Source organism: Aeromonas sp. s4 (assembly GCF_040907855.1).
Lineage (GTDB): Bacteria > Pseudomonadota > Gammaproteobacteria > Enterobacterales > Aeromonadaceae > Aeromonas > Aeromonas caviae.
The window spans coordinates 1-57,260 of sequence record NZ_JBFOCP010000018.1 but is presented as its reverse complement, the minus strand read 5'-3'; the positions used below and the strand labels follow the sequence as shown (position 1 = coordinate 57,260).

The window sequence follows — 57,260 nt, the reverse complement described above, 5'->3', positions numbered from 1 at the left end:
TCGCATCAACATCTACCGGGTGGCCAAGAAGTCGCGGATCATCCACTCCCTCATCGACGCCGCCAACAACGGCAAGAAGGTGACCGTGGTGGTGGAGTTGCGCGCCCGCTTCGACGAGGCGGCCAACATCGACTGGGCCAACATCCTGACCGACGCAGGCGTCAAGGTGGTGTTCGGGGTGCCCAGCCTCAAGATCCACTCCAAGCTCTGCCTCATCACCCGCCACGAGAACGGCGAGGCGGTGCGCTACGCCCATATCGGGACCGGCAACTTCAACGAGAAGACCGCCAAGATCTACACCGACTTTTCCCTGCTGACCCGCCATCCGGACATCACCGCCGAGGTGGAAAGCGTGTTCGAGTACATCGAGTACCCCTATCGGCGCTACAAGTTCAACCACCTGCTGGTCTCCCCCATCAACAGCCGCCGCCAGCTCTATCGCCTCATCGACAACGAGCTGGCCAACGCCAAGGCGGGGCAACCCAGCGGCATCACCCTCAAGATCAACAATCTGGTGGACAGAGACCTCATCAACCGGCTCTATGCCGCCGGCCAGGCCGGGGTGCCCATCCAGATGATCATCCGGGGCATGTGCGCTCTGCGCCCGGGGGTGCCGGGTCTGAGCGACAACATCCGGGTCATCAGCATCATCGACCGTTTCCTCGAACATCCGCGGGTGATGGTGTTCCACAACAAGGGCAATCCCCAGCTCTATATCTCCAGTGCCGACTGGATGAGCCGCAACATCGACGGTCGCATCGAGGTGGGCACCCCCATCTATGACGAGCGGCTCAAGCAGCGCATCCTCGACATTCTCGAGCTACAACTGAGTGATACCTGCAAGGCGCGGGTGATCGATGCCGACCAGAAGAACGAGTACGTGAAGCGGGGCAACCGCCGCAAGGTCCGTTCCCAGGTGGCGATTTACGACTACCTCAAACGCATAGAGTCAAACCATGGACAATAGTCTGTACGCCGCTGTCGATCTGGGCTCGAACAGCTTCCACATGGTCATTGCCCGCCTCACCGAGGGGCGGATGCAGATCATCGATCGCATCAAAGAGCGAGTGCGCCTCGCCGAAGGGATGGATGAGCAGCGCCGCATGTCCCCGGAGGCCATGGCGCGCGGGCTGGACTGCCTCGCCCTGTTCGCCGAGCGGCTCACCAACATCAAGCCGGATCAGATCCGCATCGCCGGCACCTACACATTGCGCCGCGCCAGCAACGCCCGCGACTTCGTGCGCGAGGCGGCCAAGGTGCTCAACCACCCCATCGAGATCATCAGCGGCCAGGAAGAGGCCCGCCTCATCTATCAAGGGGTCGCTCATACCCAGCACATCGAGGGCCAGGTGCTGGTGGTGGACATCGGCGGCGGCAGCACTGAGCTCATCATTGGCGAAGGGTTTGAGCACAAGGCGCTCACCAGCCGCAAGATGGGCTGCGTGAGCTTCACCCAGAGCTTCTTTGGCAACGGCAAGCTCGGCGAGAAGGCCTTCAACGCCGCCGTGTTGGAAGCCCAGCACCAGCTCGCCCCCATCATCAACCAGTACCGCAAGCTGGGCTGGCAGAGCTGCCTCGGCAGCTCGGGCTCCATCCGCACCGTGCGCGACGTGTTGCAGGGAGAAGAGTGGACCGATGGTGCCATCACCCTGGCGGGACTGGAGCGGCTGAAGGAAGAGATGCTCAAGCACAAACGGGTCGACCAGCTCAAACTGGCAGGCCTCACCGAGGAGCGTCAGGGGGTCTTTGCCGCCGCGGTGGCCATCCTGCTCGGACTCTTCACCTCCCTGCCCATCGAGCGGATGGAGTACTCCGACGGCGCCCTGCGCGAAGGGCTGCTCTACGAGTTCGAGGAGCGCCTGCAGCATCACGACATTCGCGAACGTACCGCGCTTGCGCTCAGCACCCACTATCGCATCGACAAGCGCCAGGCCACCCGGGTAGAGAGCAGCGTCCTCTCCCTGTTCGACGCCCTGAGCGGCCCCTGGGAGATGCCGGAAGAGCCCTATCGCGCCATCCTCGGCTGGGCGGCGCGGTTGCACGAAATCGGCCTTGCCATCAACTACAGCGGCATCCACAAACACTCCGCCTACATCTTGCAAAACACCGACCTGCCCGGCTTCAACCAGGACGATCAGGCCTTGCTGGCGGCCCTGGTGCGCTTTCATCGCAAGGGGCTCAAGCTCTCCGAGCTGCCGGCCCTGCCCAACCACGACGAGCAGACGGTGCTGCGCTGCATCCGCATCCTGCGCCTCGCGGTGGCGGCCCACCACAGGCGTCAGGACAACCTGCTGCCCGAGTGGAACGTGCAGGCCGCCGGGGATCAGCTGGTGGTCACCCTGCCCCTGGACTGGTGCGACGAGAACAAGTTGCTGATGCAGAACCTGGAAAAGGAGCACCGCTACTGCCACGAGCAGGGCTGGCCCCTGCTGTTCCAGCTCGGGTGATCCGCTCCTCTGTGCAAAAAGGCAGCCGATGGCTGCCTTTTTTGTCTCTTGTCCTTTCCTACTGCAGATCCGGCAGGATCAGCTTGGCTATCTCGAAGTAGATGATGAGGCCGGTACCGTCCACCAGGGTGGCGATGAAGGGGGCGGAGACCACCGCCGGGTCGATGCGAAAGCGACGCAGCACCATGGGTATCACCGAGGCGACAGTGGCGCTCCAGAGCACGATGGCGACGATGGTCAGGGTCACCACCATGCCGATCTCGGGCCCCACCCCCAGGCTCCAGGCCCGCACCCAGGCCGCCAGCGCGATGGCGGCCGAGATGAGCAGACCGGTGGAGATCTCCTTTTTCAGCACGGTGCCGAGGTTTTTCAGGCTCACCTCCCCCACCGCCATGGCACGCACTATGGTGGTGGTGATCTGGGTACCGCTGTTGCCACCGGTACCGATGAGGAGCGGGATGAAGAAGGCCAGGGCGATGGCTGCCTCCAGCTGCTCTTCAAAGGCCCGCAGCACGGTGCCTGTGTAGGCTTCCGCCACGAACAGGATCAGCAGCCAGCCCACCCGCTTGCGCCACAACTGCCAGGGGGTGGCCTGCAGATAGGGGGTATCCAGCGGCGAGGAGCCCCCTTGCAGCTCCGCATCCTCGGTGGACTCCAGCTCCAGAATGTCGGCGGCATCGTCCACGTGGAAGACCCCCACCAGACGACCCTGATCTTCCACCGGCAGGAGCGAGAGGTCGCGGTCAATGAGCAGGCGGGCCGCCAGCTCCTGATCCGCCCGGGCGTTGATGCGCACCGCCTCCCCCTCCATCAGCTCCCCTACCGGCAGCAGAGGATCGGCGATCAGCAGCGACTTGAGGGAGACGCTGCCAAGCAGGCGCTGCTCGCCGTCAACCACATAGAGATGACCGAACAGCCTGGCCTGATCCCAGGCCCCGTGGATCAGCTGCTTGGCGCTTTCCACCGTCGCATCGGCCTCCACTGCCAGGTATTCGTGGCGCATGTTGGCCCCCACCGACTCGTTCGGCCAGGCCAGCAGTGACTGGAAGGCTTTACGGGCGGGGTCTGGCAGCCGGGCGAGCAGGGTCTTGCGATCGTGCTCGTCGAGCCTGCGCAGGATGGCCAGCAGGTCCCGACGGGCCAGGGTGCCCTGTAGTATTCCCACGATGCTGCCATGCAGCCTGAGCAGCAGATGGCCGGCACACTCCGCCGGGAGGGAGGCGAGCAAGGACGCCCCTTCCGGCATGGAGAGGGTATCGAAGATGCAGTTGAGCTCTTCCGGGCGCAGGGTCAGAAGCTGATCGGCACGGGCCACCGGATCCAGGTTGTGAGCCAGCCAGTTGCGCAGGGCGACCGGGTCGAGCAGTTGATGACGATTGAGCAGGGTGTGTGTTTTCTTCATCACAGATGTCCTCATGTGATTTCAGGCGAACCTGAACGCCTCCGGCACCTGGCCGGATGCAACGGCAAGAAAACAGCAATTTGATTGACGAGTAACAGGCAGGAAATGACGCCGTCCGGCGTGTTTTCATCCCCACGTACCAGCTTTAGCACTGCATAACGTATCCGGCATGCCGGAAGCCACTTGGGTTGACACCTTAATCCGATGAAAACTGTCCTGATCTTGGGCGTCTCTGGACGTCGTGAGATCAGTGGCCTGTGTTTATGCAGGAGCCTCGCCTAACGAGATGCTGCGAACATTGATTGCACGGCGCTACCGTGCGGGCGGCATCATCTGCCCAGGCGCAGGTCGAGTCAAGGCAAACGGGCACCTGGCAACGGGTTGTTACAAATTGGCCGGACGACGGGCTCTTCATGAAACGAGGCTCCCCCGTACGTGGCACGGGGGAGCCTGCGGTCAACGGACGAACGTCAGCGGATATAGTCGAATAGGGTCAGCTTGCTTATCTTGCTGAAGGCGAGCTGGGAGGCGCTCATGGCTGCATCCTCCTTGGAGAGGGCCGCGATCACCTCGTACATGTCCGCCTCGGACACCTTGGCCCGCGCCTGCTGGTTCAGGGTGCTGAGTCCGTCGTTGGAGCTCATCACCTGCTCCAGGCTGTTCATCCTTCCCCCCAGCTCCCCCAGTCCCCGGTCTATCTTGGTTCTGGCGTTGCTCATGTGAGTGGTGGCATCGGAGACCGCCAGCTGAAAATCGCTCTCGGACAGGGTCGGATCGCGCATGGCGGAGATGAAATCGGACATGCCATTGAGGATGTTGTCGTTTTTCGGGGTATCCAGCACGAAGTTCTGGGTCGCCGACCCCGCAGGGAGGTCGAGGGTGAGCGCCAGGCCGTTGAAGGGGATCTTGTTGCCCGCCACATAGTCGCCGCTTTGCAGCAGAGTGCCACCGCTGTCACGGATCTCGTAGGTGTCCGGCGGCCCGGCCAGGGTGCTGACCGCATACTGGTTGCTCGGCAGGGAAGCATCATAGTTGTTGCGATAGAAGCTCTCGAAGTTCCCCTGATCCGCCACCGACACCTGGATGTTGCCACTGGCGGCGCTGGCGGTGCGCCGGGTCGCCACCATCTCGAACAGATCGAAACCGGAGTCGTTGGCCGGGATCTGCACCGTGGGAGAGACCTGGATGTTGCGCTGCCCCGTGTCCCCCTGGAACACATAGTTGCCGCTGGCATCCTTGACGAAGGGCTGGGTCTTGCTCTGATTGCCGCCGAAGATGTACTCCCCCTGGGAGTTCTTGCTGTTCATCAGGTCGAACATCTGCTTTTGCAGCCCCTCCAGTTCGCTCGCGATGGCGTTGCGCTCCTCGGAGCCCATGGCGGAGTTGTTCGCCTTCTGGATCAGAGTCTGGGCACTCAGCATGGCGTTGTTGAGGGAGGTAAGCACCGTCTCCTCGTGGCCAAGGCTGTTCTCCAGCAGGCTGCCGTTGACGCCGTACTGCTTGAAGAGATCGATCTCCTTGGTCAGCGCCATCTTCTGGCTCATGCCGGCCGGGTCCTCCCCGGAACGGGAAAATTTATCCCCCGTCATCAACTGGCTGTAGGCGGTGTTCTGGCGCTCGCTCACCTTGCTCATGGAGGCAAGGTTGCGGTCATAGATCATGTTGGTGGTGATGCGCATGACTTACCTCACGGAGGAGAGCAGGGTGTCGAAGATGGTCTTGGCGGTGTTCACTATCTGGGCCGAGGCCGCATAGGACTGCTGGAAGCGGATGAGGTTGGCCGCCTCCTCCTCCAGATTGACGCCGGAGACACTCTCGAAGATGGCGGTACTCTGGGTCAGCTTCGCCTCGTTGGCCTGCAGCAGGGTCTTGGCCTGGCTGGTCTTGTTGCCAATGCCGCTCACCAGACCCGAGTAGGCATCGTTGAAGGTCATCTTGTCGTTGCTGGTGGCGGCGTTGTTGTTCTTGCGCACCAGCTCCTTGTTTTGGAGCTCCGCCAGCGCCAGGCCGTTGGCGTTGTCCGCGAAGCCATCCTTGTTGTAGCTGAGCGTGAAGCTGTCGTTGGCCTCCACCTTGCCGGTGATGCTGAACTCATAGCCCGGGCTCTGGGTCGGATCGGCGTAGACCTTGGGCCCCCCCAGGGGGCTCTCGAGGGCGGCCATCAGGTTCTTCCCCTTGCTGGAGGCGGGGGCCACACCGAGCAGGTTGTTGTTCTTGTCATAGACCTCGTAGTTGCCGCTGCCGTCGATCTTGATGACCTGGGGGGCACTCGGGTCCAGAGTGTTGGTGCCAAAACCCGAGCCCGTGCCGGTGTTGTAGACACCGCCCAGCGTTATTTCGCCCGAGCCCAGGTTCTGGGATCCCTTGTCCGCCTTCAGGGGGGATGCCAGCGCGATATCCTCGGGACGGGTGATCGCCTGCTCCAGGTTGGCAGCCGCATTCCGGGTGGGTTGCAACAAGATCTTGTCACCCGCGACCGGAGTGCCGGAGAGATCGATTTCGATGCCGTGCCCCGCCACCTCGAAGGTGGCTGGCGGCGTGGTCCCCGTGGCGAGCGAGGTACGCTGCCCGCTGCCGTCGATGGCGAACACCTCGTAACCGGTGGCGCTGTTGAACCGCACCTCGTAATCGAAGGTGGTGACCTCGCTCCCCTTGCCGGGGACGAAGTTGACGCTGGCCGCCCCGTTACCCTGGTTGCTGGCGTAGGGCAGCCCCTGGCTTCCCTTGAGAGTGAAGAGATCCCCCCCAAGCTCGTTGTCGAGATCCATCCCCAGCCGGTTCTGCTGGTTCATGGCATCCCCCAGGGCGACGGCCAGCTGCCCCAGCTCCCGCTTGGCGGGCTCCAGATCACGGCGCGCGGTGAAGAGGCCACCGATGGCACCGCCAATATCCTGGTCGTTGATGCTGGCCTGGTTCTTGCCCAGGGTCAGCTGCAGGGAAGGCTCACGGGAATCCGGGTCCCCCGGCACCACCTTGAACTGGGCCACGCCGCCATCGAGCACCAGGGAGTGCCCTGTGCTCATGTTGACCAGCATGCTGCCATTGGGCTGGGTCACGGTGCGGATCTCCATCTTCTCGGAGAGCTGGCGAATGGCCTCATCCCGCTGATCGAACAGCATCAGGTTCTCTTCAGGGGAGCCCTGGGTGCGGACAATGGCCTGGTTCAGATCGTTGATGCTGTTCAGCAGGCTGTTCACCCTGTCCGTCTCGTCCCCAATGGTGGCGTTGATGGTATCGGACTGCTTGTCGAGCTGGGCGGAGAGGGTATGGAATCTGTCCACCATGCCGCTCAGTTCACTCAGGGTCGTCTTGCGCCCCCCGATCTCGGACGGTGACTCGTTGGCGGTGTGGAAAGCCTTGAAATAGGAGGTGATGGTGGTCCCCACGCTGTTGCTGGCATCACCGAGCAGGCTGTCGAGCCGGAACAGTTGATCGTAGCGGGTGTTGGCCGCCTGATACGCGGACGTATCCCGGCGCACCTCGGCCTGGGCATAGGCGTTGATGATGCGCTCGCTCACCATGTCGCCCGTCCCCAATCCGACGGAATTGGTGTAGATCAGGGTGCGTTCACGTACATAGCCCTGGCTATTGACGTTCACTATGTTGTTGCTGGTGGTCTGCAGCAGTCGCTGCTGGGCCAACACACCCGAGGTCCCAATTCCAAGCAGATCGCTTGCCATAGCTTACAGCTCCATCTCTGTGTTCCTGTCTGCAATGTTGCCGGGCGTCGAGTAACCGGCGATGGCATCACTGCGCAACACTTGTTTAAGTTTCCTGGCGTACTGGGGATCGGTGGCATAACCGGCCTGCTGCAACGCCTCGAAGTAACGGTCCGGGCTGTCCACCTTGGCCAGCGCCCCCTTGTAGCGACTCCCAGAGGTCAGGAAATCCACGTAGTCGTTGAAGCTCTCTTCGAACGACTCGTAGGAGCGAAACGCCGCCTTCTGGCGCGAGGCCACCCCTTGCTCGTATTCCAGGGTGCTCACCACCGCCTTGGGGCCTTCCCAACGCGGATCGGCCTTGATGCCGAACAGGTTGTGCGTCACGTTTCCGTCTGCATCCTTGATCACCCGCTTGCCCCAGCCACTCTCAAGGGCGGCCTGGGCCACCAGCACCGCCGGGCTCAACCCCAGCTTGTCCGCCGCCTTCTTGGCCAGCGGCATCAGCCTGTCGACGAACTCTTCCGGGCTGTCAAACACCTTGGCGCTGCCATCCAGGGCCGAAGGCCTCTGGCTGCTGCCCATGGGCGGCACGGTGCGGTGGGGGCGTCTTGGCATGGCCAGCGTACGCTCGGCCCCATTCAGCTCACCCTTCATTTCGTTATCAGCAAAATCTTTGCCAACTTTGGAGGCAGCAATCAGATCGTTGGAGGCACTGGGGGGTTGATAGGGCTTGTAGACCCGCTCGGTACGCTGGGGCAGCTTGAGTACCCGGCCATCCTGATGGGTGAAGGTCTGCTCGGGTGAGAGCTGCCTGGCCACCATCTCGGCGATGCCCAGCCCCCCCTTGCTCGACATGTCGGCAACCCGCTGCTCGTCCAGCATCCCTTCATAGAACTGGGTGTAGCTGCTGTTCATCGGGTTGCCCTCGGTGAGCACCGAGTTGGCCTGGCGCATCCCCTTGAACAGGGTCTGGGTGAAGATGGATTCGAACTGGCGGGCGGCTGCCATCAGGGCCCCTTGCTTCCCCTCCTTGCTCAGGCTCATCTGGCGCAGTTTGTCCAGGTTCTGGACGTCCTGCACCATGCCAATATTGATACCGCTCTGGGTGTCGAACTCTGCCATAACCTACCTCTTTGCCGCCCGTGGCAACCGCTTGCCGCTCACGAAATTACAGAATGACCAGTTGGCCCTGGATCGCGCCCGCCTGCTGCAGCGCCTCCAGGATCGCCATCAGATCCCCGGGGGCGACCCCCACCTGGTTCACCGCCCGCACCAGATCGTCCAGGGTCGCGCCGGTATCGAGCTTGAACATCCGACCGGGATCCTGCTGCACGTTGATGGTGGAGTTGTTGGTGACCGCCGTCTGCCCGCCAGCGAGCGGATTGGGTTGGGAGACCTGTTGGTTCTCGGCGATGGTCACCGTCAGCCCACCGTGGCTGATGGCCGCCGGGCGCAGCTTGACCTCGCTGCCGATGACGATGGTCCCGGTGCGCGAATTCACGATGATCTTGGCGGACTCGCTCGCCGGGTCCACTTCCAGGTTCTCGATGGTGGAGAGGTAGGAGACCCGCTGGGCCGGATCCCGCGGTGCGAATACCTTGATGGAGGTGGCGTCCATCGCCTGGGCGGTGTTCGGACCCACCAGATCGTTGACCACGTCCGCCAGACGGCGGGCGGTGGTGAAGTCCGGCCGGTTCAGGTTGAAGGTGATGGTGTCGCCCTGGCTGAAGGAGTTGGGAACCTCCCGCTCCACGGTCGCCCCGTTGGCGATGCGCCCCACTGTGGGCGTGTTCACCACCACCTTGGAGCCGTCCGCCCCTTCGGCCCCGAGGCCACCGACCACCAGGCTGCCCTGGGCCACCGCATAGACGCGGCCATCCAGCCCTTTCAGGAAAGTCTGGAGCAGGGTGCCGCCACGCAGGCTCTTCGCCTCGCCGATGGCGGAGACGGTGACATCTATGGTCTGGCCCGGCTTGGAGAAGGGGGGCAGATCCGCGTGGATGGCCACCGGTGCCACGTCCTTGATCTTGGGCTTGATGTTGTCAGGCACCTTGATGCCGAAGTTGTTGAGCATGGTCCTGAAGGTCTGCTCGGTGAAGGCGTTGTTCTTCTCCCCCGTGCCGGGCAGGCCCACCACCAGACCGTAACCGATCAGCTGGTTGCTGCGCACTCCTTCCACCGAGGCGAGGTCCTTGATGCGGGATGCGTGCGCCAGCCCGAAGGGCAGCAGGCAGCACAGCAGAGCAAGCAGACGGAATCGGTTCATGACATCTCCTAACAAAACCTTCCTGATCCGGGGCCCGTGAACGCCCCGGACTTTTGAGTCTTAAATGGGCCACCAGGGGCCGTTGAAGAAGCTGGTGAGCCAGCCCTGTTCCTGGGTGTTCGCCAGATCCCCGGTACCGCCGTAATAGATACGCGCATTGGCCACCCTCTGGGAGGAGACGCTGTTTTCCGAGCTCACGTCCTCCGGGCGCACCAGACCGGTGATGCGGATGTATTCGTTGCCATTGTTGAGCATGATCCACTTCTCGCCGCGCACCAGCAGGTTCCCGTTTGGCAGTACCTTGACCACGCTGACCGAGATGTTGCCCTGCAGGCTGTTGCTCTGATCCGCCTTGGCCTGCCCCTTGAAGGCACTGTTCTGGCCGATGGAGGCCGACAGATCGTAGGGCCCCGCCGTGACCGGCACGCCACCCAGGGTGACGGGGTCGAGCGCCAGCTTGTTGTCCTTGCCGCTCTGGGTGTTGGCCTTTTTCGACGCCGAGGTCGACTCCGCCAACTGGATGGTGATGATGTCACCCACCCGGTGCGCCTTGATGTCCGAGTAGATGCCGTTGACCTGCTCGGGCTGGAAGATGGCGCCGGTCGGGCGCACCGACACCGGCTCCGACTCCCCGTAGACGGGGGCGAAATCCGGGTCATCCGGTTTGGCGGTATTGGGGGTACTGGTGCAACCCGCCAGCGTCAGCAGTCCCAGCATCCATATGGCTTTCATCATGACACTCCTTTCATCAGGTCCGCTGGGTCAGGAAGGACATCATGGAGTCGACGGCGGAGATGACCTTGGAGTTCATCTCGTAGACCCGCTGAGCCTGGATGAGATTCACCAGCTCCTCGGTCACGTTGACGTTGGAGGTCTCCAGCATCCCCTGCTTGATCACCCCCAGCCCGTCCGCACCGGCTGTCCCCTGAATGGGGGCGCCGCTGGACTGGGTCTCGAGGAAGAGGTTCTCCCCCATGGGCTGCAGGCCGGTGGGGTTGACGAAGTCCGTGGTGTTGATCTGGCCCACCACCTGGGATTGGCCATCCCCCTTGAGCTGGACGGAGACCTGGCCATCCTCCCCCACGGTGACGCTCTGGGCGTTCTCGGGGATCTGGATCTCCGGTTGCAGCGGGTAACCGTTGCCCGGGGTGACGATGGTCCCCTCGTCGTTCAGGGTGAACTGGCCGTTGCGGGTATAGGCGGCGCTGCCATCGGGCAGCTGGATTTCGAAGTAGCCGCGGCCGCTGATCATCAGGTCAAGGGAGTTGTCCGTGGTCTGGACGTTGCCCTGACTGTGGTTTTTCTGGGTGGCGACCACCTTGGCCCCCGCCCCCAGCATCAGGCCGGAAGGGAGCTCGGTGTCCGCCGAGGAGCGACCGCCAGGCTGGTTGATGTTCTGATACAGCAGATCCTCGAAGATGGCCCGCGCCTTCTTGTAGCCCACGGTGCTGGCGTTCGCCAGGTTGTTCGAGGTGACCGAGATGTTGGTCTGCTGGGCATCGAGGCCGGTCTTGCTGATCCAGAGTGCAGGATTCATGGGGTGCTCCTTGATTAGCTGATACGCAGCAGCTGGGTTTGTGCCTCGTCGTTCTCCTCGGCGGTCTTCATGATCTTGACCTGAGTTTCAAACTGACGTTGCAAGCGAATAAGGTTGGTCATCTCGTCGACCACGTTGACGTTGCTCCCCTCAAGGGAGCCGGCGATCAGGCCCACATCCGCAGACGCGGCCTCATTCTGGCCATCCTTGCGGCGAAACAGGCCGTCCTGACCTTTCTCCACCGCATCTGCCGCCGGGTTGACCAGCTTGATGCGCTGGAAATCTTCCGGCAGGTTGGCGGCGGCCCCCTCGGGACGGCCGCTGATGGTACCGTCACGATTGATCTCGATCTTCTCCATGGGCAGGGGCAGCACGATGGGCTGACCGGCATCATCCACCACATTCAGACCGGTGGAAGTCTGCAGATTGCCGGTGGCATTGAGCTGCAGGTTGCCCATGCGGGTATAGGCTTCCGCGCCGTTGGGATCCTGCACTGCAATCCAGCCCGGCCCATCGACGGCAACGTCAAGATCCCGACCCGTGGTCATCAGCATGCCGTGCTGCAGGTTCTGGCCCGGCCGCTCGGTCATGGCGAACACCCGCGTGGGCAGCCCTTCGCCAAACGCCTGCATGCTGCGCGCCTGCTCGAAGTCAGACTTGAAGCCAATGGTGTTGGCGTTGGCAAGGTTGTTGCCACGAACAGCCAGGCTGTTCATGTTCTCCTTGGCCCCGGACATGGCGATGTAAAGCAGGTGATCCATGGGATCCTCCGTCAAACAGATGACTCTCACAGCTCAACTGCAAGTTGAATGCCAAGAGAGATGACGAAGACGGAATGAAAGGAGGAAATGAGGCGGGACGGAAATGACAAGGGGCGCCGAAGCGCCCCTGCCAACTACCCGCCGTCTTAGCGGATCTGCAGTATGTTCTGCTGCAGGGAGCTGTTCACTTCCAGGGAACGGGAGTTGGCCTGGAAGTTGCGCTGGGCGGTGATGAGGTCGACCAGCTCGGTGGTGAGATCCACGTTGGACTGCTCCAGTGCCGACGACTTGATGGAGCCGAACGTGCCGGAGTTCGGGGTGCCGGGCAAGGCATCGCCAGAGAGCAGGGACTGGCGCCAGGAGGTGTCGCCGACCTGGGTGAGACCCTGGGCATTGGCAAACTTCGCCATGGCCACCATGGCCACCTTGACGGTGGTGGCGTTGCTGTAAGTGGCGGAGACTATGCCATCCGCCCCGATCTCCACCTTGGTCAGGCGGCCGACGGTGGAGCCGTCCTGGGTCAGCTTGCTCACTTCAAAGGGGGAGGCGTACTGGGTCACGGTACCAAGCTTGAACTCAATCTCCTGGGTGCCATCGGCGCCATTGGTGATGATACCAGCCCCTGTCGCCCCCAGGGGTTCCGTCTTGATGACCGCCGGGGTGGTGGGTGTGACCATCTTGCCGGAGGCATCGAAGGTCACCCGGGCGCTCAGGGGGGCCTGGCTCAGACCGGTCGCCATGGTGGTGGCCGTACCGCCTACGATGTCGATGGGCTTGTCCCCTTCATAGAGGTACATGCGCCAGGCAGTCGGCACCGCCGCTTGGGTAGGATCGGCCGGATCCGCTTCCTTGGTGAAGTACTGGGTGATGGTGTGTGGCTCGCCCAGGGAGTCATAGACCACCACGGAAGTGGAGGAGGAGTAGGTAGTCGAGTCCGTGGGATCGAATTTGGAGGCATTGACATCCATCAACGTTTTCGTGCTGGAAGGCAGGTTGAAACCAGCTTCGACCGTCGTGGTCTGCACCGGCTCACCGGCCTTGTCCGGGATCTGGATGGGCTTGGTGGCATTGATGCTCACCGCCTTGGGGGTGCCATCAGAGTTGATCTCGTACCCCTGCAGATAACCGCCGGAGTTGCTGACCATGTAGCTGCTCTCATTGAGCTTGAAGGCGCCCGCACGGGTGTAGGTGCGATCCAGGTTGGTCAGGCCGTCCGAGGTCACGAAGAAGCCGTTGCCCTGGATGGCGAGATCCAGCGCGTTGTTGGTGAATTGCAGCGCGCCCTGGTGGAACTGCTGGGCCACAGCGCCAGTCGCCACCCCGTTGCCGACCTGGGTCTTGGCGTTGACGAAGATGGAGTTGGCGTAGACGTCGGCGAACTCGGCGCGGGACTCCTTGAAGCCGGTGGTATTGACGTTGGCAATGTTGTTCGCGGTGACGTTCAGGTCTTTTTGAGCCGCATTGATGCCGCTGAGGGCATTGTTGAATGACATGTCTTTCTCCTTAGATCACTGCGTTAGAGGACGAAGCCGACTGGGTGGTGGTCTTGCCGGTCGTCGCGCCAATTTCCAATACATCGGTCAGGTAGATGCCGCCCAGTCCCTTGAGTTTGAGGGTGCTGGGGTTGGTGCTCGTTCCCAGGGTGACGCTCTCCACCTTGGCGTAAGTCAGGGCGGGGACGCTCTCCGACTTGCCGTCGACGGTGGCATGCGCCTCTATCGAATACTTGCCGCTCTTGGCCTGGTTGCCGGACTTGTCCTTGCCATCCCATTCGAAGGCCACGTTCCCCTTGTGGCTCCCTTCGATGGCGAACTCTCGGATGACCTGGCCGCTCTCGTCCTTCACCGTCACCTTGATGTTGCTGCCGCCATCGCCGGTGGCGATGACCCCCGTGAGGGTGCCTCCCTTCTCCACGTAACCCGTGTTGGACGGGATCAGCACGTTCTGTCCCACCAGCGCGGAGGCCTGCAGCGCCTGGCTGGAAGTCATCAGGCTGTTGAGGCTCTCCATCTGGGTGGAGAGGCTGCTGATCCCCTGAGACGTCGACATCGAGGTCATCTGGGAAAGCATCTGGGCGTTGTCCACCGGTTTGAACGGATCCTGATAGGAGAGCTGCATGGTCAGCAGCTTCAGGAAGGACTCCTGATCCAGCTCCTTTTTCTGGGTACTGGTGTTGACCGTACTGGTCTGGGCCGACGTCGTCCGGTTGACACCCAGCAGGCTGTCATAGGTATCTGCCACTTATGCTTCCCCCTCTAGGGCGTGCCCATTGGGCCGATTGTTGCCGCCTGGCAGGCGATCATGGGTCACTCTCATCCGGGTTCACCTCTGTCAGGACTTGCCCAGACCCAGGGTCTGCTGCAACATTTTCTTGGCCGCATCGGCCACCTGGACGTTGGTCTGGTAGCTGCGCGACGCCGCTATCATGTCCGCCATCTCTTCCACCATGTTGACGTTGGGCTTGAAGATGAAGCCATCCTTGTCCGCCATGGGGTGATTCGGGTTGTACTCCTTGAGCAGGGGCGCATCACTCTCGACGATGCCCTTCACATCCACCCCGACCGAGGCCTGCTTGTCGGACATGGCCTGATCCAGCTGGGCGGCAAAGACTGGCCGCCTGGCGTGGTAAGTTTTTTCCACGCTGGAGCTGACACTGTCAGCGTTGGCCATGTTGCTCGCCACCGTGTTGAGGCGAACGGACTGTGCGCTCATGGCAGAGCCTGCAATGTCAAAGACCTTGAACAAACTCATCCTTGCTCTCCTTTCAGTGCCTTGAGCAGGCCACTTATCTTGCTGTTCATGAATTCAAGGGAGGCCTGGTATTCGAGGCTGTTGCGCAGGAACTCGCTGCGCTCCTGCTGCACGTCCACCGTGTTGCCGTCACCGGTATCCGGTTGCAGGGGGTTGCGGTACTGGGTCGTGCCCGGGGTATCCATCTGCAAGGCGAAGTGCTTCTCGCTGGTGGTGCTGAGCCCGAACCCTTGCTGGCCCTGGGCATCCTGCAACGCCTGTGAGAAGTCGATGTCACGGGCCTTGAAGCCCGGCGTGTCCGCATTGGCGATGTTGCTGGACAACACCTCGGCACGCTTGGCGCGCACGCTCAGCGTGTACTGATGAACACCGAATGCCTTGTCGAATGAAATTGCCATAGCACACCTCCTGCTTCATGAATATTTAGCAAGAGGTGTGCCAAGAGGGTATTGAGCGGGGTTATTTGACCTTGTAGACGATGCCGGGGTTGCAGCGGATCATCTCGAACTTGTCGGTGAGGCCGGCCAGAGACTCGGAGGCCCCCAGCATCAGGTAGCCGCCAGGATTGAGGCTGCTGGCGAACTGGTTGAGGATCTTGGATTTCACTTCGGGCGCAAAGTAGATGAGCACATTGCGGCAGAAGATGATGTCAAACTTGCCGAGCAGGCTGTAGCTCTCCAGCAGGTTGAGGGGACGGAAGCTGGTCAATTTTCTGACACGCTCCACCACCCGCATCTTGTTGTCACCACAGGGTTCGAAAAAGAGTCGCTTGCGCTCGGGGGAGAGCCCGCGAGCCAGCGCCAGGCTGTCGTAGACCCCCTCCTTGCACTGGTTGAGCATGGTGCTGGAGATATCGGTCCCCACTATCTGCACCCCGCCCGGCAAGGTCCCCGGCCGCTTGACTTGCTGCTCCAGCGCCGTCATGGCGATGGAGTAGGGTTCCTGCCCGGATGAAGAGGCGGCAGACCATATCTTGATGGGACGACCGCTCTTGCCAAGCTCCGGGAAAATCTTGTCGCTCAGCAGCTGGAACGGATAGGTATCGCGAAACCACAGGGTCTCGTTGGTGGTCATGGCATCGACCACCGCCATCTTGAGCTCCCGCTCGCGCACGCTCATCGCCCGGGTGACCAGATCAGACAGACTCTCGATACCAAACTGAGTCATCAAGGGCGACAGGCGGCTCTTGACCAGATACTGTTTGTTGTCACCCAGCACTATGCCGCTCTGTTGCGCCAGAAAATTGCTGAATTGCCTGTATAAGTCGTCCGAAAGTGTCTTCATGCAGTTGTTCTTCTTGATTAGAGAGCGCCTTGTACGGCCTTGGCCAATTCATCCGGCTGGAATTTGGCAATAAAATTGTTCGCTCCGACTTTCTGCACCATGGCCTGATTGAACACCCCACTGAGGGAAGTGTGCAGGATAACATGCAAATCCTTGAGGTTGGGATTGTTGCGGATCTCGGCGGTGAAGGTATAACCGTCCATCTCCGGCATCTCGATGTCCGAAATGACCAGGGCTATCTGATCCTTGATGGGACCGTTCTTGGACATCTCCAGCAACATGTTGAGCGCTTCCCGTCCATCCTTGGCCAGCACGCACTGCACCCCGATAGCCTCCAGTGCCCGTTGAACCTGCTTGCGCGCAACCGAAGAGTCGTCCGCAACCAGCACGGGACGCCCGTGAGGATTGCGCTCTACGCTTGCTTCCACCAGTTCGGTGGACACCTCGGTGGAGACCGGCGAGATCTCGTTGAGAATGCGCTCCACGTCCAGGATCTCCACCAGCTCACCATCTACCTCGGTCACCGCCGTCATGTAGTTGATGCGACCTGCCCCTTTGGGTGGCGGCAGGATGGACTCCCAGTTCATGTTGATGATGCGCTCGACCGAGTGGACCAGGAACCCCTGAATGGAGCGGTTGTACTCGGAGATGATGATGAAGCACTTGGAGAGGTCCTGGATGGGGCGTTTGCCCATCGCCATGCTGAGATCGATCACCGAGATGGTCTGGCCGCGGATATGTGCCACGCCGCGAATGCAGGAGTTGAGCTTGGGCATGACGGTCAGAGGGGGACACTGCAGCACCTCGCGTACCTTGAATACGTTGATGCCAAATCTTTGACGTCCATTGAGACGAAACAACAGCAGCTCCAGCCTGTTTTGTCCCACTAGCTGGGTTCGCTGGTTGACCGAGTCCAGAATACTCGCCATAAACACTCCCTAAAAATGCTTGGCACTGATCGTGCATGTCATTATGCATGCACATTGGCTTGCATCAGATCATCGTTGTTTCAACAATCGAATAATTCTGGAGCAAGCATAGTTAACTACGGTGGTATACGTGAATAACTTATCGACCGGTAAGCAAAAATGATTAGTAGACTTTTCCTTATCTTACTGCCGTTTTGCAGTCTGTCTCACGCCATGGCGTCCGAGGTCACCGACTATCTGCAAGAACAGGCACAGGCGTTCGTGCTCGACCAGCTCGATATTCCCCTCGATGCACAGGCCGACGTCAAGGCCGGTACCATTGACGAGCGCCTCCCCCTCACGCGCTGCGAAGATGCCCTCACCATTTCCCTCCCCGCCAGGATGGAGATCCGGCGCAACACCACCGTCTACCTCAAGTGCGAGGGAGACAAATCCTGGGATCTCTATCTACCGGTCCGGGTCAGCATCCAGAAACCCTATGTCACCGTCGCCGTCCCGGTTGCCAAGGGAGACATTCTGAGTGAACCCATGCTGACCCTGGCATACCAGGACCAGACCCTGATCCGTGGCGACTACCTTACCGACCCGACCGCCCTCATCGGGGTACGCAGCAAGCGTGAGCTCAAACCGGGTCAGCCAATCAGGCTCACCCAGGTATGCGTGGTCTGCAAGGGGGACCAGGTCACCCTGAGCGCCGAAAACAGCAGCATGCAGATCAAAACCATGGCCCGCGCCTTGCAAGATGGCAGCTTCGGAGACATGATCCGGCTTGTCAACACGCGCTCGGGCAGAACGGTGCAAGGCCAGGTCAGTGCAGTGGGCTCCGTGGTCGTGACATTCTGACACAGGAATGCACTGCGCAATTTTTTTCTAAAGTTCTGACCGCCGTCACCGATATACAGGTAAGCGAACAGCAAAGCAGACGAAGGTAAACCTTATGGCTATCAACAATATCAACAACTTGGCTAACAACCGCCTGCAAAACAGCGGCAGCAGTCAAGGTGTAGCCACCAAGTCGGCGACCTCCAGCGAGAGCAGCCGTGCGACGATCGTCAAGAGCGACTCTGTCTCCTTGACCAGTGAGGCGCAGCAATTGCAACAGATGCAGAAGACCCTCAACACCGCCTCCACCGGTAACGAGAGCCGCGTCGAGAGCCTGAAGAAGGCCGTGGCCAGTGGGGAGTACAAGGTCAACAGCGAAGCCGTGGCCAGAAAGATGTTCAGCTTCGAAGCCGATCTGGATAAACGGTTGGGATGATGGACCTCCCTTCGCTGCTGCGCGCTCAGGACGACAACCTCTCCCAGATGCAAGGCTTGCTGGCAGAGGAGTTCGACCTCCTCAAGGCTCACCGGGCCCTTGCCTTGCCGGCACTCGCCGATCGCAAGCAGCAACTGCTGGTAGCCATCGAGACGCTGGACAAGACTCTGGCGGAGCTACCCAACCTGCAGCAACAGCTGGGCGCCTTCCCGACCCAATTGCAGGCCCTTCAAGCCAAGCTGGAAGCCTGTCAGGAGCAGAATAACCTCAATGGACGTCTGCTCGAACTCAGCATTGTCTCCAATCGCCGTCTCGCCAGCTTCCTCAGCAAGCTCAGAGACAGCAGCTCCCTGACCTATGACGCCAAAGGCAATACCCGCTCGGGCACCCGCTCTTTCGGGATCAAGGCCTGATCTCCTCTCCCCCTTCTGATTTTCTCTCCTTGTCAGCCCCTCATCAGAGCACCAGCTGCATCAGGGTTTCTCCATCCTTGCAGGTATGGATGCTCATGCAGCCCTCGTCATAGCGCCCATAACTGGCCACCCACTCGCCCCTTGGAAAACAGATAGACCCCGGGTTCATCAGGATCATTTCTCCCTCCTGGCGCAGCACAGGCACATGGGTATGACCGCTGATGAACAGGCTCCCTGCTGGCAGGGGCACGTTGCCGGGCTCATAGAGATGACCGTGGCTGACAAACCAGCGCCGCCCATCCACCAGCAGCTGGTTGTAGGGCGCCGTGATGGGGAAGTGGAGCAGCATCTGGTCCACCTCCGAATCGCAATTGCCACGCACCGCCATGATGCGGGGGGCCAGCTCGTTGAGCCTTGCTGCCACCGCGGCAGGATCATACCCCGCCGGCACCGGATTGCGCGGCCCGTGATTGAGCAGATCCCCGAGCAGCAGATAGTGATCAGGCTGCCAGGGAGCGAGTTGCGCCAGCACCTGCTCGAGGGCAGTCAGACTGCCGTGCAGATCCGAGATAATGGCAATCTTCATTCCACACTCCTCATGGCTGGCTGAAATAGAGATCCTTGGTGGCGATGGCGCCCTTGAGGTTGCGGCTCGGCAAGCCGCGCAGTGCCGGGTCCACCAGTCGCATCTGGTTGTAGTGATAGACGGGGATGACGGGCACCTCCTCCATCAGCAGTTGCTCGGCCTGATGATAGATCCCGGACCGGGCGTTGGCATCCAGGGTCTCGGCGGCCTGTTGCAGCAGACCATCGAAGGCGGGGTTGCAGTAGCCGCTCTCGTTCTGGGGATCCTGGCAGCGGAAACTGCCAAGCATGGACGACGGTTCGACATAATCACCAAACAAAAATGAACGAGCCAGCATGAAATCACCACTGTCCTTGGCTACCTGATAGGCATTCCACTCCATGTTGTTGAGGGAGACCTCGACCCCCAGCGGTTTCCACATGGCCGCCACCGCCAGGGCCAGCTTCTTGTGGTTCTCCGACGTGTTGTAGGTCAGCGTCAGCCTGAGGGGATGTGCGCTGTTGTAGCCCGCCTGGGTCAACAGCGCGGCGGCCAGGGCCAACCGGGTCGGCTGGTCTTCCCGGGAGAGGGGGATATCCAGCTCGTCATAACCCGGCATGGCGGGCAGCAGTGACCAGGCAGAGCGCTCTCCCTGGCCGCTCACCTTCTCGGTCAGCAGGTGGCGATCGATGGCCATGGAGAGCGCCTGACGCACCCGCACATCCTGCAACTCGGGGCGATTGAGATTGAAGGTGTAAAGATAGGTGCCAAGCAGCGGCAGACCCCAGATCCGCTCCGGTGCCTCCTGCATGGTCTTCTGGTAGTACTCCAGCGCCACCTTGTTGGTGAGCTGGATCTCCCCCGCTTCGTAACGCAGCCGCTCCCCATGCTGGGAAGCGAGCGGCAGGTAGGTCACCCGCTGGATCCGGGTATGGGCGTCATCCCAGTACTGGGGGTTGCGTTCGGCTTCTATGCGCTCGTTCACCACCCAGCTCGCCAGCTTGTAGGGGCCATTGCTCACCATCTTGCCTGGCTGGGTCCACTGCTTGCCAAACTGGGCGATGACCCGCTCGTTGACCGGCACGAAGGGGCGCTGGCTGACCAGTTGCAGGAAATAGGGAACGGGGCGCTCCAGGGTCACTTTCAGGATCTGGTCGCTTTCTGCCTCCACCCCCAGGGCATCGAGGTCGAGCGCCCCGGCATAGATGGACTGGGCATTGTTGATGCCGGTCGCCAGCAGCAGGCCGGCGGAGGGGGAAGCCTGCGCCGGGTTCAGCAGCCGCCGCCAGGCGTAGACGAAATCCCTGGCGGTGAGGGGCTCGCCGTTGGACCATTTGAGCTGGGGACGCAGGAAGAAGCGCCACACCAGCCCATCCTCGCTGGTCTCCCAGCGCTGGGCCTGGGCGGGCACTATCTTGCCCTGACCATCCTCGCTCACCAGCCCCTCGAACAGGTCCACCAGCACCACCTCCCCCGGGAAACCGGAGCGGATCAGGGCCGGATCGAGGGACTCGGGTTCGGCGCCATTGCCCTTGACCAGGGTCTGCCTGTCCGACAGCACGGGCTGCTGCACCACGGTAGTGGCCTGAAGCGGCGGCACCGCCATCAACCCGAACAGCAAGGGAGAGAGCCAGCGGCGGGCTGGCCTGGCGGCGAAACGGTAAAACATGACATCAACCTCGTTCAATTCTTTTGACTGCAATGGGGGGAAGGCCGGCGGCGCGCCTGGAACCGAATGCATCATGCCGCGCTTGTTATCCCCGAAGACGACCCGTATTGTATCGGGCCTGCCCGATAGAGGGAGTCTTTCGGGCTATTTTTTTCAAGGTTTATGACGACACGGCCGCCACGGGTGGGCGCAATCGCCAGAAGGCGCACTCCCCTGCCCCCTTGGCAATCGCCCCGGGGCGATGTGTCGCCTGCAAGTCCGGTTGTCGTCTACCGTTTCAGGGGTCTTTATGGGTTACGAATGGCTGGCGCTGGCTGCCGCCAGTTTATGGGCGATCGCCGCCCTCATCTCCGTCAAACCGGCTCGCCATCTGGGGGCCTTTGCCTACAGCCGCTGGCGGATGTTCCTGGTCAGCCTGATGCTGGCCAGCGCAAGTCTGGTGACGGGAGGCTGGCAGACCCTCACCGAGAGCGCCCTTCCCCTGCTGGCCCTCTCCGGCCTCATCGGCATCTTCGTCGGCGACACCGCCCTCTTTGCCTGCATGAACCGGCTCGGCCCCAGGCGCAGCGGTCTGCTCTTCTCCTGCCACGCCCTCTTCTCCGCCCTGCTCGGGCTCTGGCTCTTTGGCGAGCAGCTCGATGGTTGGCGCCTGCCAGGCGCCTTGCTGGTCCTGGCCGGGGTCATGCTCGCCATCCTGTTTGGTCGTCGTGGCGACAACCCGCAGAACGAATGGGAGCAGGTGCGTGGCCGCCTCGTGGTAGGCATAGCCCTTGGCCTCACCGCAGCCCTGTGCCAGAGCCTGGGAGCCATCATCGCCAAGCCGGTGATGATGAGCGGCACCGTGGACGCGGTGAGCGCTTCCGGCGTGCGCATGGGCAGCGCCCTCTTGGCACACTGCGTCTTGCGGGCGCTGCGCCTGCCGCTCGCCATGCCGCACAACCCCATCAACCGGCAAGTGCTCGGCATGATAGGCATCAACGGATTTCTGGCAATGACGCTGGGAATGACCCTGATCCTGGTGGCCCTGCGTCAGGGAGATGTGGGCATGGTGGCCATCTTGTCTTCCACCACACCGGTCATTCTGCTGCCCTTGCTGTGGTGGCACTCGGGGATGCGTCCCTCGCTCCCCGCCTGGGCCGGAGCCCTGCTCGCCACCCTGGGCACGGCCCTGGTGCTGGGAATGGGGAACTGAGCCCCGTCTATCCTGCTGGAAGGACCAACACGCCCATCGGCGGCACTGAGCCGCCGATGCTCCCCCGCGCCGGACAGGGAGAGAGGCGATCGCGCCCCTAGAACAGAGCCACTTCCTCTTCGGTCAGCTCCCGGTATTCCCCCGGTGCCAGCTCATCGTCCAGAGCCAGATCGCCAATGCGTTCCCGATGCAGCCCGACCACCTTGTTGCCGATGGCGGCGAACATCCGCTTCACCTGGTGATACTTGCCCTCGTGGATGGTCAGGCGTGCTTCCCGCTCGTCCAGGATTTCCAGCTCCGCAGGGCGGGTCTTGTCGTTCTCGTTGCGCAGGTAGATACCGTCGGCAAAGAGCGAAATAGCCTCTTCACTCACGGGATCAGCCAGCCAGACGTGGTAGGTCTTCGCACACTCGTGCCGGGGCGACGTGATGCGATGGGACCACTGGCCGTCATCGGTGATCAGCACCAGCCCGGTGGTATCGAGATCGAGGCGCCCCACCACATGCAGTTTGCCCATGGCCGGCTCGTCGAGCAGGTGGAACACGGTGGCGTGATCCGGGTCCTCGTTGGAGCAGACATATCCTTCCGGCTTGTGCAGCATGAAGTAGCGATTCTGCAGGTTCAGGGTCAAGGTCACACCGTCAAACTCGATCTGGTGTTGCTCATTGATGTGAAAGGCGGGCTGCTTGACCAGCACGCCGTCTACCAGCACTTCCCCCTGACGGATCAGCTTGCCCGCCTGGGAACGGGTCAAATCGGAGCAATCGCAAAGAAATTTGTCGAGCCGCATGCAAAAACCTCGGAATCCATCATGATTGGGGGCGACATTATATCGGTCAGACCCGACAACACCAGTACTAAGCGACAGGGACTCAAGATGGCGCCTGACGCCATGATGTGCCAGTGATAGACTGCCGTCAGCAGACCGACATCACACATAATAATAAGCCCAGGATGTACCCATGAAGCCGACGAAGTCTCACCCCGTCATCCCCGTCAGCCAGTTGAAACCTGGCATGTATGTCATTGCCATTGCCAGCCAGACCGGCGCCATGGAAATTGCCCAGACGGGCATGGTGACCAACCCTCAACAGGTGGAGGCGCTGATCCGGCGCGGCGTGCTGACGGTGCGGGTGGATCTTGCCCGCAGCAAGCTGCCGGGAGGGGGCACGGCAAGCCCGGCGGATGTGGTGACAAACGGGGCGGGCTCCTCTCGTCAGATCGGCAGTGGTGAAGGGCGCGAGCTCAAGATCCGTCGGCTCTATCAGGAGGCGCGCGAACTCCAGGGCAAGTTCATTCGCCATCTCAAGGCCGGTGAGCCCATCGACATCACGCCCCTTGCCGCCGTGGCCGAAGAGATGGTCGATACCATGTTCACCCACGGCGATGCCATGCTCTGTCTGGCGCGGATCCGTGCCAAGGATGCCTACCTGATGGAGCACTCCATGAATGTCGCCATCCTCCTGGCGAACTTCGGCCGCTACCTGGGGCTGGATCGCAGCGTGCTCAAGGAGCTGACCCTGGGTGGCCTGCTCCACGACGTGGGCAAGATCATGACCCCGGACGAGGTGCTCAACAAACCGGGCAAGCTCACCGATGAGGAGCTGGAGGTGATGCGCGAGCACGTGGTCCACAGCCACGACATCCTGGCCGCCACCGCCGGCATCACCCCCATCATGCTGGAGGTGGCCGCCAACCATCACGAGCGGATCGATGGCACCGGCTACCCGCGGCGCCTCAAGGGGGATCAGCTCTCTCTCTACACCCGTATGAGCGGCATCGTCGATGTCTACGATGCGGTGACGGCAGACAGGGTCTACAAACAGGGCATGCAGCCAACCCAGGCGTTTCGCATTCTGCTCAAGGGGGTTGATCTGCATTTTGATGCCGACCTGGTAACCAGGTTCATCAAGTGCATGGGGGTCTATCCGGTGGGTACCTTGGTGCAGCTCTCCAACCAGCGCCTGGCCATCGTGATGCAGCGCAACGAACAGCAACCGCTCAAGCCCGTGGTCAAGGTGATCTATCACGCAGGCCATCGTCATTATCTCGAGGTGCAGTGGCTGGATCTCGCCAAAAACGGGGTTCAGGAGACCATAGAGAGCACGGTGGACCCCAAGGAGTTTGGCATCAACCTGGCCAACTTCGTCTAACCTGTCCGGCTTGCTGGCGGCTGCTCGCGGCAATGGCGAATCAGGAACTCCTCATCCAGCGGGGAGAGATCGAAGCGCAGGCAGGCCTCTTCGATGGCCCGGATGTCGTGTTGATGGTGTTCGCTGAGCCAGCGCACCGCGCGGCGCAAGTCTTCACCATGGGGCAGCAGGGTATGGTCGCTCATGGAATACCTCCGGTCAGCCATCGACGCCAGCCCGTCAATCCGGGCTCTCACTTTTAGCTTAGCCCGCGCGCACTCGCCCGGCAGACACCTGAGCCCTTGACGGTGCCCACCCTGTAGCAGGTATGCTCGACCCCTTCGGCGCCCTGCCGTGCCGGCGCCGCTCAAACAAGGATGCTGCATGCAAACCAAGGACAAGTGTCTGGCCGCCCTGGTCATTCTCTGCTGGGGACTCAACTTCGTTGTCATCAAGTGGGGGCTGGAAGGCATCCCCCCACTGCTGCTGGGAGCACTGCGTTTCGTCGGAGTCGTCTTCCCCGCCATTCTGCTGGTCCCCAGGCCTGCCATGCCCTGGCGCTGGCTGCTGGCCTATGGCGGTGCGATCAGCCTGGGCCAGTTTGCCTTCCTGTTCTGCGCCATGAAATTCGGCATGCCCGCCGGCATGGCCTCCCTGGTGCTGCAATCTCAGGTGGTCTTCACCCTGCTGTTCGCCATGATCTGGCTCGGAGAGCGCTGGCAGCCCCACCACTGGGTGGCACTGCCGCTGGCGGGAGCAGGTCTTTATCTCATTGCCACCCATGGCGAGGGCAACCTCACCCTCATCGGGTTTGTGCTGACGCTGTGCGCAGCCGCCTGCTGGGGCCTTGGCAACGTCATCAATCGCCAGATAGGTCTGCGCTATCGCACCTCTCTGCCGAGCCTGGTCGCCTGGGGCGGGCTGGTGCCCATCCTGCCCTTCTTCGCGCTCTCCAGGCTGTTCGAGGGGCCCGAACTCATCGCAAGCAGCCTGCTCAACATCCGTTGGCAGGGCGTCTTGTGCGTGCTCTATCTCTCGTTTATCGCCACCTGGCTCGGTTATGGCCTGTGGGGGAGGCTGCTGATGCGCTATCCGGTGGCCCAGGTTGCCCCCCTCTCCCTGCTGGTTCCCTGTGTCGGTATGGTGGCCGCCGCCCTGCTGCTTGATGAACACCCCACTCCCCTGCAATGGCTGGGCTCGGGTCTGGTGCTGCTCGGCTTCGTGGTGCATCTGCTGGGGGGCAAGATGCGCTTCTTGAAGACCCAAACCGAGGATTGACCTCGCCCGGGAAACTTCCCATCATGGGTCAGGCCCTCTTGGGCCCACCCCATTATTTCGGCAGGATGCCATCATCAGGAGAGCAAGGACATGCGTCATCCGTCATTTTCGATCATCCCCTCTTTACCAGGCATCATGCGGGTCACGGCCATGCTGCTCCCCTTCTGCTGGAGCCCGTTCGGCTGGAGTGCCACCCTGCCGGCAGATCTCAAATGGGAGAGCAACGACACCGACCCCGTCTATGCAGACCCCGAGGCCAAGCGAGGCGGCACCTTCCGGGATTTCATGTCGAGCTTTCCGCTCACCTTGCGCAAATACGGGCCGGATTCCAACGGCGGCTTTGCGGCCTACGTGCGCGAGACCAACCTGCCGCTCCTGAGCACCCATCCCATGACGCGCAATCCCATCCCCATGCTGGCCAACCAGTGGGCTTTCGGCGCGGATAACAAGACGCTCTATTTTCGCATCAACCCCAAGGCCCGCTGGTCGGACGGCCAGCCCGTCACTGCGGATGACTGGGTCTTCACCCTCAAGATGATGCGCAGCAAGGAGATCAACGACCCCTGGTACAACAACTACTACAGTACCCAGATAAGCGAAGTGACCAAGTTTGACGATCACACCCTCGCCATCACCAGCGGCACCGAGAAGAGCCGGGAAGATCTGCTCGAAGCTCTCCCCTTCACCCCGGAGCCCAGCCACGCCATCAAGCTGACCGCCAACTGGGTCAAGGAGTACAACTGGAAGGTGCTGCCGGTCACAGGCCCCTACCAGATTGGCGAGCTCAAGAAGGGCAAGTCGGTTACCTTCGACCGGGTCAAGGATTGGTGGGGGAACGACGAGCGCTACTTCCAGCACCGCTTCAATCCGGATCGTATCGAGATCAAGGTGCTCAGGGATCAGAACATCGCCTGGCAGCACTTCCTGCGCGGTGAGCTCGACACCTTCCCACTCGTGATGCCCAACTGGTGGCATGACAAGAGCAAGACCGCCGAATTCGAGAAGGGCTATATCGAGCGACTCTGGTTCTACAACCAGACGCCTCAGCCCCCCATGGGGCTCTATCTCAACACCGCCGATCCCTTGCTGAGCAATCTCGACGTCAGACTCGGCATCCAGCACGCCCTCGCCCTGGACAAGATGATCGCGACCCTGCTGCGGGGGGACTACCAGCGTCTCAACACCTATGGCTCGGGCCAGGGAGATTTCACCAATACCGACCTCAAGGCGCGCCCCTTCGATCCCGCACTTGCTCGCGAATTCTTTGCCAAGGCGGGCTTTACCAAGACCGGGCCGGATGGCATCTTGCGAAACGATAAGGGCCAGCCCCTCTCCCTCAGCATCACCTACACCACGGCGGAACATGCACAACGCCTCACCCTGCTGCGGGAAGAGGCGAAAAAGGCGGGGCTCAACCTCGAGCTCAATCTGATGGATGCGTCTTCCGGCTTCAAATCCATGCTGGAGAAAAAACACCAGAGTGCCTGGATGGCCTGGAGCGGTGGTCGCTATCCCGCCTATTGGGAACACTTCCATAAGGTCAATGCCAACAAGCCCCAGACCAACAACATCATGAACATCGATGACGACAGGATCTCTGCCCTGGTGGAGCAATACGACAAGGCGTTCGATTTCGGCAAGAAGGCCGACCTCTCCCGCCAGATCCAGCAGCGACTCTATGAGCTCGCCAGCTTCGTCCCCGCCTATCAGGTGCCCTATACCCGGGCCGGCGCCTGGCGCTGGATACGCCTGCCCAAGGTGCCGGCAACCCCCCAGAGCGACTTGCTCTACTGGCCCCTCGACGGCTCCAACTCGGGTTACAGCTTCGGCGGCCTGCTCTGGATTGACGAAGCGGCAAAGGCGCAGACCCGGGCCGCCATCAAAGGGGGGCAGACCTTCCCGCCAGTGACCATCACGGATACCACCTACCAGCAAAAATAGGGCAGCTGGCACCGTCAGCCCCAAAACAAAAGACCCTGCACATTGGCGGGGTCTTTGTTACAACCGGGATGGCACCAGGCAGAGGGCGCTCAGCCGCGTTTGGCCTGCTTTTGCGCAATGGCGTCGGCGACGTCGGCCGGGTCCAGCACAATGCCTTCCTGATCCGGCGTCGGGAACACGGCCACGCAGAGATCATCCTGCTCCATGCCGTCCACCCAGCGATCCAGCCACACCTTGAGGGTGATGGATTGCGGCTTGCACTCGGCCCACTCCCCTTCGGCCCAGGCCTTGGCGTAGTCGGGATGCGGCCATACCGGGATGCAGTCTTCCTCTTCGGTCGTCAGCATCATGACGCCGTGTTCGTCGGTCAGGACAAACAGCTCTTCGTGCTCGACCAGCTTGCTGATGAAGTGATCAAAGCGGTAATCGGCGTTCAGTTGCAGCGCGGCATTGCGCTCGGTGTCGCTAAGTTCATAGCTCATCGGTCAAGTCTCTCGTTCAATAAAGGGCGACATGTTCACATCTTGCCGACCCCTTGTCCAGCAGGAGTAATGGGTCATCCGTCTTTCCATCGCCTCACCCCAGCTCGGGGGTCAACAGCCGGAGTCCCGCGGTCTCACCCAGTCGCTCCCTCAGCCAATAGGCGGACTCCACCTCCACAAAGCAGAGCTGATCCCGCCCCGCAGCGACCCCCACCATGATCTGCTCAAGCCGTGCTTGCTGGGCGGCACTCCAGGCAGCAACCAGCTTGCCGCCATGGGCCTCGTCCACCACCTCACGGCGCAGCTCGAACAGGTTATCGGTGATCGGGCTGTTTATCTTGCTCGGGTGGCGCCAGTACATCTGCAGGTTGTCCAGCATCTCCTCATCGTAACTTGCCAGCGCATCGAGCTCCGGCGTCTCTTTGCTCTGGGCCGCGAATTCACACCAGCCTGCCGACAAGGTAGCCAGACTCTGGGCATCCTTGCCATGCTGACGCAGGGTTGTCACGTCTTCCCCACGAATGGCCGGCAGCCAGAGATCTCCTTGATGTTGCGCCAGGAGAGGGAGCAGCAAGGAGGGAGCATAAACAGGAAAACGGGGACCCAGAGAGTGCAGCAGAGAGACCAGAGTAACAGTGATCATGAGACGCGCCTTGAACAAGATGACCTGGCATCACGCCTGGTCATGAGGGTGAACGAGGGTGCCATTCTAGCATGTTTGCCTTGCTGGGGGCGTTTGCGTCCAGCCGGGCCGGTGATAGATAGCGTCCAAAAAAGCAGCGTTTGAACCAGAGCGGCCCCGATAAAGGCCAATTGTTTGAGCCAGCGCCCACTAAAGAGGCACCGGGGATGCTAGGTTGCATACATCTTTAGCGTAAGGAGTGCATCCATGAGTGGGATCAACCAGGTTTCTGACGATTTTGTGAATGAGCTGAAAATACTGGCGTGTTTTGATCCGGCCAACATGAGCCTGGGGATCAAGCTGCGCAGCGACATGTCGGAAGCGCTTTGCCAGGCGGCAGCGCGCCTGCACAGCCAGGGCCTGATCACCGCAGCAGATGGCGGCTATCTGACCCCTTTCGGCATGACCATGCTGGAGCATCTCCAACACCTGCTGGTCGCACTCAAGCCGAATTGAGCGGTTGTGGTGCCCAGAGCGAGAAGTTGAGCAACTCCCAGCGCTCTCCTTGTCGCAGCAGACAAGCAAACAGCAAAGGACCTTCGGGTCCTTTTATCTTGCCATCGACCAGCCACTCTCCCCCCCGTTTTGGCACCGGCTGTACCCTGATCTCATCGGGTTTCACCGCGTTTCCCAGGCGAACATGTACAAACTGTTGACACACGGACACGGCATCATTCACCGCAGGATCCGGCGTGGGCGTGCTGGCCTGACCGGTCAACGCCACGGTCAGCAAGAGGGAGGAGAGCAGGGTCATGACGCGTATTGATGAAGCCATGAAAACAAAAAGCCGTGGCACCAGAGGTACCACGGCTTTCTTAAATTCTGCAAGAATTACAGAGCAGTTACGTTCTCAGCCTGCGGGCCTTTTTGACCTTGGGTCACAGAGAACTGTACGCGCTGACCTTCAGCCAGGGTACGGAAGCCGTTACCTTGGATGGCGCTGAAGTGAACGAAAACGTCCGGGCCGTTTTCTTGCTGGATGAAGCCAAAACCTTTGGTTTCGTTGAAAAACTTAACGGTACCGGTGATCATGTTAGACATATCTTTAAACCTGTATTCAAAATAATTACTTATGCTTTTCAGCGGGTAAAGCTCAAAAAACGGGATTACTTATGAACAACAGGAAAAGATGTAAAACATCATATTCATTGACATAACTATCGCCCTTTCAAGCTGGTTGAGATTATACGTGCCTTTGTCGATTACGCAAACAAATTTGTACCCCGCCAGCGGCGGGGTACGGCGGTTTAGACCTGTGCCGACTCCAGTGCCTGAACCAGGGCTTTGAGGAAGCGAGCCGCCTCTCCACCGGTGCAGGCTCTGTGGTCAAACGTCATCGACAGGGGAAGTGCACGCACCGGGCGCGCCTCGCCGTGGATGAACACCACCTTCTCGAACAACTTGCCCGCTCCTATGATGGCCACCTGGGGTGGTGTGACGATGGGGCTGGCGTAACGGCCTGCGATGGCGCCAAAGTTGGTGAGGGTGATGGTTGCCCCCTGCAGCATTTCCCGCGGCACGGCACGGGCCTTCACATCGGCGATCATCCGATCCAGCCCCTGCCGTATGTCAGCCGGGTCCCGCTCTGCCACGTTCTCCATCACGGGCACATAGAGCCCATGCTTGGAGTCGACCGCGATGGCCACATTGACCTCCCTGAATAGACGCCGCGACAGGATCTCTCCGTCAAACCACGCATTCATGGAGGGTTCGGCCCGACACGCCACGCCGATCGCCTTGATGAGGCGCACCGTCACATCTTCATCCGGGCGCCAGTGGCGCAAGTCCACTTCGTCGGTGATGCTCACCGGCACCACAGTCCGGTGCGAGAGCTCCATCGCCTTGGCCATGGCCCGGCGCGAGCCTTTCAGGAATTCGTTGCCGCTCTCCTGCTGGGCCTCGAACGCCTGTTGCACATCCTGCTCGGTCACCATGCCAGCGCTGCCGGTTCCCTTGACCTTGTCGATGTCCAGCCCCAGTTTTTGCGCCAGCAGACGTACCGCTGGCATGGCTTGCACCAGCGTGCCGCCGGGCGCCATGGCCCCCACCACGAAATGATCCTCGATATGCTGCTGATGAGCGCTGACCTTGCCAACGACGGTGCCGTCATCCTCGCCCCCTTCAAACTCCACCAGCGGTGCCCCGATGTGGAGGATGTCCCCCTCCTGCCCGCACAATCTGGCGATGACCCCGGCCACCGGTGAGGGCACATCCACCAGCGCCTTGGCTGTCTCCACCGACAGCAGTACCTGATCTACCTGCACCGTATCACCGGCGCTCACCTTCCACTCGACGATCTCGGCCTCGGCCAGTCCTTCGCCCAGATCCGGCAATTTGAAAAATTTCATGACCTGCTCTCCCTCTGCTGGGACATCACCAAACATTGACAGACACCATGGAGCCCTGTGGCCCAGGCACTTGCGCATCCGTACCTGTCGCGCGTCATAGCCACTGGTTCTCCATCAGTTGCCGAGCCGCCTGCGCGATCTCCTGCTCGGTGATGAGGTAATACTCCTCGTTGCGATAGTAGGGGACGGCGGCATCCACGCCGGTGAGGCGTCTTGGCGGCGCCTTGAGGGCAGTCATCGCCTCTTCGGTCACCTGGGACACGATTTCGGCACCCACCCCGAAACTGCCACAGGCTTCGTGTACCACCAGCAGCCTCCCGGTCTTGCGTACCGAGGTCAGGATGCTCTCCATGTCCAGGGGTTTGATGGTGGCAAGATCCAGCACCTCGCACTGGATGTCCTGCTCCGCCAGCAGGTTCGCCGCACGCATGACTTCCTGGATGCAGGCTCCCCAGGCCACCACAGTGATGTCCCGGCCGGGACGCAGGGTGAAGCAGACATCCAGCGGCAGGCCGACGCCGTCATCCACCACATCCGACTTCATGGAGCGATAGATGCGATCCGGCTCGAAGAACATCACGGGATCCGGATCCCGAATGGCCGACAGCAGCAGGCCGTAAGCCCGCTTCGGGCTCGAAGGGATAACGACCCGCAGCCCGGGGATATGGGCAAACAGGGCCTCGACGCTCTCGCTGTGGTGCTCGGGCGAATGGATGCCGGCACCGTAGGGGGAGCGGTAAACGATGGGACAGGTGACGCGGCCACGGGTCCGGTTTCGCATCCGCGCCGCCTGGCAGATGATCTGCTCCATGCCCGGGAAGATGAAGCCCTGGAACTGGAATTCGGCCACGGGTTTGAGCCCCTGGGTCGCCATGCCCACCGCCACCCCGGCGATGAGTCCTTCGGCCAGCGGCGTATCGATGACCCGCTTGAACCCGAATTTATCGCGAAGCCCCACAGTGGCACGAAACACACCGCCGTTGACCCCCACATCCTCCCCCAGTACCACCACATCAGGATCGCGTGCCATCTCGTGGTGCAATGCCAGATTGATCGCTTCGAGCAGCGTGATATCGCTCATAGTCCCTCCCCGCTCTGCTGCATGCCCTTGGCGATGATGCGCTGGCGCTGGGCAAGATAGGCCTTCGGCAGCTCGGCAAACTGGTAATCGAGCAGGGTCTCCGGCGCCTGGGGCGTGATGGCCTCGTAGGCGGCAACGGCGCGCTCCACTTCCCGGCCCGCCTCTGCCAGCAGCGCCTGTTCTTGCTGCTCGTCCCACCACCCCCGTTCAAACATGAACTGGCGCAGCCGCTTGACCGGCTCCCTGGCCCAAGCCGCTTCCACCTCGTCGCCGTCACGATAGCGAGTCGCATCATCGGCGGTGGTGTGATCCCCGAGCCGGTAGCTGACGGCTTCGATGAGCGTCGGCCCCTTGCCGCTGCGAGCCCGCTCGACGGCGGCGCGGGTCGCCTCATAGACCGCCACCACGTCATTGCCGTCCACCTGAAGGCTGCGCACCCCGGCTCCTATGCCCTTCTGGGCCAGGGTGGGCGCGCTCGACTGCAACTTGCGCGGCACCGAGATGGCCCACTGGTTGTTGTTGATGATCATCACCATGGGGAGATGCCAAACACCGGCACAGTTGAGCCCCTCGAGGAAGTCTCCCTTGGAGGTGCCGCCATCGCCGATGGTCACCACGGCGACCCTGGGCTGGTTGCGCAGCTTGAAGGCGGCCGCGATGCCGGCAGCATGGGTGATCTGGGTGGCGATGGGAACGCAGATGGGCAAGTCTTCCGACAACTCGCCATCGGCCTTGTAGAAGACACTGCCCCGTTCATCGCCGCCCCAATACTGCAGGTTCTGCTCCATGGGCACGCCCCTCACGTAGAGAGTGGGCATGTCCCGGTAGTAGGGCACATAGACATCCTCTGGCTGCATGGCGAGCCCGACCCCGATCCCCACCGCTTCCGCCCCGAGATGGGAGGGAAAGGTGCCGAGTTTGCCGGTTCGCTGCAGTGCTATCGCTTTCTTGTCGTAACTGCGCACCATCACCATGTTGCGGTAGAAGGTGTGCAGCATCGCCTTGTCCAGCCAGGTCGGCAGTGTCGCGACCGGGCGCCCCTCCTCATCGAGGTAACGAAGGAAGGGGATGTCGACATGGGTCATAACTGGCTCCTTGCCGTTGTCAGCGTCACCACTATGAGGTGACATTTAAAATGTAAACAACATGTTAATCAAAGGGCAACGAGATTCATCCAGGTAAGACCAGTAGAAACTTCTTTTATTTTCGAAGGTAATCGGAATTTTCGGCGAGCAGAAACAAAGAAGGGAGCCTGTTCAGGCTCCCTGTCATATCGAGTTCGGGATCACGCCCATCACCGCCATGCTGCTTGACACCGCCCGTGGCGCAGGATCAGCATGACAAAAAGGCGTCAATTCACTCCCACAAACGGGTGGGTACCACCAGCAGCATGGTGCGCTGTCCGATGGCCACGTTGGCGTTGGGGAAGACCACCGCCTCCCGCGGTTTCTCTACCCTGTATTGCCGATCCCCATCTTCTGCCAGCACAAAACCCTGGGGAAATTCGGTGAAATTGTCCACATCGCTGGCAAACAGGAAGCGGAACTGCTCCGACTGCTTGTTGATCACCCGATCTATGGCAAAAAGGGTGAAGTCATCGGCTCGCCAGGGCTCGAGGGCCACCTCATCCCGGGTCACCAGCTCCTGCAATGTCTGGCGCACCTCGATGAAGCGGGTCATGTCGTTTTCACCGAAGGGCCGCACCTTGCCCAGCTCCACCGTAAAGGCATGGGCGCCGTGCTGGTGCGAGCTGTAATAGCTGAAGGTGGTGGTCGGGCCGCTCGAGAGCAGTATGGTGCGCACGCCGCAGGCACCGAGGAAACGTACCTGCTCCTTGCAGTGGGGGCGTTCGTGGGGGAAGGGATAGACGGCAAACTTCTCGTGGCGCGAGCCGCGAATGGCGGTATGGAGATCGTAGTGGTAACGGGGCCTGGCCGAGTCGGCAAAGAAGCGGCTCACATACTGCTCCAGACGCATGGCGCGGATGCGCTCCCGGTTGCACAGCCCCTCCCCCTTGCTGTGGGCGCCCGAGAAGAGGCGGTTCATGTTCTCTTCCACCTCCCTCACCCCCTGGTTCATGGCGGCGGGGTTGCCAAAGAGGAAGAGCACTCGGTGACGAACCTTGAGCTCCTCTGCGAGCAACCGGGTCAGCAACTGGTTGCAGATCTCGATGGGGGCGGTCTCGTTGCCGTGGATGCCACAGGAAAGGACGATGTCCTTATGCCCGGGTTGCCCCGCCTCGGAAGCGGGTTCCAGGCAGATCACACCGGTATCCCACACGCTCACCCGGGTACCGTCGGTCAGATTGAAGGCGAAAGGCTCGAGCTGCCACTCATGGCGGCGCGTCAGGGCCAAAAAGTCATGCTGGGGAATCATCCGTCTCACCCTTTAGTCTGGAATGCCATGGCCGGATTATACGCAAGGCAACCGGGCTTAAAATCAGTTTTTAAACAAATTCAAACAGTAAGGATACAAAAATGGCGATAATGAGTGACAACTCATGCAACAGGATCAAGCGGGGGGAAACACGGGAGAGGTAAAGCGGTGAACGGGTATCGGCAGATGAAGACAGCATGCCTTCGGCAGACGGGTGGGCAGCATGCCCCTGGGATCAGCAGAAAAACAAGGCATCCATGCCCGGCTGATCAACCACGCCAGAACGGCTTGGTGGTCTCTTGATAGCGGTCGGCTTCGTTCAGACCGATGTCCTTGAGCAGGTAGGCGGGCAGCTCGGAGAGCTGGCGACGGCTGCGGCTGCGTTCCAGCCAGGTCAGGACGGTCATCTTGACGCGAGCAACCAGATTCGATTCGCTGGAATGCTGGTAACCGGCTTCGGTATAAGTCATGTTGGCCATGATATGGCTCCTCTCTCTCGTTCTGCGCAAGGCTCGGATTTGATGCGCAAAGCTTAGTCAGGGCGGGGAGGTGCCTCAATTGACGAATTTTGATACATGACATTAGTAAAAGTAATGGTTGATATCGCCAGGGCAATAACCATAACCATATGATTTTAAAATGAAATAATGCTGAAAATTTCCCCCCGGCAGCCTGACAGCATTTTCTCCTGCGCCACCCACTTCTAACTATGCACTTTCCCACGCTAGCTATGCACGGCACGACGCCGAGTCAGCAGGGTGCAAACTCTCGGCCACCAGGGTTTGTTAACAAATAGATCGCAACAAGATCGTTATTTAACAAAAAGATACGAACAGGCAACCTGAACCGGATGCCCCCATGTCACCCCCATCGTCAGGGTGGCACCGGACACTTGGCACCCTGCTATCATACTGGTATGGTTATTTATACAGTGGTTTATCATGCTGCCTCCCCACGTTGTCCCAATATCATGCTGAACAAGGGAGCGGCACACACACAGGATCTGCCGATGGACACCTTTACCCCCACCGCCGCCCTGCGTCAACAGATGGCCCTGCTGGAGGCGTCGCTGGCACGCCTTGCCCGGCAACTGGGCCAGCTCGACCTGCTGGAGGCTCATGTCTATCCCCTCCCGGCCGTGGCCCAGGGGGAAGAGCATGAGCCCATCGAGGCCATCGAGGTGGGCTATCTCTCGGGCGAGGCGGCCCTGGCCGCCACCCTCGCCGCCTTTCAGGACCACAGCGCCCGCCCCGGCTGCTCCACCAAGGCGACCCACCGTCTGCCCGGCTGGCTGCGCTTTCCTGCCGCCAGCGCCAGGGAGCTGGCCCCTGTCATCGAGGAGATCAACGCGCACAAGCTCGCCTTCAAGGCCATGGTGCAGGCGGCGGGCGGGCGGGACGAGAAGTTCGAGCTGGTGCACGGTGCCCTGCCCGGCGTCATCACCCTGCAGGTCTATCGCAAGCTGACCTGGCTTCAGGGGGATCTCCATTCGCTGGGCTTCACCTGGGCCGACAAGCAGAGCATCAGCCGCCTCAGCCGGGAGCAGGTACTGGAGATGCTGGAGCGAAGCCGCCGGTATGTACCGGCGCTCTTTGACAACGAAGAGTGGAGCAAGATGGTGGATCAGGAGGTATACGACATTCGCCGCCTGCCGGCGGATGCCGCCCTGCGGATCCGCAGGCCGGTCAAGACCCACCCCATGATCAATCTGCTCTGGCAGGACCGGGAGCCCCGCAAGCAGCAGATCAAGGCGAGCCTTCCCCTGCTGCTCTGCTCCGATACCCAGCCGGCCGTCACCCATCTGGGCCACTACCCGCCCAAGCTGCGCCAGGCACGCCGGGATCGCAAGATTGGCGGTGACCCCATCATAGAGCGGCTGCACCTCTACCTCTATCAGGGGTAGCGCAGGCCCGGCACCGCCACAAACGACAAGGGGAGCATCACGGATGCTCCCCTTGTCACATCGGGCGACAGCCCATCGCCGTCAGCTCATCAGCAGTGCCCGCAGGCTCTCCACATCCAGCCCCTTCACCTCGGACTGGCCGCTCAGGAGGCCGTCGGCCAGTGCTCGCTTCTCGTCGTGCAGCGCCACTATCTTCTCCTCCACCGTCTGCTCGCACACCAGGCGATAGACGGTCACCGGCTGGGTCTGGCCCATGCGGTGTGCCCGATCGCTCGCCTGATCCTCCACCGCCGGGTTCCACCAGGGATCGAGGTGCAGCACGGTGTCGGCCTGGGTCAGGTTGAGGCCCGTGCCCCCCGCCTTGAGGCTGATGAGGAAGAGCGGCACCGCTTCGTGGCGAAAACGCAGGATGGACTCCTGACGGGACTTGGCCGAGCAGCCCCCATCCAGATAGCAGTAGTCCCACTGCCGCTGTTCGATACGGCTGCGCAGCAGGCTCAGCAGATCGACAAACTGGCTGAACACCAGCACCCGGTGGCCACCATCGATGGCTTCGTCCAGCAGCGCCATCGCCTCGTCCAGTTTGCTGCTGGTCTGGGACCACTCCGGCATCACCAGCTGGGGGGAGCAGCAGAGTCGGCGCAGCCGGGTCAGGCCGCTCAGCACATGCATCAGAGCACGGCCATCGGCACTTTGCACCTGCTGCACCACCTCGCGCCGGGTCGCCTCGTAGAGCTGACGCTCCTCGGGGGAGAGGCTGATGTGATGGATGATCTCGGTCTTGTCCGGCAGCTCCGTCAGCACCTGTTGCTTGAGGCGGCGCAGGATGAAGGGGCTGATCACCGCCCGCAGCATCGCCATGTGCTGGGGATCCTTGACCGCCTTGCCAAAGCGGCGCTTGAACTCCCCGAGGCTCCCGAGCAGGCCGGGGTTGATGAAGCTGAACAGGCTCCACAGCTCCCCCAGATGGTTCTCGATGGGGGTGCCGGAGAGGGCGAGGCGAAAATCCCCGTCGAGCTGGAACAGCAGCTTGGCACGCTGGGTACCGGCATTCTTGATCTGCTGTGCCTCGTCCAGCACCATGCTCGACCAGCGGCGGGACTTGAGCGCCTGGGAGAGACTGCCGAGCATGCCGTAGTTGACCAGGACGATCTGTCCGGCCCTGGCCCCCTGGATCAGGGTCTCCCGCTCGGCGGGATGGTCGAACACCACCACCTCGAGCTCGGGGGCAAAGCGGGCCACCTCCTCCTGCCAGTTGGTGACCACTGACTTGGGCACCACCACCAGCGCCGGGCCCAGGTGCTGGCGCATGCGCAGCACGATGAGGGCCTGCAAGGTCTTGCCCAGGCCCATGTCATCGGCCAGACAGGCACCAAAGCCGTGATGGGCCAGGGTCGCCATCCAGCGTACTCCCTCCTTCTGATAGTCCCGCAGCGCCGTCAGCAGCTCGGGGGGACAGCTCACCTCCTGCTGCCACTCCTGCTGGAGATTCTGCCAGGCGGCATCCCCCTCGGTGGTGATGACGGAGAGCAGGCGGGCCAGCGGATAGGCCAGCTTGTTGTTGATGCGCTGCTCGTTGTCCAGCATGGCGCCGAGCACGGTGAGGCGTTCCACCAGCTTGTCGCTCAGCATCAGGCTGGTCTTCTCGTCGAGCTGCACCGTGCGCTGGCCCGGTGTCAGCTGGCGCAGGATGAGGCGAAGATCGAGGATCTGGTGCTCGTCCAGCGAGAGCGCCCCCTCCACCTGGAACCAGTCCTGACGCCGCTCGATGCGCAGGCTCAGGGCCGCCTCATCAAGGCTCTTGAGGCGGGCGCTGTCCTGGTGCCAGTGCACCACCACACCGGCGTCCACCAGCTCCGGCAGGGCGTTGACCAGGGTAAGCGCCTGCTCCCCGTCCAGCTTCCACTCGTTGCCGGGCAGGCCAATGGGCAACTGGTTGCGAAGGCGCTGGGCATCGTCCTTCTCGGCAGCCAGATCCCGCTGCCAGTAGTGATACTCCCGGATACCCTGGCGCACGATGGCCTCCCCCTTGCCCAGAGGCAAGGGAGGCAGGTCCCCCTCCCGGGTCACCAGCTGGACCACGAGCTGCCCCTCCTGCCAGTCGAGCAGGACGGAGGGAACGCCGGGCCAGGGGGCCAGCTCGGCATTGCCTCTGAGCCCCGCCACCTGGCTGTGCCAGGGGAGATCGGGGATGGCATCCAGCGTGCGTTGCAGCTCCTCGAGCCCGGCCGGCGGCAATGCCGGAATGGCCTCCAGGGCCGGTAATCTGTCCAGCAGCGCCTGCGGTGTCAGAATAAGCTGCCACAAATCCTGAGCCAGGGGGACGATGTGCGCACCGCGGGCGGCGGGAGCAGGATGTAGTCTGGCGCTCATGCCCTCCCCGCTCTGTACCAGTTGCAGCAGGGGGGCGCTGACGGCCAGTTGCAGCTTCTGCCCCTTGGCATTGAAGAGGCGAGGATGGTTTGCCAGGGGCACCCAGGCATCCCGGGGCAGCTTGCCCATGTTGCGCGGCAGGGTGCGCACCAGTGCCCAGTCAGCTTCGTCCAGCAGGCTGGCGTACTGGGTGGAAAGCAGGGCCGGATCGACCCTTCGCCCGGCGGTCCACTCCCCCTTGGTGCTCTGCTTCTGGATCTTGCACTCAAGCTCAGGCCCCTCTGCGTGGAGCAGCCAGACCAGCCGCTCCTGGGGCTTGCGCACCCCGCTCGAGCGTCCCAACCCCTGCAGCCAGTTGAGCCAGCTTGCCGAGGCGGGGGCCTTGCCTTCCTCCTCAGTGGCATCCTCTTCCTCCCCTTGAGCAGGGCGCAACGCGCGCAGGGGCCAATGGGCGGCCTCCCGGCCCAGCAGGAGTCGCAGCAGATCCTGGCAGAAGGCCATCAGGCGATGCCGAGGCTCGGCGTCCAGCACGTGAGAGAGGTCCCACTTGTGCAAGATGGTCACCTGGGGGCTCTGCTCGCCGTGGCGCGCCAGGGCGCAGAGATCGAGCCAGAGGTAACCCCAGTGGAGCTCCTCCAGCGGCAGTTGCAGGGTATCGAACAGGCCTACCGCCTGGCCGTGGCGATCTCCGGCCCACTGCCCCAGCAGATCGGCCAGCAGGGGGGAGTGATGGCCCAGACTGCGCTGCCACTTCTTGCGCTGCTCGCTCCCCTGCACCGGATCTGCCTGTTGCAACCAGCCGAGCCAGAGCAGGGCGCTGAACATCCGGGGCCAGGGCGACGCCTCTTGCCCCTGCCACTGGCCAAGCGCCCCCAGCAGCCGCTCGGCCAGGGGTTGCTCATCCCCCTGCTGCGCCAGTTGTTGCAGTGCAGGCCAGTGAGTGGTTACCTCGCCCCCAAAGGAACCGCAGAGCCACTCCCATTCGCGGGCGCGAGCCTGGATCTGGCCAGAGAGCGCCGGGGAGCAGGAGGCGACCAGCGTTGCCAGCGGCCAGCCCTCGTCAGGCTCTGCGTCAAGCAGGGCCTGCAGGGCGAAGTGTTCGAGCAGCAGGGCCTGCCAGGCGGGGCTGGAGCCTGCCAGCAGGCGGGGAGCATCGGGGAGATCCAGGAGGCTCAGGAGCTCGGCACTCTGGTAATAGGCCGGGATCTGCCCCGCCTCCCCCAGACAGAGCTCGCGCACCACCTCCTGTGCCCGCTCCAGGCCCGTGACCGAGGGGATGCGGGACCACTGCGGCATGGGGCACTCCCCCGCACGCACCGCCAGGATCAGGGTCAGGGTTCCCTCTGCCGTCAGACTCCACTGCTGCTCCGTTCGTTGACGGACAAGCCCCCACTGCTGCAACTGATCAAGGGTGTCGAGCAGCACACGCCCGGGTGCGCCCGGGGCATAGAGGGTGTCTTGCAGGTAACGAGTGCTGGCGGCGCGCTGCAATTGCAGCTCGCACAGCAGGGCATGGCAATCTGAAGAGAGGGTGAAGGCTGACATCAGAACTCACGGGCAAGTGCAAAGGCGGAATTTTAACGGGAAAGCGGCGGCGGCTCGACCCTTAAGCGCGAAATAGTGCAAAAAAGCTGGCGCCTTTGATGGGTACGCGAGCGACAGGGCTGACAGGGCACTCGCCCCTGCCACCGGGCAACGGGCCGCAGGAGGGGCGCGGTCATCAAAAAAGGCGCCGCAGCGCCTTCTGGAAACAGATGTTGGCTCAGCCTTCCAGCCGGGCCAGACGGGCTTCCAGCCCCTGCAACTGCCCCTTGAGGTGCTCGACCTCTTCTTCGAGCGCTGCCAGTCTGTCTGCCGCCGGTGACACAAGGTTGCCAGCGGGCGCCGCGTCGGCCAGCGCCTGCAGATCCACCTCGCCACTGAACAGGTGCGCGTAGCGGGATTCCCGCTTGCCCGGCTCACGGGGCAGCTTCACCACATAGGGCCCCCGCTCGATGAGGGTGGCCAGCACCGCATCCACCTCGGTCACATCGTCAAAGCTGCACAGCCGGTTGGTGCGCGAACGCAACTCACCCGGGGTCTGCGGGCCACGCAGCAAGAGTTCGCAGATGATGCCGAGCTCCTGGGCCGAGAACTTCAGCTCGCCGAACTCGGTATTGCAGAAACGATGCTGATAGCGGGGCACCCTGGCGTTGAAACCGGCGGTATTGACCACCAGACGGCGGCGGATCAGCTCGTCGATCACGGCGCGAATATCCAGCTCGGCGAGCTCCAGCACGGGTTCCCGGTTGCTCTTCTGGTTGCAGGCATTGACCAGTGCATTGAGCGAGAGAGGGTACTGATCCGGCGTGCAGATCTCTTTCTCAATCAGGCAGCCGATCACGCGGGCCTCTAATGGGCCTAGTACTATCTCCATGTCATACTCCCTTGCCAAACAAGACGTTAAGACGGTTATCTTAGCCAAGGCGCTTGCGCCGTCCAGCAGATAACCCCATTTTTGCGAGCCGATGAAACCCTTGCTGCAACCTTGTACAGCAAAACGGCCTCGGTGCGCGGGCGAGGTGAACGGATGGCCGGGAACCTCTTTGGCAACCAGCCCCCTCCCCCTTCAACGAGGCGGGCACAAGAACCATCACGGCCGCAAAGGCGGCCGTGATGGTAGACAGATTGAAACGGCCCTCACGAAGAGGGCTTGCGCTCCAGGGCCGCGGCCACCTTTCTTGCGGCCGACACGGTGAGCAAAGGCTCACCCGGATAGAGCATCAGGGCGCTTGCCCGCAGGTTGTCGGCCTCCGCCGTGCGCCCCAGGGCATTGAGGGCGATCACCATGTTGGCGTAGATGTTGGCCCTCGGGGTATGGCGCACGAAGGCCTGCCCCCAGTCGAGGTAGGCTTCAAGCTCCGCCTGGTTGTTGGCCTGCAGACCGACCATGAGGCGCACCGCGTTCACGTCGAACTCCACCCGGGTCAGCCAGGCCATGGGGTTGACGATGTCGAGCAGGAGCGCAGGCTGCTTGTAACCGCCCCGCTCATACTTGGTCACCACCCAGGCGGTGTGCAGGGCGGTCAGCATGAAGGGGATGACGATCAGGGGAATGGCGATGGCCATGAAGCGCAGCAGCAACCAGGGGCGGCACAGATGGTCGCGCCAGTTGCCGTGGCCTTGCTCCTCCACCTCCGCATCCATCGCATACAGGAGCAGCAGCAGCGCCCACCACAGGGCGATGGCGTGGTAAAAGGGGTACTCGGTCTGGGTGTGCAGCAAGATGGGGGTCACCAGCGCAAGCAAGGCGGCGCCCTTGACCCAGCCCGCCCGGCTCAGACGCCACAGCAGGGCCCCGCCCATCAGCACCATGCCCAGCATGGGTGCCAGACCCCCTTCCACCGCCCAGTAGAGGAACTCGTTGTGGGGGTGATCCAGGTTGTACTCGATCTGCACCATGGCCGGGTTCAGCGCCTTGTCGGCCATGTAGTGATCGAGAAACACCGACTCGAAGCTGCCATAGCCCCAACCGGTCCAGGGCATCTGGGCAATCAGCTTGGCGGCGTAGGGCCAGTAGATGGAGCGCATGCCGCCGGACTGGTAGATCTCCAGCCCTCGTCTGGCTCCGGCCATCAGGTATTGCGAGGCCAGCCCGAGCAGAATGCCCAGGGCCACCAGCGCGAGCATCCGGCCCAGCCGCCGCTCACGCCCCAGCTGGGCGGACAGCAGCAAGAGAGCCATCACGCCGCCCAGTTGCCCGACTCGCGATTGCAGGACCACCAGCAGCAGAGAAGTGGCCAGGATCACCCCATAGCGCAGCCCCTTGAGCCAAGGGTTGGCATCACCGCGCAGCTCCAGCCAGATGGCCAGTGACAGGCCGGTCGCCATGAAGCTCGCCATCACGTTGGGTTGCTGGAAGATGCCATAGGGGCGGTTGGTCTGGGTGTCGTACCCAATCCAGTTGCCCGGCACCAGCAGGTAATACTGCACCAGGCCGAGCAGCGCCTCGATGGCGACGGCCCCCAACAGCAGATAGAGCAGCCTGTCTCGCGCCTCGCGGCCGAATCGCCACTGATAGAGGCTTGCCAGAAACAGCAGGCCGGCAAACAGCCCCAGCAGCCGGGGAATGGCATAGTCCTTGAGCTCGAATCCCGGATAGGCCATGGGCAGCAACAACAAGAGGCCCCCCAGCCACTGGGCCGTCAGCAGCGGCGAGACCACCAGTCGCTGGCTGAGGGTCACATGCCACAGCCCCAGCGCCATCACCAGGCTGGCGAAGATCCACCCCCAGGCATTGAACGGCAGATAGAGCCCTGCCCCGCCCGGGTTGTGCATGAAAAAATGCATGCCAAGCAACCAGTAAAGGAGGCTGACAACCCCCAATATCCCTGTCGTCGACGTCACCGTCACTGCTCCCTGTTGTGTCATGCTCATGCTCGTTTTCTTCCGACACGCCATACATGAAGGGGGGCAAAGCCCCCCTTGTTCACTTCAATCATCCTTGTGCCGATTCCGGTCGGCGAAACGCATGGCGCACCAGCACGATGCCCACCCCCAGCATGCCACCGAGCAGGGTAGCCAGCACCACGACCAGAGGGCGCTTGGGCTGCTCGCGGCTCAGGGGCTCACTCGGCGAAGCCAGATAGGCGAACGACTGGAAGGGCTGTGCTTCAAGCTTGAGGGCCTCAAGACTGCCCAATTGCAAGCGCAGGTCGCTCAGCGCCGGGTTGAGGAACTCGGGGTTCTTGATCTCCTTGAGGATCTTGAGCTTCTCGGAGAGGGCGCGCGCCCCCAGATCGATGGGAAGGCTCCCCTGCTCCTGCAGATTCTGCACCGGCGCCTCCAGCCCGGCCGCCTGTGTAATGCGCAGACCATATTCGGTACGCAGAATATCGTCTTGCAACTGCTTGAGGGTATCGGCCTTGGCACTCTCGAACTGGGTCTGCAGCGTCTTGATGCGGTTCTGCCAGATGGTATACAGCTCCTTGCCCTTGGCCGCCGACTCCTGATGCTGGATAAAGGCGATGTACTGCTCCAGCCGGGATTTGGCCTCCCCCGCCGTGGCCGCGGCAAAGGAGAGCGTCACATCTTCACGCAATTTGTCCGGTGCCTTGGCGCTGATCCCCTCGGCCATCTTCTTGAGCAGCAGCCGCTTGCCTTTGGGGTCTGTGACGTCGGCCTGCGCGGCCTCGGCATCCAGGTAACCCCTTTCTTGCAGGAACTGGCGCTTGTTGTTGAAGCTGTTGAAGTTGTTGACGAAGTCGCCATAGAGCGCCTTCTTGTCAAAGGCAGTAAAAGCCGCCACCGGTACCTGGGCATTGATCAGCTGATTGATGTTGAGCTCGAGGGACTCCACCTCCTTGAGGGTGGGCGACCTGATCTCGGCCTGGCTGACCCAGACCTGGGGAGCCAGCAGGGCATAGGCGATACCTGCTGCGGCAAAGACGCCTGCGACCAGCAGGATCAGTATTTTCTGGCGCCACAGGACCAGGATCAGCTCACGCAGATCGATTTCATCACCGGAAGAGGCTTGCCAACCCTGGGGCAACTGACTGTCTGAATTATCGAATACTTGTTTGTTCATATCGGGCTCTGAAGATGAGGTGATTGCCAGAGAGGGGCGTGACGGTCTTTCTCTGACAAGCGTAATGGCACATTGTCCATGAGGGGCCACTCAATAGCCAGTGTCGGATCCGACCAGTGAAGGGAGGCTTCCAGCTCGGGAGCGTAATAGTCGGTGCACTTGTAGAGCACCTGGGCCCATTCGCTCTGAACATAAAAGCCGTGGGCAAAACCTGGCGGGATCCAGAGGGAGGTTCCCTCCTCGGCCGAGAGCGACACCCCCACCCACTGGCCCAGGGTCGGGCTCCCGGCGCGCACGTCGACGGCCACGTCGAAGATGGTGCCTGCCAGCACCTGTATCAGCTTGCCCTGGGGCCGCTGGCGTTGATAATGTAGCCCCCGTAGTGTCCCTTGTCGGGAACGACTCAGATTGTCCTGAACGAAGCAAAAATCACCGCATCTGCGGGTGAAGAGATCGTGGCGAAACAGCTCCATGAAGTCGCCCCGCTCATCTGGATGACGCTGGTGGCGGATCTGGATAACATCCGGAATCTTCAATGAAATAAAGTGCATAGGTGTTTTCTTTGGAATAATGGGCAAGGATATATCACCCAATGGAGTGCCTTATCAATCCCAATCGGGGTGCATTTTGCCAAAGGGCTCTTGCAACAGACGCAACAGATAGGCGCCATACCCGCTTTTTGCCAGTGGCTGTGCCAGTGACGCCAGCGCCTCGTCAGAGATCCAGCCCTGGCGCCAGGCGATCTCCTCCGGAGCGGCCACCTTGAGCCCCTGGCGTTTCTCCAGGGTCTGGATGAAGCTGCTCGCCTCCTGCAGGCTGTCATGGGTCCCGGTATCCAGCCAGGCAGCACCACGCCCCATGAAACAGACCTCCAGACTTTGCTGTGCCAGATAATGGAGATTGACATCGGTGATCTCGAGCTCTCCCCGTGACGAAGGGCGCAGGCCCCGAGCAATCTCGCTTGCCGTGGCATCGTAGAAATAGATGCCCGTCACCGCATATTGACTGGCAGGAGATGCCGGCTTCTCGACGATCGACTCGACCCGCCCCTCACCGTCGAACCCCAGCACACCGTAACGTTCGGGATCCTGTACATGATAGGCAAACAGGATGGCGCCTTGCGTCTTGGCGCTTGCGCGCTGCAACTGGCGGGGCAGCTCGGTGCCATAGAAGATGTTGTCCCCCAGAATGAGGCAGCAGGGGTTGCCGGCCAGAAAGGGTTCGGCAATGAGCAGCGCCTGGGCCAGCCCGGCAGGCTCTTCCTGCACGGCGTAGCTGAAATGCATCCCCCACTGGCTGCCATCCCCCAGCAGCAGCTCGAAGCGGGACAGATCCAGCGGCGTGCTGATGATGAGAATCTCACGGATACCCGCCTGCATCAGGGTTGAGAGGGGGTAATAGATCATGGGCTTGTCATAGACCGGCAGCAGTTGCTTGCTGATGGCCAGCGTCGCCGGATAGAGACGGGTAGCGGATCCCCCGGCCAAGATGATGCCTTTACGTGCCTCAATTGATGAAGAGGTTATCAATATCGATCCCTAAATCAGTTGATGATCTGCCCCAATGTTTCCCTTACCCCATCCTTCCAGTCAGGCAACTCGATACCAAAAGTTGTACGAAACTTCGCGGTATCAAGCCGAGAATTTAGTGGCCTGGTGGCTAGTACGGGATAACCATGACTTGTGATTGGCTTTACTTCACTTACCTTCAATTCAACCCCTAACGCCCTAGCCTCTTCAAAAATAAAGCAGGCATAGTTATACCAGCTCGTTTCGCCTGATGCTGCAACATGATAGAGACCACAAAGACGAGAGTCCAAAAGGACTTTATCAATCGCCTGCAAAGTGACCTGTGCTAACATAGCTGTAGATGTTGGAGAGCCAATCTGATCACATACAACAGAAAGAGATTTTTTTTCTTGCCCAAGATGTAACATGGTTTTTAAAAAATTCTGCCTATATGGACTATGCAACCAGCTAGTCCTGAATATCAGATGTTCGCAACCACTCGCTAAGATAGCTTGCTCTCCTTGCAATTTACTCAACCCATAGACATTCAGAGGCGCTGGTATATCCTCTTCTTGCCAAGGCTTACTTCCAACACCATTAAAGACATAGTCGGTGGAAAAATGAACCAAAAGCGATCCGACCTGCTTTGAAACTTCAGCCAATGCAATCATAGCATGTGCATTAATTTGATAGGCAGACTTTGGTTCTATTTCTGCGTATTCTACCTGAGTAAAGGCGGCTGCATTAATAATCACTCTAGGCCGCAATCGCTTAACCAAAAGAATTAATTCCTTTAGCTTCCAAAAGTCACACTGTGCTTGTAAAACAACCGGTAATGGTACAGATTTAAATTGTTGACATAATGTCCACCCAAGCTGACCGCTACTCCCCAACAAAAGTATTAGTTGGTCTTGAAAGGTGGTCGACGAGGATAATTCAGCGATGTTCATTGATAGTTTTGGGTCTTATTTTTGCTAAAATTCGCCAGATATTGTTTAGTAACTGGTAATAGAAGAAAAACACCAAACCAAATAAAAATAGACTAACCCACTCAGGCACACCGCTATTCTCAAGAGCGATCCCCAACGTGGCCAGCAAGGCTGCAGTACCACAAATTACCATTAGTGCTTGATGGGAAGAGAGTCCCGCTCGTAGACAAATATGATGTAAATGTTCACGATCGGGTTTAAATGGCGAGACACCTTTACGTATACGCCTCACCATAATGCAAGTCATATCCATAAGAGGGATCGCAATCAGCCATAGCGCTGTAACAGGGGTCATTTGCGCCTTGGGACCTTGAGTTCCCTGTAATAATACCCAGATGACAGTGAATCCGATCAGCATACTACCAGCATCACCCATAAAGACTTTTTTACGTTTCCCGAAGGGGAAACCCAAATTTAAGCATATATAGGGAATCATGACTATCATTATTAACAAACAAAAACGAGCTAACTGCAGTTGACCATCGACGTAGTGAATATAAGATAGTGCGCCAAAGGTAACCATCGTCAACCCTCCCAACAATCCATCAATACCATCCACCATGTTAAAGGCATTTATAGCTCCAAGAACTGCAAAGATGGTGACAATATAGCCAAGCGGCCCTAAATTTATTTCATAGCTGAAGAGAATATAACCAAGACTCTTTAATGAAAGACCAGCTATAAAGATCATCGCACAAGATATTAATATTTGCACCACTAATCTAACACGATAATCAACATCATACTTGTCGTCAATTGCGCCCATCATCACCAAGACTGAGGCACAAAGCACATAAACATCCGAATTAATAAGCAATCCTGGTTTAAGCCAGAGCACCAGCGTCAGGGTAAAGTAGATTGAAATCCCTCCCACCAAAGGAACAAATCCTTGATGCAATTTTCGTTCATTAGGACGGTCAACCAAATTTATCTTTTTTGCCAATTTTCTAAAAAAGAAAAGGATAGCAAAAGAAACAAGGAAAAATAAAATGTACTCCATCCCAAACTCCGTGAATATGAAATTATAGTTATAAACTTTAGCTCTATGAAAATAATGGATTAGATTATTTTAAGAACATCGTTAATTATTTGGCTTGGTCATAACTCTACTACTGTTCTCCTTTCCATACTATCTTTGCATACTGTGGGTCAAAAGGCCCCTCTTTCACTTCTAGCAACAGAGCCCTCTCTGATAGACACTCAACGCTATGAATATCTCCAGGAAAGAACTGAATCAGGGGTAAAGGATCATTCTCACTTATAATCAAATCGCGTGAGACTGCCCCTGTAATTGAATATAAGCAAACACGTATTTTACCGCGCAAAAGAATAAACATTTCCCATTGATGAGGTAGTTCATGATAATGAGGTTCAACATAACTACCTTTCAGCATAGCAATTATCAGCCTCTGCACTTTTTCTGAATGGTTAGCATGAAGCATAAAATGGCTACGCAACCGTTCTGATGATGATGCATCATCGTACAGCTGATTTAATAATGCAGATTCTAAAATTTTCATCGAAAAACCTTAGACTAAAAACCATCTTTTTTAAACTCTTTTAAAATAACTTCAGCAGCCATTGAGACCGAGAATTCCCGATTCAACAACGCATTGCCTTGTCGGCCTAACCGCAGACGAAAACTAACGTCCTTTAACAGAGATTCAGCTGCTTCATACAAACCTACATCATCACCATTGACTCTAATAATGCCTGCTCCATTAGTATTTACAAGCTCCATCAAGTCATTACCCTGATTAACACTTCCAAGAATAGGAATATTTTGCACCATATAACCAAGCAATTTTCCAGGGAAGTTGTGGCTGGTATGATCTGCTGAGAGAGAAAATAACCCGACATCAATCTCTGCTAGTATGAGCTTAAATTCATTTTGGTTTACAGATGATAGATAAGTGAAGTTACTTAGGTTCCATTCCTCAGCCATTTTCTTTATTAGAGCCACCTCATCGCCTTGACCAACATATAAAAAATGTGCTTGTGGATAGTGGCTCATCGCTTTGGTCAAGCGCATCAGATTGGCCATATCCTGTGCATGACCAATATTTCCTCCATAAAAAAAGATCACTTTATCTTGTAGTTTCAGTCGCTGGCGAAGCGGCTGATAATCGGAAGGAAACTGGCTAATCGGTGTGAGCGAAGCCCAGTTATGTAATACCTCAGTGGGATAATGGTTTCCATCTTCTTTGAATACCTTGATATTATTATTTGACATCAGGCCAATCATCTTGGCCTGGCGGTAATTAAAGTGTTCAAAAAAACGAAAATAACGGGTTATGATTGAATGCTCACCAATCATCCCTGCATCGATTGCCCAACGGGGAAACAAATCACGTAGTACCAAATAGGCAGGGCATTGGCAGCGGTGACACAGCCAGCGCACCAAACCACCGAAAAAAATTGAAGGGGAGTAATACACAACCCCATCAAATTTATACTCATCTATTTTTTCTCTCACTGCCCACCAAGCACGTAGTGACAGTAAGCTTTCGTTCACAGCACGCTTAAATTTACCTACATCTTTAATCTCACCACTTTTGAAGCGCCAAATGGTCACACCATCGAGTTCATCACACATAAGCAATGATGTTTGGCGAGCATCAGGTGTTATCACTGTAACTTGGTGGCCTTGCATCTGCAAATATAAAGCCAACTCATGAAACATCTTTGCTCCAACACGCGTACTGCCAGGCAAATAGTCATCAATCAACAACGCTAGTCGCATTAATATTTTTTCCAAACTACTCGCATCACATAATCACGATAACTGTGCACAATTCTTACAATTTTATCAGACACATTAGGTATGCTGTAATCCGCGACTGGACGTAACAACCGCTGATCACCCACTGGTTGAGACTCCAACACTTGTAGCGCTTGAAATACACGCTCTATCTCAAGACCAACCATCATTACCGAAGCCTCTTCAAACGCTTCAGGACGCTCGTGAGCCTCACGAATATTCAATGCTGGAAAATTCATGATGGAAGACTCTTCACTTATGGTGCCGCTGTCTGATAGCACCGCCTTGGCTGATTTTTGCAACTTATTGTAGTCATGAAAACCCAATGGCTTAAGCAGTTGCACTAATGGATGAAATTCAAGTCCTTGCTCTTCAATCCGCTTACGAGTGCGCGGATGAGTTGAGACAATTACTGGATAACCATATCTCTCCGCCAACCCATTCAGAACCTGCCACAACTTAACGAGATTATTAGGTGAATCAACATTCTCCTCACGGTGAGCGCTGATTACAAAAAACTCTCCCACGTTAAGTTTCAATCGACTTAATACATCTGAACTATCTATCTGCGGCATATAATGATTTAGCACTTCAAACATCGGACTGCCAGTTTTAATAATCCTATCTGCAGGTAGTCCCTCAGCAAGAAGATAATCACGCGCAATAGTACTGTATGTGAGGTTAATATCAGCCGTATGATCCACGATGCGGCGATTAATCTCCTCCGGTACTCGCATATCAAAGCAGCGGTTACCAGCTTCCATATGGAAGGTGGGAATTTTACGGCGCTTAGCTGGGATCACCGCCATACAACTGTTGGTATCTCCGAGCACCAGCATGGCATCGGGGTTCACCTCGGCCAATACCTTATCCACGCCAATGATCACATTACCGATCGTTTCTGCACCGGTGCTGCCTGCTGCACTTAAAAAGTAATCCGGCTTACGAACGCCAAGGTCATCAAAAAAGACTTGGTTTAATTCAAAATCATAATTTTGGCCAGTATGTACCAAAATATGCTCACAATATTGATCTAACGCAACTAGCACTCGTGATAAACGGATAATTTCTGGGCGTGTACCCACTACTGTCATTACTTTCATTTTACTTTTCATGGCTTATATAACTCATGCTAATGGGCTGGCGATGGTATCTGGTTTGCTACGGTCAAAAATCTCATTTGCCCACAGCATTACGATTAATTCATCTTCACCGATATTAGTAATGTCGTGTGTCCAACCTGGGACAGTCTCGATGATTTTATATTCCCCAGCATCAACGGTAATTGAATATTCCTCACCGGTAATCATCTGCTTAAACCGATAGCTCGCAGTGCCTTTAATAACCAAAAATTTTTCATTTTTAGTGTGATGATAATGACCACCTCGAGTCACTCCGGGATGAGCAGTGAAAAATGAAAACTGCCCCGCTGATGGGGTTTTTAACATTTCCACAAAACTGCCACGCGGATCGTTATAACCCGGTACAGTGTAGGAAAAGTCACTGGGTGAAAAATAACTCAAGTAGGTAGCATAAAGAGCACGCATTAGCCCGGTGCCCACCTCTTCAGTGATCAAGTTAATACGACTTTGTTTAAATTTCTGCAAAGCCTCAGCCACTTCCCCTACTGTGGTATGATAAACCGGTTCAACTTCTTTATAACCGCATTGTTGATAATCATCTCTTAGTAAAGAGATAAAGCTGGCACATACATCATCAATATAGACCAGCGCCAATGGCGCTTTGGCATCATGAATAGTGATGGGCAAATCATGCACGGTATTATGACAGAAAGTAGCAACTGCCGAGTTATAGTTTGGGCGACACCATTTACCAAAAACATTGGCCAAGCGATACACATACACAGGGCTACCCGTTTGACGCATATAATCAAAAACGACTTGCTCTGCCGCCGCTTTGCTTTTGCCATAGGCATTATCGCGATCAGCCTGAATGGATGACGTTAATACCAGAGGAATGTGTCGGCCAGTCGCGCCTAACAAGGAAACCAGGTGTTGGGTTAAATCAGTATTACCTTGATGAAATTCAATTTCATCTTTAGGCCTGTTCACACCGGCTAAATGAAATACAAATTCGGCTTCGGCAACCATATCAGCTAGATCTGCTAGAGAATGACCTTGTTCAAAGCATGTCACATTCGTAAAACCTGCTTCAGCTAAAAAAATTCGCAGGTTTTTACCAATAAAACCGTTGGCGCCGGTGACAAGAATTTTCATTTATACCCCTTCTGGCACAACCAGGCTACCAGCCTCTATATCCCTGATAAAGTCGAGTTTATGCAGCAATTTGATCATCTTCGCCACATCCAAGCGCTCAGTATTGTGAGAGTTATAATCTTCAACGCTCGACAAATCCTTTTCACCCTCTTCGTTATATTTGGAGTAGTTCAAATCGCGATTGTCGGATGGAATACGGTAATAACCGCCTTGATCTTCAGCCACAAACATCTCTTCACGGCTACATAGGGCCTCATAAAGTTTCTCACCATGGCGGGTGCCAATCACATTAACCTGATGATCAGGCTTTTTAGTTATTTGCAGCAATGCGTCGACCAGCACATCGATAGTAGCCGCAGGCGCTTTCTGCACAAAGATGTCGCCGTTGGTGCCATGTTCAAAAGCGTGCAATACCAGATCGACCGCGTCATTGAGCGTCATCATAAAACGGGTCATATTTGGATCAGTGACGGTCAGCGGATCGCCGTTGATGATTTGGCGCAAGAACAACGGGATCACTGAGCCACGTGATGCCATGACATTACCATAGCGAGTACCACAGATAACCGTTTTATGAGGATCTAAATTACGAGCTTTGGCTATCATCACTTTTTCCATCATCGCTTTGGAAATACCCATCGCATTTATCGGATAAACAGCCTTGTCAGTACTGAGACAAACAACACGAGCAACACCATTTACAATCGCAGCCTCCAGCACATTCTCAGTGCCCTGAACATTCGTTTTTACTGCTTCCATGGGGTAAAACTCACATGAAGGCACTTGCTTCAAAGCCGCAGCATGGTAGATAAAATTAACGCCTCTGGTTGCATTGAGCACGCTGTTATAGTCACGAACATCACCGATATAAAACTTCAACTTTGGATGATTATACTTTTTACGCATATCATCTTGTTTTTTTTCATCACGAGAGAATATTCTAATTTCTTTTATATCTGTTTCTAAAAAACGATTCAGCACTGCATTACCAAATGAGCCCGTACCACCAGTAATCAAAAGTATTTTATCAGTAAACATAATTTTTCTCATTTTTGATTCAAACACTGCCAATAAGCCACTGCACGCTGTTGTGCTGTGGGGATATTTTTTATTAACTGATTTCCAGTTTCAACTTGTAGGGCTATTTTATCTGGAGAAATGAATAGTTCATATATCGATCTCGCGATATCTTCGGCATTATTAGCATTGAAATAAGTTGCGGCATTTTTGCATACTCCACTTACAAATGGATAGTCAGAAGCAAGTATTGGTTTTTGCATTTTCATCGCTTCAAGTGGTGTGGCTGAAAAACACTCAAGTAGACTGGGAAAAATTAAGGCATCTATTTTTTGATAAAAAGCTGGGCACTGGACCAATGAGATAGAACCTGTGGTATAGAAATTCTCTATTTTATCAAACTTGAGATATTTCATCTCATCAGCATTCAATGTAAATAAGAAGTTCACATTAAATCCATAGCGTGATGAAAGAATTTTATTAACGGGAATAAGAATATCTAAATTTTTGTGTGGATAGGCCCTACCCACAAACCCAACAACCGGAGCATTATTATTATCAAACTTTGGAAAATCAATCGGCATCCACATTTCTGGATTGTCAAAAATACTTGCATAACTATTTGAGACTATACTTATTGGCATAGTATAGCCTTTTTTGAGCAAGGCATCTTTCACATGTTGGTGTTCAACGACCAGGTGATGGTATCGCCTAAATAGAACATCTTGAATTAAAAACTTAACCTTATTCTTGAGCCTCTGAATGAGTGATAACTTTCTATATGCATCATTATTAGAATAGGCTATCCAAGCTTGAGCAAAACCAACTATATATTCTTTTGAGTTTAACGAATAATATATCGGACCAAATATGACAAAGCATCTATCGTATTGCTTTAAAATATTCCCATGATCCTTTGATTTTTTTATCCCATAATAATCTTTTACTTGATATGAGTTAAACACTTTCATATCTAAATTCAATTTAGCTAGTTCATTTGCAACAACTGAGGATACGACAACATCGTAATTAGTAATTGCATTTGTTTTTTCTTGGCTTAAAGTGACTAGCTCACTAATAAAGGAGGTTGCAACTTGAACCCCGCCACCGGTATGAATATTACCAGCAAAGATCAATATGCTCAATTAAACACCCTAACTTTCTTGTGCATTGCAATTATCGCAAGCATGCCAAATACATATGGAAAAAATATAACCATTTCGCCAAAAAAATAATTCCCAAAAAATAGAAAAAATATAGCCTTCTGCATAAAAGACAGCATTAATGAATATCTCACATCTCTTTTGCTGACAAGATAAAATATGCTAACTAGAGATGAGATTAAGGAAGAATATAATGCCACACCAAATAACCCTAGATCATGATAAAAATAATAAATAAATGGTTTAGCATTAAAAAATAACGTATTGAAGTCTTTAATATCACCAAATTGTGAATTGTACAACTCTGGATAAAAAGGATAAATAATAAACTTTAGAGAAGAAAGGTAATATGTATAATTAAATTCATCTGACAAAGTCAACTTATTGAAGTTTTCAAAATTAATCGCTACATATGTATAAATGGGGCTAATATATGATGCAGCACCATCCCCAAGATAATTTGCAACCATACCTCCCGTTGAAAGCCGAAGATAAGTGATCAGCAAAAACACCATAATTATGCACACAACAACTGATAGCATTTTAGCTAAAGAGAATCGATATTTGTAATATATCAAATAGAGCCATCCTAATATTATTATTAGAAGTTCTCCTCTAGATACTTTATATAAAATAATAGTGACCAAAGAAAAAATAATAAAAAACTTAAAATACCACACTCTGAATTTACTCATTCCATCAGAAAAAAGAAGTGCATGGATTACTGTAATTGCTAGAAATGGGGTAAGTAAATCGAAATAATGAATTACAGGAATACCACTTGGCACACTTTCTTTAAGATCACTGAATCCTAAATAGAGTATTGGAGGTTGAAATATAATGGCCCCAAATCTAATTACAAATGACAATATTGATATACATATAAAAGCATCCAAAAACAAAGCATATTTATTGCTAAAATAAAAATACTCAAGACGGTCATCTTTTATTTTTTTCGAAGAAAATGACATAATAAAAGCAGGGAGAAAAAGTGACATCCCTGCGGTTAATATACTAGCATGCGCCTCAAAAGAAATTGGTGACTGAATATCTGAATTATATAATGGTTCATAACTAGCCAAGGCAGATGACAAAAGCCAAAGTAAAATAAGCATAGCACCTGGATGATAATAGTCCTTATTTAGGATTGCTAAAATCAAGTAGAGAGATATGGCCAGCAGGAAATATATTTCGCTCATATTTTACTGTATCTTAATGTGAGAGCCATAGCCCCAAGCAGAACAAATCCATATGTAATCTTTGCGAATACAAATATATCAATCTGCTTAAGTGAGTGTGCAACAAATAAAAACAAAACATAAATAAACAAAGAAAATAAATTTATGATAAACAATAACCCTCGCTTATCCAATGCATTGAATACATGGTTTAAAATTGCAATACATGAATATGGAATCACACCAATGGCTGCAAGTTGCATCAATGGGACAAGCTCAGAATATTTAGTAAAACGCTCGACTAAGTAATACATACTAATGTTTGCAATCAGAATAACCACGGATGTGCCAAAACAAACGAGTGCTGATTCCTTCCAATGAAATAGCTTTTTTTCTTTTACTGTACTACGAATTATTTTTGGATAGATTAACTCTGTCAATATTGATGGGATGGAAAAGATGGAAGCAAAGACAAACATAATAATACTATAAGAACCAAGGGCATCCCTCCCCAAGCTCCAATCCACAAACAAGCGATCAATAACAAAACTTAGGTATATGATTACTGAATTTATAAATAAAAATTTGGACGTTCCAATCATCTTCCTCTTTATTGCTAAAATATATCGAAAATTTATATCAAAGTTTATATCAAACCTATATTTTAAAAGTAGGATGATCATTGAACCCCAGAAAGAAACTGGGTAGACCAAAATAAAAGCATTGAATGAATATAAAGATGCAAAGAAAGAGACAGTTAGGGGGAAGACATAAAGCCATCCCATCAAAATATTTACTGACTTTATATTTTCTGTTGCCCTGAAGTAGGCTTTTATTACATTAATAACAGCAAGAGATATGCCAACCAAACAGAATGAAAATATAGTTACATTAATATTCTCAATTATTAGTGCGATAAGTAATATTGCTAAAGAACAAAAAAAAGAAACCAATAAAGAAAATAGAAGGTATGCGTTCCTATGACCATCAATTTTGGCCATAGGAAGATAACGGTCAAGAGCAAATCTAGTGCCTAAATGAGTGTAATCAAAAGATTGTAACCAAATTTTAGCGATAGCTACATCCCCCAATAATGACACGGGAAGGCGTTGCATAAAGACTAAATTAAGGAGTATATTCAAAAGCTGTATTGAATAACTCAAAATAATATAAAGTATTTTACTTCTCATTGATGCACCGCTCTGCATCGTTTAAAACCATGTAATAGAAATTATCTTTCATTGGAACTCCATTCTCCATATTAAAAACCATCTCAGCAAATTTCCCACGGAATAATAATTGATAATTATCCCCTGGTCTAATTTGTACTTTTGGTAGCACATCAGAATGGAACAAGTTATTAAAACTATGATATAAAACAATGAGCGCCATACGGACTTTGTCGTCATCCAATCGTTTTATATCTTTTATTTCAGCTAGCATTCTATAAAATTCGCATATGGATTCCGGTTCGAAACATATACCAAAACCATGATAGTATCCTTTTCCTGCTGTTATTGCTGGTATACCTGCGCAACTAAATTCAAGTCCGGCAGTTCCTTTCGCTGTGACAATAACATCTGCAATATCAATGATTGAATTGGTATTGTAATCCATGGGAAGAATGCAAATATGATGAAGCTTGTTCCTCTCTACAATAGCTTCAACCCCTCCCTTCTCTCCCCACATATATGAACTTGGATGGGCTTTTACAAAGCAGTTAATATCACTATTACTATTAAGGGTTATTAATGTTTTCTCTAGAAAATCATAGTAATCTTTAAAAAGTAAACCCTCGCCAACATGGGGCGCATCTGAAAATGCATGAGCCATTACAAACACACAAATTTTTTCATCACTAAAACCTGAATGTAAGCTGAGGCTTTCCTTTTTCGTATATGTTTTTTTGTTTTTAAAAGCATTTTGAATATCAATCTGAGTAGATATGCCTAGCACTCGTGATTGATAATATGATATCTCACTTGTCAAGTCTGAACAGCGGAATGCTTCATCAATGACCTTTTTATCTGCCTTTAAAAAGTGCTCATTTATATTCATTTGTGGAGTATACATTTTGTATACATCCATATCCTTTAATAAAATAGTTGC

At 57.0% G+C, this 57,260-nt stretch carries 55 protein-coding genes and 1 riboswitch (1 of these 56 running past the window's edge); of the genes, 11 read left to right on the top strand and 44 right to left on the bottom strand.

Annotated features, from left to right (window positions below; translation table 11 throughout):
- Both ppk1 and ppx read left to right on the top strand, forming a co-directional pair.
- Positions 1-967 carry the 3' portion of a polyphosphate kinase 1 gene (gene ppk1, locus AB5Y89_RS04210; RefSeq protein ID WP_010675282.1) on the top strand. It extends 1,103 nt beyond the left edge of the window, so only the last 967 of its 2,070 coding nucleotides appear in the window; the start codon falls outside the window, past its left edge; its stop codon occupies positions 965-967.
- Positions 957-2,447, top strand: a complete 1,491-nt coding sequence (gene ppx, locus AB5Y89_RS04205) for an exopolyphosphatase (RefSeq protein ID WP_042864118.1) — start codon at positions 957-959, stop codon at positions 2,445-2,447. The genes ppk1 and ppx overlap by 11 nt, the downstream gene beginning before the upstream one ends.
- 58 nt (positions 2,448-2,505) lie before the next feature.
- On the opposite strand, the gene mgtE is transcribed toward ppx, so the two are convergent.
- From mgtE to AB5Y89_RS04135, 14 genes are all read right to left on the bottom strand, one after another.
- Positions 2,506-3,849 carry a magnesium transporter gene (mgtE, locus tag AB5Y89_RS04200; protein WP_042017552.1) on the bottom strand — a complete coding sequence of 448 codons (1,344 nt, stop codon included), beginning with the start codon at positions 3,847-3,849 and terminating at the stop codon, positions 2,506-2,508.
- Positions 3,850-3,972: 123 nt separating this feature from the next.
- A riboswitch (M-box (ykoK) riboswitch) is annotated at positions 3,973-4,142 on the bottom strand.
- 177 nt (positions 4,143-4,319) lie between these two features.
- The gene (gene flgL / locus AB5Y89_RS04195; RefSeq protein ID WP_368222926.1) at positions 4,320-5,528 is read right to left on the bottom strand and encodes a flagellar hook-associated protein FlgL; all 1,209 of its coding nucleotides are present in this window, start codon (positions 5,526-5,528) and stop codon (positions 4,320-4,322) included.
- Between the two features lie 3 nt (positions 5,529-5,531).
- Complete coding sequence (flgK, locus tag AB5Y89_RS04190; protein WP_042017550.1) at positions 5,532-7,529, bottom strand: flagellar hook-associated protein FlgK; 1,998 nt, start codon at positions 7,527-7,529, stop codon at positions 5,532-5,534.
- 3 nt (positions 7,530-7,532) lie between these two features.
- The gene (gene flgJ / locus AB5Y89_RS04185; protein ID WP_069652528.1) at positions 7,533-8,633 is read right to left on the bottom strand and encodes a flagellar assembly peptidoglycan hydrolase FlgJ; all 1,101 of its coding nucleotides are present in this window, start codon (positions 8,631-8,633) and stop codon (positions 7,533-7,535) included.
- A gap of 46 nt (positions 8,634-8,679) precedes the next feature.
- Complete coding sequence (locus AB5Y89_RS04180) at positions 8,680-9,777, bottom strand: flagellar basal body P-ring protein FlgI (RefSeq protein WP_010675288.1); 1,098 nt, start codon at positions 9,775-9,777, stop codon at positions 8,680-8,682.
- Between the two features lie 60 nt (positions 9,778-9,837).
- Positions 9,838-10,509, bottom strand: coding sequence for a flagellar basal body L-ring protein FlgH (flgH, locus tag AB5Y89_RS04175; protein ID WP_010675289.1), 672 nt, complete (start codon positions 10,507-10,509; stop codon positions 9,838-9,840).
- A 16-nt stretch (positions 10,510-10,525) separates the two neighbouring features.
- Positions 10,526-11,314, bottom strand: a complete 789-nt coding sequence (flgG, locus tag AB5Y89_RS04170; protein ID WP_010675290.1) for a flagellar basal-body rod protein FlgG — start codon at positions 11,312-11,314, stop codon at positions 10,526-10,528.
- A 14-nt stretch (positions 11,315-11,328) separates the two neighbouring features.
- Positions 11,329-12,075, bottom strand: coding sequence for a flagellar basal-body rod protein FlgF (gene flgF / locus AB5Y89_RS04165; protein ID WP_010675291.1), 747 nt, complete (start codon positions 12,073-12,075; stop codon positions 11,329-11,331).
- 146 nt (positions 12,076-12,221) lie between these two features.
- Entirely contained in the window at positions 12,222-13,568 is a 1,347-nt protein-coding gene (gene flgE, locus AB5Y89_RS04160) for a flagellar hook protein FlgE (RefSeq protein ID WP_039040233.1), read from the bottom strand.
- A gap of 10 nt (positions 13,569-13,578) precedes the next feature.
- Entirely contained in the window at positions 13,579-14,316 is a 738-nt protein-coding gene (locus AB5Y89_RS04155) for a flagellar hook assembly protein FlgD (RefSeq protein ID WP_010675293.1), read from the bottom strand.
- Between the two features lie 90 nt (positions 14,317-14,406).
- Complete coding sequence (flgC, locus tag AB5Y89_RS04150; protein WP_005329775.1) at positions 14,407-14,826, bottom strand: flagellar basal body rod protein FlgC; 420 nt, start codon at positions 14,824-14,826, stop codon at positions 14,407-14,409.
- Positions 14,823-15,224 carry a flagellar basal body rod protein FlgB gene (gene flgB / locus AB5Y89_RS04145; protein WP_010675294.1) on the bottom strand — a complete coding sequence of 134 codons (402 nt, stop codon included), beginning with the start codon at positions 15,222-15,224 and terminating at the stop codon, positions 14,823-14,825. The genes flgC and flgB overlap by 4 nt, the downstream gene beginning before the upstream one ends.
- Positions 15,225-15,285: 61 nt before the next feature.
- On the bottom strand, positions 15,286-16,110 hold the full coding sequence (locus tag AB5Y89_RS04140) for a protein-glutamate O-methyltransferase CheR (protein ID WP_010675295.1): 825 nt from the start codon (positions 16,108-16,110) through the stop codon (positions 15,286-15,288).
- Positions 16,111-16,127: 17 nt separating this feature from the next.
- On the bottom strand, positions 16,128-17,039 hold the full coding sequence (locus AB5Y89_RS04135) for a chemotaxis protein CheV (protein WP_010675296.1): 912 nt from the start codon (positions 17,037-17,039) through the stop codon (positions 16,128-16,130).
- A 237-nt stretch (positions 17,040-17,276) separates the two neighbouring features.
- On the opposite strand from AB5Y89_RS04135, the gene flgA reads away from it, so the two are divergent.
- From flgA to AB5Y89_RS04120, 3 genes are all read left to right on the top strand, one after another.
- Positions 17,277-17,882, top strand: coding sequence for a flagellar basal body P-ring formation chaperone FlgA (gene flgA / locus AB5Y89_RS04130; protein WP_029314756.1), 606 nt, complete (start codon positions 17,277-17,279; stop codon positions 17,880-17,882).
- A 94-nt stretch (positions 17,883-17,976) separates the two neighbouring features.
- Positions 17,977-18,297 (top strand): flagellar biosynthesis anti-sigma factor FlgM, encoded by a 321-nt coding sequence (gene flgM / locus AB5Y89_RS04125; RefSeq protein WP_368222924.1) that lies wholly within the window; start codon positions 17,977-17,979, stop codon positions 18,295-18,297.
- Positions 18,294-18,710 (top strand): flagella synthesis protein FlgN, encoded by a 417-nt coding sequence (locus tag AB5Y89_RS04120; protein WP_368222921.1) that lies wholly within the window; start codon positions 18,294-18,296, stop codon positions 18,708-18,710. The genes flgM and AB5Y89_RS04120 overlap by 4 nt, the downstream gene beginning before the upstream one ends.
- A gap of 43 nt (positions 18,711-18,753) precedes the next feature.
- Here the strand turns inward: AB5Y89_RS04120 and yfcE are convergent, their stop codons facing one another.
- On the bottom strand, positions 18,754-19,296 hold the full coding sequence (gene yfcE, locus AB5Y89_RS04115; protein ID WP_368222920.1) for a phosphodiesterase: 543 nt from the start codon (positions 19,294-19,296) through the stop codon (positions 18,754-18,756).
- Positions 19,297-19,306: 10 nt separating this feature from the next.
- A complete protein-coding gene (locus tag AB5Y89_RS04110) occupies positions 19,307-20,944 on the bottom strand; it encodes a peptide ABC transporter substrate-binding protein (protein ID WP_368222918.1) in 1,638 nt (545 codons plus the stop codon).
- Between the two features lie 289 nt (positions 20,945-21,233).
- On the opposite strand from AB5Y89_RS04110, the gene AB5Y89_RS04105 reads away from it, so the two are divergent.
- Positions 21,234-22,136 (top strand): DMT family transporter, encoded by a 903-nt coding sequence (locus AB5Y89_RS04105; protein WP_244077642.1) that lies wholly within the window; start codon positions 21,234-21,236, stop codon positions 22,134-22,136.
- A 97-nt stretch (positions 22,137-22,233) separates the two neighbouring features.
- Here the strand turns inward: AB5Y89_RS04105 and rsuA are convergent, their stop codons facing one another.
- A complete protein-coding gene (gene rsuA, locus AB5Y89_RS04100; protein WP_039040228.1) occupies positions 22,234-22,926 on the bottom strand; it encodes a 16S rRNA pseudouridine(516) synthase RsuA in 693 nt (230 codons plus the stop codon).
- A 172-nt stretch (positions 22,927-23,098) separates the two neighbouring features.
- On the opposite strand from rsuA, the gene AB5Y89_RS04095 reads away from it, so the two are divergent.
- Positions 23,099-24,289, top strand: a complete 1,191-nt coding sequence (locus tag AB5Y89_RS04095) for an HD-GYP domain-containing protein (protein ID WP_041213169.1) — start codon at positions 23,099-23,101, stop codon at positions 24,287-24,289.
- On the opposite strand, the gene AB5Y89_RS04090 is transcribed toward AB5Y89_RS04095, so the two are convergent.
- The gene (locus AB5Y89_RS04090) at positions 24,286-24,474 is read right to left on the bottom strand and encodes a hypothetical protein (RefSeq protein WP_151027357.1); all 189 of its coding nucleotides are present in this window, start codon (positions 24,472-24,474) and stop codon (positions 24,286-24,288) included. The two genes, AB5Y89_RS04095 and AB5Y89_RS04090, sit on opposite strands and share 4 nt — an antisense overlap.
- A 178-nt stretch (positions 24,475-24,652) precedes the next feature.
- Between AB5Y89_RS04090 and AB5Y89_RS04085 the strand changes: the two genes are divergently transcribed.
- Together AB5Y89_RS04085 and AB5Y89_RS04080 are read left to right on the top strand one after the other, a co-directional pair.
- Positions 24,653-25,546, top strand: a complete 894-nt coding sequence (locus AB5Y89_RS04085; protein WP_323949912.1) for an EamA family transporter — start codon at positions 24,653-24,655, stop codon at positions 25,544-25,546.
- Between the two features lie 90 nt (positions 25,547-25,636).
- Positions 25,637-27,487, top strand: coding sequence for an extracellular solute-binding protein (locus AB5Y89_RS04080; protein ID WP_368222917.1), 1,851 nt, complete (start codon positions 25,637-25,639; stop codon positions 27,485-27,487).
- An 89-nt stretch (positions 27,488-27,576) separates the two neighbouring features.
- Here the strand turns inward: AB5Y89_RS04080 and AB5Y89_RS04075 are convergent, their stop codons facing one another.
- On the bottom strand, positions 27,577-27,969 hold the full coding sequence (locus tag AB5Y89_RS04075; protein WP_010675308.1) for a DUF2750 domain-containing protein: 393 nt from the start codon (positions 27,967-27,969) through the stop codon (positions 27,577-27,579).
- Positions 27,970-28,063: 94 nt separating this feature from the next.
- The gene (locus tag AB5Y89_RS04070; RefSeq protein WP_045524136.1) at positions 28,064-28,612 is read right to left on the bottom strand and encodes a hypothetical protein; all 549 of its coding nucleotides are present in this window, start codon (positions 28,610-28,612) and stop codon (positions 28,064-28,066) included.
- 246 nt (positions 28,613-28,858) lie between these two features.
- On the opposite strand from AB5Y89_RS04070, the gene AB5Y89_RS04065 reads away from it, so the two are divergent.
- Positions 28,859-29,107, top strand: a complete 249-nt coding sequence (locus tag AB5Y89_RS04065; RefSeq protein ID WP_010675310.1) for a TIGR02647 family protein — start codon at positions 28,859-28,861, stop codon at positions 29,105-29,107.
- On the opposite strand, the gene AB5Y89_RS04060 is transcribed toward AB5Y89_RS04065, so the two are convergent.
- From AB5Y89_RS04060 to AB5Y89_RS04030, 7 genes are all read right to left on the bottom strand, one after another.
- A complete protein-coding gene (locus tag AB5Y89_RS04060) occupies positions 29,094-29,405 on the bottom strand; it encodes a hypothetical protein (RefSeq protein ID WP_129146699.1) in 312 nt (103 codons plus the stop codon). The genes AB5Y89_RS04065 and AB5Y89_RS04060 overlap by 14 nt on opposite strands.
- A 77-nt stretch (positions 29,406-29,482) precedes the next feature.
- Positions 29,483-29,692 carry a cold-shock protein gene (locus tag AB5Y89_RS04055; protein ID WP_005302803.1) on the bottom strand — a complete coding sequence of 70 codons (210 nt, stop codon included), beginning with the start codon at positions 29,690-29,692 and terminating at the stop codon, positions 29,483-29,485.
- Between the two features lie 206 nt (positions 29,693-29,898).
- Positions 29,899-30,999, bottom strand: a complete 1,101-nt coding sequence (locus AB5Y89_RS04050) for a dihydrolipoamide acetyltransferase family protein (protein WP_202044398.1) — start codon at positions 30,997-30,999, stop codon at positions 29,899-29,901.
- A gap of 94 nt (positions 31,000-31,093) precedes the next feature.
- Positions 31,094-32,080 (bottom strand): alpha-ketoacid dehydrogenase subunit beta, encoded by a 987-nt coding sequence (locus AB5Y89_RS04045; protein ID WP_042864128.1) that lies wholly within the window; start codon positions 32,078-32,080, stop codon positions 31,094-31,096.
- Positions 32,077-33,165: a pyruvate dehydrogenase (acetyl-transferring) E1 component subunit alpha gene (gene pdhA / locus AB5Y89_RS04040; protein WP_330143420.1), complete on the bottom strand. Its 1,089-nt coding sequence runs from the start codon at positions 33,163-33,165 to the stop codon at positions 32,077-32,079. The genes AB5Y89_RS04045 and pdhA overlap by 4 nt, the downstream gene beginning before the upstream one ends.
- A 271-nt stretch (positions 33,166-33,436) precedes the next feature.
- A complete protein-coding gene (gene astE / locus AB5Y89_RS04035) occupies positions 33,437-34,456 on the bottom strand; it encodes a succinylglutamate desuccinylase (RefSeq protein ID WP_010675315.1) in 1,020 nt (339 codons plus the stop codon).
- A gap of 269 nt (positions 34,457-34,725) precedes the next feature.
- Positions 34,726-34,935, bottom strand: a complete 210-nt coding sequence (locus AB5Y89_RS04030) for a DUF1127 domain-containing protein (RefSeq protein WP_010675316.1) — start codon at positions 34,933-34,935, stop codon at positions 34,726-34,728.
- A 530-nt stretch (positions 34,936-35,465) separates the two neighbouring features.
- On the opposite strand from AB5Y89_RS04030, the gene AB5Y89_RS04025 reads away from it, so the two are divergent.
- A complete protein-coding gene (locus AB5Y89_RS04025) occupies positions 35,466-36,359 on the top strand; it encodes a DNA replication terminus site-binding protein (RefSeq protein WP_139700391.1) in 894 nt (297 codons plus the stop codon).
- 81 nt (positions 36,360-36,440) lie between these two features.
- Here the strand turns inward: AB5Y89_RS04025 and AB5Y89_RS04020 are convergent, their stop codons facing one another.
- The 17 genes from AB5Y89_RS04020 to AB5Y89_RS03940 all read right to left on the bottom strand — a co-directional run.
- Positions 36,441-40,277, bottom strand: a complete 3,837-nt coding sequence (locus tag AB5Y89_RS04020; protein WP_368222915.1) for a DEAD/DEAH box helicase — start codon at positions 40,275-40,277, stop codon at positions 36,441-36,443.
- 217 nt (positions 40,278-40,494) lie between these two features.
- Entirely contained in the window at positions 40,495-41,148 is a 654-nt protein-coding gene (locus AB5Y89_RS04015) for a YceH family protein (RefSeq protein WP_039040218.1), read from the bottom strand.
- A 263-nt stretch (positions 41,149-41,411) separates the two neighbouring features.
- Positions 41,412-43,061: a Wzy polymerase domain-containing protein gene (locus AB5Y89_RS04010; protein ID WP_368222933.1), complete on the bottom strand. Its 1,650-nt coding sequence runs from the start codon at positions 43,059-43,061 to the stop codon at positions 41,412-41,414.
- A 148-nt stretch (positions 43,062-43,209) separates the two neighbouring features.
- Positions 43,210-44,298 (bottom strand): LPS O-antigen chain length determinant protein WzzB, encoded by a 1,089-nt coding sequence (locus AB5Y89_RS04005; protein WP_225315730.1) that lies wholly within the window; start codon positions 44,296-44,298, stop codon positions 43,210-43,212.
- On the bottom strand, positions 44,295-44,849 hold the full coding sequence (rfbC, locus tag AB5Y89_RS04000) for a dTDP-4-dehydrorhamnose 3,5-epimerase (RefSeq protein ID WP_042017517.1): 555 nt from the start codon (positions 44,847-44,849) through the stop codon (positions 44,295-44,297). The genes AB5Y89_RS04005 and rfbC overlap by 4 nt, the downstream gene beginning before the upstream one ends.
- A gap of 54 nt (positions 44,850-44,903) precedes the next feature.
- A complete protein-coding gene (rfbA, locus tag AB5Y89_RS03995) occupies positions 44,904-45,809 on the bottom strand; it encodes a glucose-1-phosphate thymidylyltransferase RfbA (protein ID WP_368222931.1) in 906 nt (301 codons plus the stop codon).
- Positions 45,810-45,841: 32 nt separating this feature from the next.
- On the bottom strand, positions 45,842-46,756 hold the full coding sequence (gene rfbD / locus AB5Y89_RS03990) for a dTDP-4-dehydrorhamnose reductase (RefSeq protein WP_368222914.1): 915 nt from the start codon (positions 46,754-46,756) through the stop codon (positions 45,842-45,844).
- Positions 46,743-47,795, bottom strand: coding sequence for a UDP-N-acetylglucosamine--undecaprenyl-phosphate N-acetylglucosaminephosphotransferase (wecA, locus tag AB5Y89_RS03985; protein ID WP_319921440.1), 1,053 nt, complete (start codon positions 47,793-47,795; stop codon positions 46,743-46,745). The genes rfbD and wecA overlap by 14 nt, the downstream gene beginning before the upstream one ends.
- A 109-nt stretch (positions 47,796-47,904) precedes the next feature.
- The gene (locus AB5Y89_RS03980) at positions 47,905-48,315 is read right to left on the bottom strand and encodes a WbuC family cupin fold metalloprotein (protein WP_319892251.1); all 411 of its coding nucleotides are present in this window, start codon (positions 48,313-48,315) and stop codon (positions 47,905-47,907) included.
- Positions 48,316-48,329: 14 nt separating this feature from the next.
- Complete coding sequence (locus tag AB5Y89_RS03975; protein WP_368222912.1) at positions 48,330-49,538, bottom strand: glycosyltransferase family 4 protein; 1,209 nt, start codon at positions 49,536-49,538, stop codon at positions 48,330-48,332.
- A complete protein-coding gene (wecB, locus tag AB5Y89_RS03970; protein ID WP_368222911.1) occupies positions 49,538-50,671 on the bottom strand; it encodes a non-hydrolyzing UDP-N-acetylglucosamine 2-epimerase in 1,134 nt (377 codons plus the stop codon). The genes AB5Y89_RS03975 and wecB overlap by 1 nt, the downstream gene beginning before the upstream one ends.
- Before the next feature lie 12 nt (positions 50,672-50,683).
- The gene (locus AB5Y89_RS03965; protein WP_319892254.1) at positions 50,684-51,793 is read right to left on the bottom strand and encodes an NAD-dependent epimerase/dehydratase family protein; all 1,110 of its coding nucleotides are present in this window, start codon (positions 51,791-51,793) and stop codon (positions 50,684-50,686) included.
- Positions 51,794-52,831 carry a polysaccharide biosynthesis protein gene (locus AB5Y89_RS03960; RefSeq protein WP_317842319.1) on the bottom strand — a complete coding sequence of 346 codons (1,038 nt, stop codon included), beginning with the start codon at positions 52,829-52,831 and terminating at the stop codon, positions 51,794-51,796.
- Between the two features lie 8 nt (positions 52,832-52,839).
- Positions 52,840-53,955, bottom strand: a complete 1,116-nt coding sequence (locus tag AB5Y89_RS03955) for a glycosyltransferase (protein WP_319921442.1) — start codon at positions 53,953-53,955, stop codon at positions 52,840-52,842.
- Positions 53,952-55,172 carry an O-antigen polymerase gene (locus AB5Y89_RS03950; protein ID WP_368222910.1) on the bottom strand — a complete coding sequence of 407 codons (1,221 nt, stop codon included), beginning with the start codon at positions 55,170-55,172 and terminating at the stop codon, positions 53,952-53,954. The genes AB5Y89_RS03955 and AB5Y89_RS03950 overlap by 4 nt, the downstream gene beginning before the upstream one ends.
- Complete coding sequence (locus AB5Y89_RS03945; RefSeq protein ID WP_319921444.1) at positions 55,169-56,359, bottom strand: hypothetical protein; 1,191 nt, start codon at positions 56,357-56,359, stop codon at positions 55,169-55,171. Before AB5Y89_RS03945 ends, AB5Y89_RS03950 begins: the two co-directional genes overlap by 4 nt.
- A partial coding sequence (locus tag AB5Y89_RS03940; RefSeq protein WP_368222909.1) for a hypothetical protein occupies positions 56,331-57,260 on the bottom strand: 930 nt, incomplete at its 5' end. The genes AB5Y89_RS03940 and AB5Y89_RS03945, both read right to left, overlap by 29 nt.

Bases quoted from the DNA above. Each gene is read 5' to 3' on its own strand.
- AB5Y89_RS04015 (WP_039040218.1), bottom strand. From the start codon at position 41,148: ATGGAGATAGTACTAGGCCCATTAGAGGCCCGCGTGATCGGCTGCCTG.
- AB5Y89_RS04180 (WP_010675288.1), bottom strand. From the start codon at position 9,777: ATGAACCGATTCCGTCTGCTTGCTCTGCTGTGCTGCCTGCTGCCCTTC.
- rsuA (WP_039040228.1), bottom strand. From the start codon at position 22,926: ATGCGGCTCGACAAATTTCTTTGCGATTGCTCCGATTTGACCCGTTCC.
- AB5Y89_RS04055 (WP_005302803.1), bottom strand. From the start codon at position 29,692: ATGTCTAACATGATCACCGGTACCGTTAAGTTTTTCAACGAAACCAAA.
- AB5Y89_RS04110 (WP_368222918.1), bottom strand. From the start codon at position 20,944: ATGTTTTACCGTTTCGCCGCCAGGCCAGCCCGCCGCTGGCTCTCTCCC.
- ppx (WP_042864118.1), top strand. From the start codon at position 957: ATGGACAATAGTCTGTACGCCGCTGTCGATCTGGGCTCGAACAGCTTC.
- yfcE (WP_368222920.1), bottom strand. From the start codon at position 19,296: ATGAAGATTGCCATTATCTCGGATCTGCACGGCAGTCTGACTGCCCTC.
- AB5Y89_RS04020 (WP_368222915.1), bottom strand. From the start codon at position 40,277: ATGTCAGCCTTCACCCTCTCTTCAGATTGCCATGCCCTGCTGTGCGAG.
- flgH (WP_010675289.1), bottom strand. From the start codon at position 10,509: ATGAAAGCCATATGGATGCTGGGACTGCTGACGCTGGCGGGTTGCACC.
- pdhA (WP_330143420.1), bottom strand. From the start codon at position 33,165: ATGACCCATGTCGACATCCCCTTCCTTCGTTACCTCGATGAGGAGGGG.
- AB5Y89_RS03960 (WP_317842319.1), bottom strand. From the start codon at position 52,831: ATGTTTACTGATAAAATACTTTTGATTACTGGTGGTACGGGCTCATTT.
- mgtE (WP_042017552.1), bottom strand. From the start codon at position 3,849: ATGAAGAAAACACACACCCTGCTCAATCGTCATCAACTGCTCGACCCG.
- AB5Y89_RS03945 (WP_319921444.1), bottom strand. From the start codon at position 56,359: ATGCAGAGCGGTGCATCAATGAGAAGTAAAATACTTTATATTATTTTG.
- flgJ (WP_069652528.1), bottom strand. From the start codon at position 8,633: ATGGCAGAGTTCGACACCCAGAGCGGTATCAATATTGGCATGGTGCAG.
- AB5Y89_RS04070 (WP_045524136.1), bottom strand. From the start codon at position 28,612: ATGATCACTGTTACTCTGGTCTCTCTGCTGCACTCTCTGGGTCCCCGT.
- wecB (WP_368222911.1), bottom strand. From the start codon at position 50,671: ATGAAAAGTAAAATGAAAGTAATGACAGTAGTGGGTACACGCCCAGAA.
- flgK (WP_042017550.1), bottom strand. From the start codon at position 7,529: ATGGCAAGCGATCTGCTTGGAATTGGGACCTCGGGTGTGTTGGCCCAG.
- flgL (WP_368222926.1), bottom strand. From the start codon at position 5,528: ATGCGCATCACCACCAACATGATCTATGACCGCAACCTTGCCTCCATG.
- flgE (WP_039040233.1), bottom strand. From the start codon at position 13,568: ATGTCATTCAACAATGCCCTCAGCGGCATCAATGCGGCTCAAAAAGAC.
- astE (WP_010675315.1), bottom strand. From the start codon at position 34,456: ATGATTCCCCAGCATGACTTTTTGGCCCTGACGCGCCGCCATGAGTGG.
- AB5Y89_RS04005 (WP_225315730.1), bottom strand. From the start codon at position 44,298: ATGAACAAACAAGTATTCGATAATTCAGACAGTCAGTTGCCCCAGGGT.
- AB5Y89_RS04030 (WP_010675316.1), bottom strand. From the start codon at position 34,935: ATGGCCAACATGACTTATACCGAAGCCGGTTACCAGCATTCCAGCGAA.
- AB5Y89_RS04075 (WP_010675308.1), bottom strand. From the start codon at position 27,969: ATGAGCTATGAACTTAGCGACACCGAGCGCAATGCCGCGCTGCAACTG.
- AB5Y89_RS04140 (WP_010675295.1), bottom strand. From the start codon at position 16,110: ATGAAGACACTTTCGGACGACTTATACAGGCAATTCAGCAATTTTCTG.
- wecA (WP_319921440.1), bottom strand. From the start codon at position 47,795: ATGGAGTACATTTTATTTTTCCTTGTTTCTTTTGCTATCCTTTTCTTT.
- flgM (WP_368222924.1), top strand. From the start codon at position 17,977: ATGGCTATCAACAATATCAACAACTTGGCTAACAACCGCCTGCAAAAC.
- AB5Y89_RS04050 (WP_202044398.1), bottom strand. From the start codon at position 30,999: ATGAAATTTTTCAAATTGCCGGATCTGGGCGAAGGACTGGCCGAGGCC.
- AB5Y89_RS04080 (WP_368222917.1), top strand. From the start codon at position 25,637: ATGCGTCATCCGTCATTTTCGATCATCCCCTCTTTACCAGGCATCATG.
- AB5Y89_RS04120 (WP_368222921.1), top strand. From the start codon at position 18,294: ATGATGGACCTCCCTTCGCTGCTGCGCGCTCAGGACGACAACCTCTCC.
- AB5Y89_RS03980 (WP_319892251.1), bottom strand. From the start codon at position 48,315: ATGAAAATTTTAGAATCTGCATTATTAAATCAGCTGTACGATGATGCA.
- AB5Y89_RS04045 (WP_042864128.1), bottom strand. From the start codon at position 32,080: ATGAGCGATATCACGCTGCTCGAAGCGATCAATCTGGCATTGCACCAC.
- rfbD (WP_368222914.1), bottom strand. From the start codon at position 46,756: ATGAACATCGCTGAATTATCCTCGTCGACCACCTTTCAAGACCAACTA.
- AB5Y89_RS03975 (WP_368222912.1), bottom strand. From the start codon at position 49,538: ATGCGACTAGCGTTGTTGATTGATGACTATTTGCCTGGCAGTACGCGT.
- flgB (WP_010675294.1), bottom strand. From the start codon at position 15,224: ATGGCAATTTCATTCGACAAGGCATTCGGTGTTCATCAGTACACGCTG.
- rfbC (WP_042017517.1), bottom strand. From the start codon at position 44,849: ATGCACTTTATTTCATTGAAGATTCCGGATGTTATCCAGATCCGCCAC.
- AB5Y89_RS04135 (WP_010675296.1), bottom strand. From the start codon at position 17,039: ATGGCGAGTATTCTGGACTCGGTCAACCAGCGAACCCAGCTAGTGGGA.
- AB5Y89_RS03950 (WP_368222910.1), bottom strand. From the start codon at position 55,172: ATGAGCGAAATATATTTCCTGCTGGCCATATCTCTCTACTTGATTTTA.
- AB5Y89_RS04095 (WP_041213169.1), top strand. From the start codon at position 23,099: ATGAAGCCGACGAAGTCTCACCCCGTCATCCCCGTCAGCCAGTTGAAA.
- flgG (WP_010675290.1), bottom strand. From the start codon at position 11,314: ATGAATCCTGCACTCTGGATCAGCAAGACCGGCCTCGATGCCCAGCAG.
- flgC (WP_005329775.1), bottom strand. From the start codon at position 14,826: ATGAGTTTGTTCAAGGTCTTTGACATTGCAGGCTCTGCCATGAGCGCA.
- AB5Y89_RS04105 (WP_244077642.1), top strand. From the start codon at position 21,234: ATGGGTTACGAATGGCTGGCGCTGGCTGCCGCCAGTTTATGGGCGATC.
- AB5Y89_RS04090 (WP_151027357.1), bottom strand. From the start codon at position 24,474: ATGAGCGACCATACCCTGCTGCCCCATGGTGAAGACTTGCGCCGCGCG.
- AB5Y89_RS04065 (WP_010675310.1), top strand. From the start codon at position 28,859: ATGAGTGGGATCAACCAGGTTTCTGACGATTTTGTGAATGAGCTGAAA.
- AB5Y89_RS03965 (WP_319892254.1), bottom strand. From the start codon at position 51,793: ATGAAAATTCTTGTCACCGGCGCCAACGGTTTTATTGGTAAAAACCTG.
- flgF (WP_010675291.1), bottom strand. From the start codon at position 12,075: ATGGATCACCTGCTTTACATCGCCATGTCCGGGGCCAAGGAGAACATG.
- AB5Y89_RS04010 (WP_368222933.1), bottom strand. From the start codon at position 43,061: ATGCATTTTTTCATGCACAACCCGGGCGGGGCAGGGCTCTATCTGCCG.
- AB5Y89_RS04085 (WP_323949912.1), top strand. From the start codon at position 24,653: ATGCAAACCAAGGACAAGTGTCTGGCCGCCCTGGTCATTCTCTGCTGG.
- AB5Y89_RS04025 (WP_139700391.1), top strand. From the start codon at position 35,466: ATGGACACCTTTACCCCCACCGCCGCCCTGCGTCAACAGATGGCCCTG.
- AB5Y89_RS04060 (WP_129146699.1), bottom strand. From the start codon at position 29,405: ATGACCCTGCTCTCCTCCCTCTTGCTGACCGTGGCGTTGACCGGTCAG.